Annotated in this window: 32 protein-coding genes (1 of these 32 running past the window's edge); 16 read left to right on the top strand and 16 right to left on the bottom strand. The window is 57.1% G+C overall.

Features of this window, described 5'->3' with window-relative positions; all coding sequences use genetic code 11:
* The 3 genes in view from ACQ4WY_RS25570 to imuA are tightly spaced (at most 16 nt apart) and all read right to left on the bottom strand, a layout consistent with a single transcriptional unit that may run on beyond the window.
* A protein-coding gene (locus tag ACQ4WY_RS25570; protein WP_436506494.1) for an error-prone DNA polymerase crosses the window boundary here: on the bottom strand, positions 1-444 show its beginning. It extends 2,706 nt beyond the left edge of the window; 444 of the gene's 3,150 nt are visible here — the first part of the coding sequence; its start codon is at positions 442-444; its stop codon lies beyond the left edge, outside the window.
* Positions 445-446: 2 nt separating this feature from the next.
* Positions 447-1,832, bottom strand: a complete 1,386-nt coding sequence (locus tag ACQ4WY_RS25565) for a Y-family DNA polymerase (RefSeq protein ID WP_436506493.1) — start codon at positions 1,830-1,832, stop codon at positions 447-449.
* 16 nt (positions 1,833-1,848) lie between these two features.
* Positions 1,849-2,538 (bottom strand): translesion DNA synthesis-associated protein ImuA, encoded by a 690-nt coding sequence (imuA, locus tag ACQ4WY_RS25560; RefSeq protein WP_436506492.1) that lies wholly within the window; start codon positions 2,536-2,538, stop codon positions 1,849-1,851.
* Between the two features lie 540 nt (positions 2,539-3,078).
* Here imuA and ACQ4WY_RS25555 point away from each other — a divergent pair.
* Together ACQ4WY_RS25555 and ACQ4WY_RS25550 are read left to right on the top strand one after the other, a co-directional pair.
* Positions 3,079-3,513, top strand: coding sequence for a GNAT family N-acetyltransferase (locus tag ACQ4WY_RS25555; protein WP_436506491.1), 435 nt, complete (start codon positions 3,079-3,081; stop codon positions 3,511-3,513).
* 360 nt (positions 3,514-3,873) lie between these two features.
* A complete protein-coding gene (locus tag ACQ4WY_RS25550; RefSeq protein ID WP_436506490.1) occupies positions 3,874-5,319 on the top strand; it encodes a competence protein CoiA family protein in 1,446 nt (481 codons plus the stop codon).
* Positions 5,320-5,372: 53 nt separating this feature from the next.
* Here ACQ4WY_RS25550 and ACQ4WY_RS25545 read toward each other — a convergent pair whose 3' ends face one another.
* On the bottom strand, positions 5,373-5,654 hold the full coding sequence (locus ACQ4WY_RS25545; RefSeq protein WP_436506489.1) for a hypothetical protein: 282 nt from the start codon (positions 5,652-5,654) through the stop codon (positions 5,373-5,375).
* Between the two features lie 235 nt (positions 5,655-5,889).
* On the opposite strand from ACQ4WY_RS25545, the gene ACQ4WY_RS25540 reads away from it, so the two are divergent.
* A complete protein-coding gene (locus tag ACQ4WY_RS25540) occupies positions 5,890-7,002 on the top strand; it encodes a hypothetical protein (protein WP_436506488.1) in 1,113 nt (370 codons plus the stop codon).
* A 785-nt stretch (positions 7,003-7,787) separates the two neighbouring features.
* Here ACQ4WY_RS25540 and ACQ4WY_RS25535 read toward each other — a convergent pair.
* The 6 genes from ACQ4WY_RS25535 to ACQ4WY_RS25510 all read right to left on the bottom strand — a co-directional run bounded on the left by ACQ4WY_RS25535 (position 7,788) and on the right by ACQ4WY_RS25510 (position 12,214).
* Positions 7,788-8,345, bottom strand: coding sequence for a hypothetical protein (locus tag ACQ4WY_RS25535; protein WP_436506487.1), 558 nt, complete (start codon positions 8,343-8,345; stop codon positions 7,788-7,790).
* 621 nt (positions 8,346-8,966) lie between these two features.
* Entirely contained in the window at positions 8,967-9,098 is a 132-nt protein-coding gene (locus ACQ4WY_RS25530; protein ID WP_436506486.1) for a hypothetical protein, read from the bottom strand.
* A gap of 30 nt (positions 9,099-9,128) precedes the next feature.
* The gene (locus ACQ4WY_RS25525; RefSeq protein WP_436506485.1) at positions 9,129-9,560 is read right to left on the bottom strand and encodes a tetratricopeptide repeat protein; all 432 of its coding nucleotides are present in this window, start codon (positions 9,558-9,560) and stop codon (positions 9,129-9,131) included.
* A 312-nt stretch (positions 9,561-9,872) separates the two neighbouring features.
* Entirely contained in the window at positions 9,873-10,418 is a 546-nt protein-coding gene (locus ACQ4WY_RS25520) for a hypothetical protein (protein ID WP_436506484.1), read from the bottom strand.
* A gap of 458 nt (positions 10,419-10,876) precedes the next feature.
* On the bottom strand, positions 10,877-11,158 hold the full coding sequence (locus tag ACQ4WY_RS25515; protein ID WP_436506483.1) for a hypothetical protein: 282 nt from the start codon (positions 11,156-11,158) through the stop codon (positions 10,877-10,879).
* Between the two features lie 3 nt (positions 11,159-11,161).
* Entirely contained in the window at positions 11,162-12,214 is a 1,053-nt protein-coding gene (locus tag ACQ4WY_RS25510) for a PRTRC system protein D (RefSeq protein ID WP_436506482.1), read from the bottom strand.
* Positions 12,215-13,420: 1,206 nt separating this feature from the next.
* Here ACQ4WY_RS25510 and ACQ4WY_RS25505 point away from each other — a divergent pair.
* The 3 genes from ACQ4WY_RS25505 to ACQ4WY_RS25495 are packed head-to-tail and all read left to right on the top strand — an operon-like array spanning position 13,421 to position 15,539.
* Entirely contained in the window at positions 13,421-14,500 is a 1,080-nt protein-coding gene (locus ACQ4WY_RS25505) for an integrase domain-containing protein (RefSeq protein ID WP_436506480.1), read from the top strand.
* The gene (locus tag ACQ4WY_RS25500; RefSeq protein ID WP_436506479.1) at positions 14,497-15,204 is read left to right on the top strand and encodes a restriction endonuclease; all 708 of its coding nucleotides are present in this window, start codon (positions 14,497-14,499) and stop codon (positions 15,202-15,204) included. The genes ACQ4WY_RS25505 and ACQ4WY_RS25500 overlap by 4 nt, the downstream gene beginning before the upstream one ends.
* Entirely contained in the window at positions 15,195-15,539 is a 345-nt protein-coding gene (locus ACQ4WY_RS25495; RefSeq protein WP_436506478.1) for a hypothetical protein, read from the top strand. The genes ACQ4WY_RS25500 and ACQ4WY_RS25495 overlap by 10 nt, the downstream gene beginning before the upstream one ends.
* Positions 15,540-15,589: 50 nt before the next feature.
* Here the strand turns inward: ACQ4WY_RS25495 and ACQ4WY_RS25490 are convergent, their stop codons facing one another.
* Complete coding sequence (locus ACQ4WY_RS25490) at positions 15,590-16,306, bottom strand: hypothetical protein (protein WP_436506477.1); 717 nt, start codon at positions 16,304-16,306, stop codon at positions 15,590-15,592.
* A gap of 2,321 nt (positions 16,307-18,627) precedes the next feature.
* Here ACQ4WY_RS25490 and ACQ4WY_RS25485 point away from each other — a divergent pair.
* The 4 genes from ACQ4WY_RS25485 (at position 18,628) to ACQ4WY_RS25470 (ending at position 20,708) form a co-directional block, all read left to right on the top strand.
* The gene (locus ACQ4WY_RS25485) at positions 18,628-19,167 is read left to right on the top strand and encodes a hypothetical protein (RefSeq protein WP_436506476.1); all 540 of its coding nucleotides are present in this window, start codon (positions 18,628-18,630) and stop codon (positions 19,165-19,167) included.
* A 221-nt stretch (positions 19,168-19,388) separates the two neighbouring features.
* Positions 19,389-19,985, top strand: a complete 597-nt coding sequence (locus ACQ4WY_RS25480) for a hypothetical protein (protein ID WP_436506475.1) — start codon at positions 19,389-19,391, stop codon at positions 19,983-19,985.
* A gap of 11 nt (positions 19,986-19,996) precedes the next feature.
* Positions 19,997-20,329, top strand: a complete 333-nt coding sequence (locus ACQ4WY_RS25475; RefSeq protein WP_436506474.1) for a hypothetical protein — start codon at positions 19,997-19,999, stop codon at positions 20,327-20,329.
* A complete protein-coding gene (locus ACQ4WY_RS25470; RefSeq protein WP_436506473.1) occupies positions 20,316-20,708 on the top strand; it encodes a hypothetical protein in 393 nt (130 codons plus the stop codon). Before ACQ4WY_RS25475 ends, ACQ4WY_RS25470 begins: the two co-directional genes overlap by 14 nt.
* 224 nt (positions 20,709-20,932) lie before the next feature.
* Here ACQ4WY_RS25470 and ACQ4WY_RS25465 read toward each other — a convergent pair whose 3' ends face one another.
* From ACQ4WY_RS25465 to ACQ4WY_RS25450, 4 genes are all read right to left on the bottom strand, one after another.
* Positions 20,933-23,350 (bottom strand): DNA repair protein, encoded by a 2,418-nt coding sequence (locus ACQ4WY_RS25465; protein WP_436506472.1) that lies wholly within the window; start codon positions 23,348-23,350, stop codon positions 20,933-20,935.
* A gap of 105 nt (positions 23,351-23,455) precedes the next feature.
* Positions 23,456-24,694, bottom strand: a complete 1,239-nt coding sequence (locus ACQ4WY_RS25460) for a metallophosphoesterase family protein (RefSeq protein ID WP_436506471.1) — start codon at positions 24,692-24,694, stop codon at positions 23,456-23,458.
* A gap of 2 nt (positions 24,695-24,696) precedes the next feature.
* On the bottom strand, positions 24,697-26,100 hold the full coding sequence (locus ACQ4WY_RS25455; RefSeq protein WP_436506470.1) for a recombination directionality factor: 1,404 nt from the start codon (positions 26,098-26,100) through the stop codon (positions 24,697-24,699).
* Positions 26,101-26,262: 162 nt separating this feature from the next.
* Complete coding sequence (locus ACQ4WY_RS25450; protein ID WP_436506469.1) at positions 26,263-27,111, bottom strand: site-specific integrase; 849 nt, start codon at positions 27,109-27,111, stop codon at positions 26,263-26,265.
* Positions 27,112-27,377: 266 nt separating this feature from the next.
* Here ACQ4WY_RS25450 and ACQ4WY_RS25445 point away from each other — a divergent pair, with 266 nt between their 5' ends.
* From ACQ4WY_RS25445 to ACQ4WY_RS25430, 4 genes are all read left to right on the top strand, one after another.
* Complete coding sequence (locus tag ACQ4WY_RS25445; RefSeq protein ID WP_436506468.1) at positions 27,378-27,698, top strand: H-NS histone family protein; 321 nt, start codon at positions 27,378-27,380, stop codon at positions 27,696-27,698.
* Between the two features lie 512 nt (positions 27,699-28,210).
* On the top strand, positions 28,211-29,983 hold the full coding sequence (locus ACQ4WY_RS25440; protein ID WP_436506467.1) for a ShlB/FhaC/HecB family hemolysin secretion/activation protein: 1,773 nt from the start codon (positions 28,211-28,213) through the stop codon (positions 29,981-29,983).
* Positions 29,984-30,050: 67 nt separating this feature from the next.
* The gene (locus ACQ4WY_RS25435; RefSeq protein ID WP_436506466.1) at positions 30,051-47,846 is read left to right on the top strand and encodes a two-partner secretion domain-containing protein; all 17,796 of its coding nucleotides are present in this window, start codon (positions 30,051-30,053) and stop codon (positions 47,844-47,846) included.
* A complete protein-coding gene (locus ACQ4WY_RS25430; RefSeq protein ID WP_436506465.1) occupies positions 47,846-48,265 on the top strand; it encodes a hypothetical protein in 420 nt (139 codons plus the stop codon). Before ACQ4WY_RS25435 ends, ACQ4WY_RS25430 begins: the two co-directional genes overlap by 1 nt.
* 509 nt (positions 48,266-48,774) lie before the next feature.
* Here the strand turns inward: ACQ4WY_RS25430 and ACQ4WY_RS25425 are convergent.
* Entirely contained in the window at positions 48,775-49,041 is a 267-nt protein-coding gene (locus tag ACQ4WY_RS25425) for a hypothetical protein (protein ID WP_436506464.1), read from the bottom strand.
* Positions 49,042-49,312: 271 nt separating this feature from the next.
* Between ACQ4WY_RS25425 and ACQ4WY_RS25420 the strand changes: the two genes are divergently transcribed.
* Both ACQ4WY_RS25420 and ACQ4WY_RS25415 read left to right on the top strand, forming a co-directional pair.
* Positions 49,313-51,085: a ShlB/FhaC/HecB family hemolysin secretion/activation protein gene (locus ACQ4WY_RS25420; RefSeq protein WP_436506463.1), complete on the top strand. Its 1,773-nt coding sequence runs from the start codon at positions 49,313-49,315 to the stop codon at positions 51,083-51,085.
* A 63-nt stretch (positions 51,086-51,148) separates the two neighbouring features.
* Positions 51,149-57,671, top strand: a 6,523-nt coding sequence (locus ACQ4WY_RS25415; RefSeq protein ID WP_436506462.1) for a two-partner secretion domain-containing protein, incomplete at its 3' end; no start/stop codon positions are given.

Below are 57,671 nucleotides of genomic sequence, written 5' to 3'. Positions count from 1 at the left end.
TTTGGGGCACAGGATAAGCTGGCAGCCAGGCAGCCCTTTTAAATGGGCGAGAGGGGCGGTGGGGTTGGCGATGTCGCGTGGCCACACCAGGTAACTTCCCTTGTCGGCGCGCGTGCGCGCAGCAGTAATGAGTTCGCTCAGGTTGCCGTAGCCGTCGCGATCCATGGCCAGGATCAGCACAGTGAAGGGCGGTGTGCCGTCCTCCGGTGTCACCCTCATCTGGCTGCCAATGATGAGGTGGATGTTCCACTCCCTCGCCGCCACATGCGCCTTGACCACGCCGGCCAGGGAGCATTCGTCGGCCATGGCGATGGCCTGGTAGCCCAGCTGGGCCGCGCGCGCCACTAATTGATCGGGCGGAGAGGCGCCGTGCAGGAAGGAGTAATGGCTCATGCACTGCAGCTCGGCATAGTCGGGCAGCGTGGGAGCTGGCGGCTTGTCCATGATTAGCCGAACATGCCGTGCAGGTACCAGCGGCCGTCAACGACACGCTCGAGGTAGATCCAGTAGCAGGTCGCATCGCTTCCTTGAGCGATGTAATAGTCGCGGGCCGCGATTTGATCGTTCCACCAGCCGGCCTCAATGCGTTCCGGCCCCTTGAGCATTTTTAGAGGGGAACCATAGAAGGGACGTTCGCTGCGCAGCAGCAGCGGGATTGGTTTAGGTAGCAGCCAGAACGGGCGCTCAAAAGCCTCATCTTCGGCGTTGACCGCCTTGCGCTTCTCGGTGGCGGCAGCCCAGGCATTGCTTTCCTCCGGCCGATGGTCTTGATGCTCGACAGGCGAGAGGACATTGTCGCTGCCAAGACGGGCACTGAGTAATTCCAGTAGGCGCCTGTAGTCGGCGGGACTGCCGCCCGGCTCGGGAAACAGGTCTTGTGTCGGGGGCGCCATCGCCGTGAGAAGGCGCGCCTCCAGGCGCAGGGCGATGACCGGGGCAACCAGTTCCGTGCGCACCAGGCGCTCTTTCAGCAGCCGTATCAGGTGCGCGTCGCGCCAGGTCGGCTCCGCCAATCCGATCTCGATTGGCGTAGGTGGGATTGCAGTTTTCCCGCGTTCGTGCTCCAGTAGCAGAACAAAAACACTCACAGCCTGCTGGCGCGCGACCAGCCATCCAACGAATTGCTGCAGCAGGCCAGTGGCGCCGTCCAGCAGGGCATCGGCGTGTTCGATCCGGTCAAAGGTTTCGATGCGCGCTGAAAAAGTTTCGGGAATGGCGATCCATTCAAACAATTCAGGAGCGAGCCCATAGGCACGGTCGAGCTCATCGAGCACGTGCTTGTTCATCCTGCGCTGGATGCCCGGGCGGGGCAGGCGCCGGAGTGCCGCCAGATGATCCGCGCCAATATCCGTTAGCCACTCCAGGTGATTCGCCGTGCTGGGCAGATAGGCGCAGGGCATGCGGTCGAGCTGGCGCTCCAGTGAGCGCATGTGCACGGTGCGCCGCAGAATGATCTGGCGTTTGGCCGGCTGCCAGCGCGACAGCAGCCAGGCCCCCATGGCTGTCGGCGCTGTACCAAGCTGCGAGGCCACCCCAAGCGCTTGCAGGGCAGCGCGAATGCGCCGGCTAATGGCGGCTCGCCCGTTAAACAGTCGAAGGCTGGCGGTCACGTCCAGCAGCAGGCTGAAGTCGCTGGCATGCGCCACTTCCGGGGTGAACTGGAGGAGGGCGAGCGCGATGGCATTGCTAGCAATCTGTTCGCGCTCAGGGCTGCGCTCCAGGATGACGGTATCCGGCGACACGGCCGCCACGCCGCCTGGGCGCATGCCGACACGCACGCCTTCGGCAAAGGCTTGCTGCGAGACCGTGATAATGCGGCCCTTGTCGACCACCGCATAGGGCCCCGGCTCACACCAGCGCGGCCTGAGGCATTCGAGAGGCAACAGTGGGAGGTGTACGCTGAACCAGAACCGCATTTTGATCGTCCAAAAATCGTTGACGTGCCGGCATGTCAGCCAGCGGGATAAAGAGCGGCGCCTCATGATGTGGGCCACGCCGTTTAATGATGTGAGTGGAAATGCCACCGGCGGCGGGGCGCAATGCCAGGCGCAATGGCGCTGGTGAGGCATCGGCCGCTGCGCTCATCGGCCGGACCAGCCAGAAGAACGTCTCGGTCGTCTGCGCCGCCAGATTGAGACGCCGCAGTGCTTCGTCGCGGATATTCGTCTGCCACAGCAATACCGCACCGCAACTGCCATTGCGCAGGATCTGCTCGGTGGACCAGAGAGCATCGGCGGTGCCGGGGGCACGTATCCAGAGCAGGTTTGGGCAGCTCAGGGCCATGAATTTGCAGGCGGCGGAGTTGGGCAAGTACGGCGGCTGCACCAGGGCGATCCGGCGATGTTGCGACAGTTGTGCCAGCATTGGCCGCAATAAGTGCATTTCCCCGATACCTGCTTGCTGAACTAGCAACTCCGTGAAGGTCGATAGTGGCCAACCCTTGCCTGGAAGCTCACGATCCAAGATGCTGTGACCGGTAGTAACCGTGCTGGTTGTTCCTCGGCTCAATTCACTCGCGCGCCAGACGTCACGCAGCATGGGGCTGTTAGCCAATGCGGTAGAGCTGGTGCGTTGAAGGGAAGGTGAAAGCATGGCGTCTGGCGTGCGGTTGTTGAGTATTCTCAAAAATACTGTATATAAACACAGTATATGCTGAGGACGTCAAAAACTGCAAGGTCCGTGAATTGCTTGAATTGTCAAAACTAACAGTTGTGATTGCACGAAAGAGCCAACAAGATCCGCCGACGTTCTAGGAGCTTTTTCTTGAGCGTGCGAGGCTCTCTGCAGGGCAGGGGCAGCCAGATCCGATCTCGCCGTTGGATCTGGCAGCTACGAGATAGCACACTTAGAGGCCGGGAGGACACCCAGGCCCCAGACACGATCCATCGGTTTTTCTTTTTCAAGAACCGTGGATCAGGACTGTCTACACTAGCTGTGGCGATTCAGTGCTAGAGTAAAAATGACCTTGACGGGAAAAAGGAATTTACGAACAAGCTTGGCTAGCGCTAACTGATTCGAACTAAGTAGAATATTTGCACCTGTATTTTTACTGTTAGCCGTACAATAGATAGGATCCATATGATCGATTTTAGACAATTTTCTGACGAAAATATCGTCCACTTTGTGAACGATAATTTCGAAAAGTTTGCTAGTGATAAGGATGAAGAATTTCCGAAAAACGTACTCAAACATCTAGCCGAAGGTCATTTTTCCATTATCCGATTACAGGAAGGCTTTGCTCTTGCCTTCAAAGGGCGCCGTTATATTGGCGGCACTGGGTTTCAGGAAGCTGACCTTATGTTCTTGTATGTGCACCCAGAGTCCAAGCGAAAGGGCATAGGGACGAAACTGATCGAACAAGTTAAAGTTTCAGTAACGCCCGAGATCCCAATCATTCTTAAATGCGAAACGAAAAAGCGAAAAGAATTTTTTGAGAGACGTGGATTTTTCGTGGTCGAACACTACGAAGAGGGCGATCATTTTTTAATGCGTTGGACACCGGCGGATGTTTGAAAATTGCAAAAAAATAACACACTTTTCATTGTTGCAGCAGCATCGTACAGTGATCCATCACGTTCGTCTGGTATCAAAGGCGGATGGATGGTTCAGGGTTCTATTGTGGTCTTCGAATACTCCAATGCATATTCGCTGTACTAAGGGTGCAATCATTCCCACTCTAAGCCTTTTTTGTCCAAACAATCACCAGATGCGGCGGAGTCAAAAAAATAATATTTATCATCGGCCGTGCGACCTCTGGAGTGACCAAGTGCTCATTGACTCTGCTAGAGGCGAGACGCACGTCCGCGCCAATTGGATGGCTCAAGCACCGGATTCCCCGTTAGCCACATTCCATGTTGCCGTGGTGGCGTAACGTTGAGCTCGATTTCAGCCTTGTCGCGCGTGCCCTTTGGGCAAAAAAGTGGCCGGATGGTTACACCTGTCGAAGTTGAATCGGGTCGCGCATGCAACTGCACCTGCCCCGGATGCAACGCGCCGCTGATTGCAAAGAAAGGCGAGCAGAATATCTGGCATTTTGCTCATGATGGTCTCGCTTGCGCGATCGGAGCAGAGACGGCTCTCCACTTGATGGCAAAACAAATTTTGGCCGATGAACGAAGCGTCCAGTTGCCAGCTGTCGAGATCAGCCTTTCCGCCACCGACGCGCTGGGCAAGCTACAGATCGTCTCGGCCGTTCTAGCGAGAGCGGTGAACGTAAAGTATGAGGCGGTCGAAATAGAGGTGGCCAGAGACAATCGACGACCGGATGCTGTGGGCTCAGGTAGGGGTCTCAGTGTGGAACACCGCATTGAGGTCTTTGTGAGCCATGCCGTTGATCCCCTGAAAGCTAGCGAATTGGAAGCGTCTGACTGCGCATGTTACGAGATTTGTCTGAACGATATTCCGGTGCAAACTACGATAGCTGAGCTTCGTGATGCGGTAACTGCGGCAGCGCATCGCATCCGCTGGATTTCTTACCCTGGGATGGCCACAGCTCGTCGAGTGCTTGAGACAAAACTGCAACGACTCTTGGGTGATGCAGTACAGAGCAAAATGGAGCAAGATGCTCACTCCGCAGCGGTATATGCTTCGTTGGATGAAGAAGAAAGACTAGAGAAAGCAAACCGGGCACGTCAAGCTCGAGAAAAAAAACAAAGCGAGCAGAAGCTTGCGCGAGCCAATGACAGCTTCAAGGGCACATCAACGGAGAATAAGCGCGCCTTCTTGCACGCGAAGCTGAGACTACCTGCCGGTACCGTTCCTGTAATTTTGAACACGAGGGTCGGTGGCGACAGGTCGTTTGGAGTAGACAGGGATGTATGGCAATCCGATATTTTTCGGAAATGTATTTTGGGGGGAGGGCACCGCGAGATTGCCCTCGAAAACGTCTTAGGCTGGATGCAACTTCGCTATGTTGTCTCACCAGAGTTCCCGAATGCGGCCAATATTGCGCTGTGGAAGTACTTCTCATCCCTGGAGAGCTCAGGATTTGTTCGTCACATTGGACGTCAGCGCTTCCTGGTATTGCGCGATGTAGCCCCTTGGCTGGACGTGGCAAATGAAATTGTCGGAATCTGGTTTTGGGCACCAGGAGCTTTTTTTTGCAAGCGTGAGGAACTGGAAGAGGCTAATATTCGCGGTAACTTTGGGCTGACGTCGATCGCACTCGCATCCATTCTGCGGCGATTTCATGCCGAGTATCTTGCTGACGGCGAGCCAGAGGACGCAGCGCAGAGTATCTCGCAGCTTATCGAAATATCACCTATGATTGTTCTGAATCTGCTCGAGGAAGCCGGGGTGGTCAGTAATCCACGCAAGTAGTCGCACTCTAAGTAGCGTAAGGATGAGCAAAAGCGGTACTGGAGCAGGACGAATCAAGGAACAATAGTTTTATCCGATAGATCCGCACATTTTGCGCCGATCCTGGCCCAGCCCACGATCCGCTGCGCCTGGTTCACCAACATCATGATCTTGCAACCCGCAGTCTCGCTCCCATAGTTGAGCTGCAACAGATCATTCTCCTGTCGATAGCCGCCGGGCGTGCCGTACTGAGCGGCGACGGCGAAGCTGTTCTGACCAATCAAATTATCCGGTACGCGATCCCCGTAAGCCGCGCATCCCGATGTCATGATGACAAAGACCAGCAAATACAGCATTCTCATTTTCCACTTTCATGACATGGTTGACCTCATCCTAAATCCCTACAGGACGAGTAACTTTGCGTGAGAACATGAATATTGGCTGTATAAAGGGGCTGACTATGCAATGATATTGCTTCTATTTACTTCTGGCCGCCAACAAAACCCAAAGAGCAAGTGCGGATGCGCGTGCCCACTGGATTAGATAGCATCACCACCCAAATGTTCACCAATGTAAGCCTCGAAAAGAAAAATGTTTGAACTCTATTTCTTGTCAATTGCGGAGCGATTCTACGGGATAGCATTTCCAGGGATGATCGCAAGGACAGGTGTCGTGTCGGAACGGACAATACGCAATTGGTTGAACGGGAAAGCTGTTCCAAGTGACCGAAAACGGGATGCTTTTGTTCGGCGTAGCATGTCATGGCTACAAAAGGAATTGATCGCGGCTAAGTGGCCGGAGGAGAAGCGCGAAGCCTACCTTTCTCAGCTTGCGGAAAGTCGCGGCGGGGCAAGTGCAATCATCCAAACTCTGCATTGGGGGGGACCAGACGGTTGCCCATCCGCACTGGATCTTGCGCGACGCATTGATGCGCTTTCACTTGCCCTAGGAGAGCAGCGGGAACGCAACGATATGGCCGGATTCGTGCAGCTCTTTCATACTGCCTGGCTGACGGATGAACACTTCAAGAATCCTGAACTTAAGCTCGGTCCCGCCGCTTTGAGGGAAAGTACGAATCACGCGATGCAGTGGGGGGATCTTGCATTGCCGACGACTGTATTGTTGATTAACCTCCAGTTACAGCTTCTGGCTACCCTCGATCACGAGTTCAGCGCGCGCTATCTACCTAAATTCGAACCAGTACCAGTGTTCCATGGACTATTTCCAGCCCGGACGGCGTGCAAAAGCGGTGGCCCACGCATACGTGGAAAGGTTAGGCTGCCAGTATGCAAACTTCTCGACATGATGGCATGCCTGCGCTATTACCGCTTACATGGAAAATGGCCGGCAAAAATCCCCTCTGTTAGCGAAGCAGCGATATGGATGGACGTGTTGTCGCCAATGCTCGCAAAGTGGCGCATGGGCCGCCAGTTCACGGTGAACGACTTTGACAATGCTTGGCTACATATGTTTAAGCGCTTCCCTGAACATAGCCGTCCTTCACCACCAGCGCCTCTTTTATACGCCGCCGTGGTTCTGACACGCTTATTCGTTATCGGAAGTGTAGAAAAGAACAACCTGTCGATCGCGGAAGGCGGCGCAGAACTTTACCTGGAATGGTGGGCACGTCAACGCGAAACGTCTGAGGTGCATCTCGATGCGCCACGCGCTGGTGTAAAGACCTGGATATCCGATTTATTTTGATTGTTTGTGGTGGGAATCCGGGCTTAGCGTTTCCCAGTTAGCTGGGCGTCTATCGTGACCACGCCCCGTCCAAAAACGTTCATTGTTGATGTTAAGTTGTTGTTCCCGGTTGTGAATAGTCGTCGCATCCATGACAATTTTCTTTGGGGCAGGGGGCGTGGATTGCGCACTTTTCCGCCTAGATCCATCGCTCTGCGTTGCCGATAACTTGGTACCATTTATGCTTGGCTTCGGGGTAGGGGGGATGACTGCCGCTGGTGGTGGTGAGGACCTCCGACCCGCTGATTTTGCTACTGGAATTTTGCTGGCGACTTTTTTCTGGTTCATGATAGCGTCCTTAAGTTATCCGGCCTTCACCGTATAGAAGGTATTGTCGATGAACACGCCCTAGAATTAATTCCACTTTTCGGCAATTCGAGGATCACCTTGCATCGCATTGCGATAGTGATTATCGCACTGGTGGTGTATGAAGGATGCTGTCGCCCGAGAAGACCCAAAATGGAGTTTTCAGGATTGGTCTGCGCTCCTCAAACTGCTCCATAGGTATTTCGTTCTGGTACTGCGGCAGATGACCTGATGCGCCCGCCATTCGACAATCCAGGCTTGACATTGACCGAGGCGCACCAACTCAACTCCGTGCATGGTTGCGCACAGTGCTGAGACCTTTCCACAAACGTTCTCTTCTGGAAGCCTGCATGGATAGACAATGCAGCGCAACCAAGAACGTGTGATTCACATAGGCCTGGAGCGGGCGGGTGTGCGAGCTCTAAACCGCAGATACCTTGTCAGGTGCCGAAGATCTCTTGGATTCGAGCGCTTATTTGCTGGCGAATGTTGTTGCTGGACATTACTGGATCATCTGGATCGATGCAAAATTCGGCGGTAATGTCACTGCCAGAACCACTTTTAGAAAATGTCAGATCGAGCCACATTGCCCCTGATTTTCCAGGTGTAGCAGACGGGACAGTTTGAGCTAAATGGTAAAAAGCGCCGCTTTGCTTTTCATGCTTGTATCCCTGATCAACCAAGTAAGTTCGATCAACCATTTTTCGGTAAAACGTGATTTGCTCAGGTGACTTAAATCCGAAACGGGCCATTGCGCGTCCATAAAGCGTATCAACATCAACCTTACTTTTATGAATTGGCAGTACAGTGCATCCCGATTCTTTAGAAAAAGTGGTCGCTGAAATTATACTTGGATATAAATTGCCAGGGCGTATGTTGGAAGGCTTAGCTACATTAGTATTGATTGTTAACAAACCATTGAGTGATGGATCAAAGTCGGCGCAAGCCGAGATGTTCAGTACGATGAATCCAATCCATGCAATATAAATGAATTTCACAGTACCTCCCTATTTACTCTATTTTTTCGGGCTAGGAGTTTGCATAAATGTTGTTATTAAATTAGCGGCCACCGCGAGCATTAGCCCAGGAACGACAAACGCCAATAGCCGAACGTTTTCTGCAAGCCGATCTCTCACGACAAGAACACTCCTATCGATAGATTTCATTGCCAAAAAGCTCTCCAAAAGGGACGAGTAGAGGCCAAAGGTAAGAGCCGCGCCAAGGATTAGGAAAAGAGCCAAAATAAGCAGCCCATAGAATTTCGGTTGCCATGCTCTATACATGACAATGGCAAAACCACCTATTAATATAGCGATGCCAAAACAGATGCCATTGAAAAATATTTCAGCCTCTCCACTACTCAATTTCATACTCCAGAATTAAAATTTAAAAAGATCATTAAGTTTGCAAAGACTTTCAAACGTCTGAGATGCCTATTCCCAGCTTTTATCTTGACCAACGGGCACCGTATTTGGCAACGCTCTTGCGTAACCTGACCTCGCCAATATTGTTGACGAGTCACAATAGGCGCGCTCGATCCATGTGATTCTCCACCACAACATGGAATTGATCTGGCGGAAGTTCATCGATCATGGCTACATCCACATCGTGCCGATTTACTATTTCAAAAACTTCTCGTTGAACGCCTTTTGCCTTTGTTTTTCCACATGCTTGTCGTAGCGGTCCATCGCCAACAATCCCGCGATACTCGCGAGTAGGATGACGACGACGGTCATGAGAATTTTACGCATTTTACACCTCCATACAATCCACCATGTTTGCTAGCTGGCCAGTCCGGCATCCCGAAGTTTTTTCAAAAAGATGTGCCCATCCTCTTCTTCGTTAAAGATTTCCTCACCGTCGAGCATGTACGCCTTGAGCAACTCTTCAATGCCTGCCTCTTCATTTTTCAAGGCCACTTCCGTCTGTCCAAGGCGATAATGCACAAACGGGTTCACTTGGCCGTCAGGACCATTCACCGCATCGAACAATGCCTCGCGCGCCGCACAAAAATTCGCAAGTTGATAGAGCGCATCGCCAATCGAGGCTTTCAGCCAGGTATATGCGTCCCAGTCAGCCTGCGGCGGAGGGAGCAGATCAAGGGCTTGTGTCCATCTTTCCGCTGCTTGGGAGAATTCGCCTTGATCCGCTAGGTCATTGCCCATTTCTGAAAGTAAATCGACTTGCTTGCTTACATTGGAAGGTAAGTCCATGCATTTTCCTTTTGCTGCGTGTTCTCTATAAAACGCCAGATATTTGGGATATCCATCTAAAAAGGTCTACCTTTTGATATCGTGAGAGAGCGTAGGAAGTGTTCAAACGCCCGATTCAGGTCACCGATTTCATCATACGTGACCCCTCGGAGAAAGTCAGACCGTAGCATCTTCTTTATGCGCCATATCAGTAAATCGCAGTTCGTACATTTATTATCGCTTGCAAGAAACTCTGACTGTCCAGCAAAGCATCATCACGTGGGGTATTCACAGAAGGAATTCTATGAGCACCATATGGCCTACACCGTACTTTCAGGATATTTTTTTGCATTCCTTCAAGAATTCACATCGGCGACACTGCGATATTGATTCCGCGTGGTCGGCTGAAATCGTTTGATTCAATAAAGCCATTCTGCGGTGATAAGCCGCGGTGATTTGTTTGTGGTTAAGCAAGAAAACTTTCATGGCTTTACGCCCAGGTATGTCGGGGCGCTCAACAACGACAAACCCGTAATCGTTCACCTTGGCTCCGCTTGCTAATTCCAGAATCATCTTTTGGACAGAGAGTTCGATCACGTCCGACATGAACACACGCTCAACACGACGGATTTTGTACTCCATCAACGTGAGTTTTCCTTTGTAGCGATAGGCTCGATCGACACGTGCGATGAGTTTGATGGGAGCGTCAAGCGTAAAGGTTTGTTCTGCGTAAGCCAGGCTGGCGTACCGCAGTTCCACCGGGAACCAGCAGGGGCGTGTTCGACACATCGCATGTCTTCTCACTCCCCGTACGAGACAGAGCAACAGAAGTACCCCACCTATATGCAAAAGCGCCGATAGAAAAGTCGACGTGCTCATCTTTTTTCGGGGGAACGCGATACAAGGTGAAGACGCAACTGGCGCTTTGTTTGCACTCGTTGCCGGGGCGGCCAGTACAGTCGATCGCATAATTTTACAAACCCTGCTCGGACAGATCGCGCCACCTGGCAGTTTGTCTTATGCATCGCCGATAGGCATCTTGGTAGCATCTTGTACCACCCTATTTGGCGTCTGGTAGTTCGTTTAGTTGATGCGTTGGCTTGGATGGACGACTGCTCTCGCAAACTTTTGGCCGCTAAGGGCACGGTATTCACTTCCAACGTTTCGCTGAAGAATTTCACGTGTTGCAGCTCACCATTTGCTCGGGCCTGTTCGCGCTCCGGCGTGCTGCGTGGACCAAACCTGACGGCCAGGACGATTTTGCGTTCGCAGTATCCCATCTCGGCCAGTTGGCTAGCACTGATACGAGGTAGCTCTTCGTTTTCCATGTTCGACTCCTATTCGTTTCTTGACGGGCCAAAAAGTTCCATCGATGCCAAGGCGACGACGGTATCCTGAACCGGCGTGTTTGGTTCAGTATGTGGCTTGGTGAGCCACTGTGCCTCCATAACAGATGTGGTTTGTCCGCATTGCTGTACTATCAGTCCGGCATAGGCCAGTGTGCGCAGGCGATTCACGCGGCGTGGTCCCTTTGGGAACTTGATGAGATCGTCATACAGGGGCGGGTTGTCCGCGCGTTCCAGTTCTACACTCAAGCGGATGGTAAGAGGGGTGCCCATGGTTTAGGTCGCCATGTTTAGCGGATCTGTGCCATCTGTCCGAGTCGATGAAGCGTCGGCCTGCTTGGCTAGCTCCGTGCCGGCATACTGAAAACCTTTGACGTTGGCAAAGATCGGATCCTTGAGTTCCTGCAGCTCGTGATGCGGGAATGCGGCTTTCAATGCTTTGCGATAGAAGAAGGCGCCACCGCCGACCAGGATAATATTTTTGATGTCGGCGGCGTCGCCGACGTAGTGCAGCATCTCGGCGACAGCCTGCTCCGGGATCTTCTGCGCGAGTGGCAGGTGGTGGGTAATGTCGTATTCTTTTTGAAAGATGACCGGCTTCTTCCCCGTCCGCAGCGCCAAATCGATCGCGTCGTATTCACGGTAGTGAGAGCCGGTGGCTCGGCTGATTCCTTCGATGATCGAGTGGAGCACGTCAAACATGCCACGCGGTACCGAATGGCTGCGCTTGTCAATTTGCTGCATGCCTTGCGTCACAAGCCAGTCGAACGTCCGCCGACCTGGATCGATGATCAGATTCCGTTCTTTCCGCATCTGAGCAAGGCGCCCATGGGTCAGCCCGCAGTACATCAGGGCCCCGGATGGCTGCGCAATTGCTTTGACGCGCGCGATCGTGATCTTTCTGCCTTCCGCCAGGATGTGTTCACCGGTCACGCGGCGTTCCAACGCCGCCACCTGCTTCTTGAGCTTATACGTGGCCACGGGTAGGCCAAGTACCAGGAGATCGATCCGGTCGAGACGCATGTAATGCAGTGCCCCCAGTAGCAAAGCCAGATACTCAGGCGTTGCACTGTAGCTGTCGTGCTGCAGCACATTGGCATTGAAGATGTCGGATGCCAGGTGAGCGTCTGGCCCGACCTCGTAGTTCAGATCGTCGACTGGGACGCAGACGGTCCTACGTTTCATTCCCCAGGCTTCCTGCTCATAGACTGTTTCACATGGGTGGGCCTGCGACGGGAACATCGCGCAACGCACGTCACCAGCGCTGACCCCTGCAATGAATTTGGTATTTCCCCGGCCAATGTCCACGGCTCGCACGATGGGTTCCACTTCGTCCTCCTGTTTGCTGCAAGTGATCAACAGTAATAGTGGGGTGGTACGTACTCCATGGGAAATGCCCGTCTTTTTGGGCGGAATTTGTAGTGAGTGCCAATCCAGACGTGCTGGGGAGCGACTGGAGTCGCGCTGTGGCGCTGCTATATTGGTGCATGCTGGCGTGAAATCGCATCGCATCTGCGCTGGAATTGCGCCACATCTCAGACGTATTTTCGTCGCTCATCTGTGTATCTGGCTCAGTCCGTTCCGATGTTCAAAACCATTTACAATCAGAGGAATGGCCACGCGGCGTTCTTCATAGGGAGAAATCCTCGCCAGCGGCACTTACCAAATAAATTCGACCTCAATCACAAATTTTGAGCGCCGAAAATCGGCTTGACATTCGAAAAAACTGATCATATTCTGTGACGACTGTCTGGACCCACTTCCAGGAACATCGCGTTTCGAATGTGGCGCTGGCAAGCGTGGTATGCCGTTGCAGTCGTAACCTGTCTATCGAAGCGAAGTTGATCGGCCGCGCCCTGCGGTCGAGTTGAGTGGTATGTCAGTGAAGAAGTATGTCGAGCTGCCCCTGTTGGGGGTGACTGCTCGCGCGTGATTTCTCGTCAAGAGACGCTTGTCAAATCGGAGAAGGCCTTGCGCCACTCCGTCGCTAATTTACGATCCTGGTAGTTTCGATGTATCGCCTGTGGCTGCGAACCGCAGGAGAGTGATTTATCACCTATTCAATCTTCCTGCTGTACGAAGAGCCTATCGCGGTGCCTTGTTGTGACGTTGCCGAAGAAGCTTCGATCAACCTGGTTAGTGCGCAATCACGAAGCGGCCTGGTGGTAGGGCTGATGGGATGACCGTGAGGGAAGAGGGGGCAAGGTCCTGGTTCAATTGAGAGTGGCCGGGGCACCTAAATGTCTTTGTGGCGCAGGCGCCGCACTGCTCGCGCAAGACGCGGGGACTAACACAGAAGGAGAAATTCGCTGGTTTTTCGCATGAGCATTTTTAAGATACCGCGCCTTCGGGCAAATAGAAAATCCGCCATCGACGCTGAGATAGGGGCAGCGCGTTGGAATACATAGAACATATCTCCCTCGTCGGCGCAGCAGGCCAGGCGCCGATGCCAGTTGAAGGCCACACCGGAGGCATGCGCGCCAGACAGTGCAGCATGCCAAGTCGACAATCCTTGAGTATCAGGAGGGTGAAGTCATGACCCACAACACACAATGGAGGGGGAAGCTGGATGCGTTGCTGGACGCGTTCAATGAGCGGCATGCCAGCATCGGTAAAGGAATTTCGCATAGCACCAGGGAGGCGCGTAGCCAGGGTTTGTACCGGATATTCGCGTTGCTGCGTAAATTGGGATTCAAGCCAGTACCGGAGAACTTGGCGGAACGGCATGTGCGTGCGTTGATGGCGTATTGGACGGCGCAGTCGGTACCTGCAGATGTGTTACTTGATATGCCGATGACGATACCGCGCCGGGCATATCCCTGCAGCGCAGCCTACATTCAGCAGCAAATGAGCTTTATCCGAGTCTTCGCCAGTTGGATCGGCAAGCCAGGTCTGGTGCGCAGCGCCGTGAGCTATGTGAGCGATCCGTGTCTGGTGCGCCGATCATATGGTGCGCTGATCGACAAGGGGTGGGAGAGCCATGGTCTTGCCGTCGATGAGGTCATTGCGGCCGTTGATGCGGTTGACGGTCACGTGGGAGGGCAACTGGCGATGATGATCGCCTTTGGCCTGCGCCGCAAGGAAGCCGTGATGTTCTGCCCGCGCGCCGCCGAAATACCGGCATATGCCTTGCCGGCTCAGCATCCTCGATCCGATCATTACATCAGTTTTTTGCGCATCAAGCGCGGGACGAAGGGCGGCCGGCTGCGCTATGCGGCAGTGCGCACAACCCAGCAGAGGCAAGCGCTGGCGCGCGCACGCTATCTCGCCCGGCAGGACTGGGGACATATCGGGCATCCTGGGCTGTCCTTGAAACAGTCGCTGGACCTGTTTTCGAATGTGGTGCGTTCAGTTGGGCTGACCAAGAATGACCTGGGTGTTACGCCACACGGCTTGCGGCACCAGTTCGCCGGTGATCTGTACTTTGATATCACGCAGGTGCAGCCGCCTGTACGTGGCGGCGAGCTGTTAATCGATCGTGAGGTCATGGCCGACGCTTATCGGCAGGTGGCCGAACAGCTGGGCCACCATCGGAGGCAAATCAGCAATGCGTATCTGGGGTCGCCGGTGGGCCGGCGCAGTGACGAAGTGGAATTAACGGGAGCGGCATCATGAAACGGGGACATTGGCAGCGTTGGTCGTCAGGAAATCCGCATGCGCGGTGGGTCAAGCGCTCAGTGGCTGGCGATGATGGTGGTGAGAGCGTCGAGTATAGAAAACCTGGCGCCGTCCGCGCTCCGCGTCCGCCGCGCGAGCGCTACGAAGCTGTGCTGGCCCGCACGCGCGGCGTGAGCGGCATGCTGGTTCGATGTGCGTCGCAGTTGTTCAATGCGATGCGCATGCGCCAGCTGCCTGAGCATCGCAGGCGTATTGGTCAATCGCGCGCGGTGTTGCGGGCTGTGCGGCAGTTCAGGGGCGATGGATATGCGGCGCGGTGCCTGGCCTATCTGCGCAATGTGGATCCATTGGTGTTCGAAGAGGTGGTGCTCTCGGCCCTTGAAGACGCCGGGCTTTTTGTCTTGCGCAACCCGAGGTACTCTGGGGATGGTGGGATTGACGGCAAGGTGTGGCTGCCTGGGTATGGGTGGTGTGCGGTGCAGTCTAAGCGCTACGGCGGCCATGTGAATCACCACCACGTGGCAGCCTTCGGTGAGGCCATTTGTCATCATGGTTTTGGGGCGGGACTATTTTTGCATACCGGACGCAGCGGCGCCGCAGTATATCCCCATCTGACCAAAAGCAAAGTGGTGCTGGTCAGCGGAGCTAGTTTGGTACAACTGGTATTGGGGAGGCGCGCGGGGGAGGTGGTATGGAGCTGAATGCGGAGAGCCGGCAGTTGCTGCGAGCATGCCGGACGGCCGGATCAACCTATACGGTGATTGAGAAAAGCGGGTGCAAGGGCATCGAAATGCACGATGCCCGCCTCGCGGCGCAAGCTTATTATGATGCGCCAGTGGAGGGGCGGCCCTTTGTTTTATGCAATTTTACTCACACATCATGCGTGATTGCAGATACGCTGCGCGTTCCGCGACTCGGACGTTTGGAAAAGCATGTCATCGCAAACTGTGACGACGGAGGAGAATTTATGCGCTGTTATAATCTACTGGTTCGTGAACGTTTCAGATTGCTTGGACGAATATTCGATGATAGATAGCCCCAAAGTTATTGAACTTTGGGTACATATTTACAGATGTAATCAGCCAGCTATTTTGCTTGAAAAACGGAGTACGTGAAGTTGCTCGCATCTGATGGAAATACGTTTCTATTCGAAACAACCCATACATAGACCTGCAAATCTTCGTCCAAAACTCTGGCACTAGGTTGCAGCCAAGCTGTTTTTTTTGAAGGAAGAGCCAAGGATATCGGTCCAACGTTGTTGTGCAAACCAAGAATGCTCGTATGCGCGGAAACACGGTCTAGGTCTTTTTTCAAGCCAACAAGCATAAAAAAACACTTCGCTTTATACGCTGATTCGCAGAGTAGGAGCTTCTCAATATCATCCGTGATAGAGCTCGCCGCGATATTTTCCCCATGAAATACAGATTTTATCTCTACAAAACACTTGTGATGATGATCATCAAGACGGTTTCCATTCACATCCGCCAGTCGGCGAATTGAAACATCTGTTTTCTGGGCGTTCTGGCCTTTCGGCAGTCTTTTTAGGACTGCTTCGATGTCGACGACCGCTTGAAAGGGGAGAACGCTGCACAAATTATTAGAAATCGGCTCGTAAAGAGTTCGCTCCTGCACGTAAAACGTTTCTTTGCCACCTGGGCGCTTCTCCCACATTTTGGAAATATCTTTATGGATGTTCACCAAAGCTCGTCCGAGATTTATACTCACGGTCGCACCAATATCATCGATATACTTCCGTCCCTTCCATAAATTTGTAAGATTGATTACATCGATGGGGTGGTCCACTTGTCTAGATTCCTCTCATTGATTTCGATAAATGATGCATTGCTGAGCATTGATTCGACAGCGGGCCGAGATATGTAGCTCCACGACGGAGCTCCATCATTTCCGATGACCACAACTGAATATGAATCGCTCTCAGATATTCCCGCTCCTTTTGGGTAGTGTTCGATCCAGAGGCAGTTACGCGAAAAAATCTGCTTGGCCTTCGCTAAAACATCGGCCTTTATACTGGTAGGGGAACTTATAAGGGAGCGAAGGAAGGGAAACTGAAGGCGTATCTCAAAGACGGACTCACCCGTTTCCAATTTCTCATCTAGAAGTGTCCTGACCACTGACTCATGGACAGATTCAAGTGCGTTTGTAATTGATGTCCCAGTGTAATTTGGCAACTGCGAACATAAAACCTGAAATTTTCCGTCAACGATCCAAACTCGCAAAAAACAGTAGCCGGGGCCTCCAAAACCCCGAAATGCTAGAGGTAGATAGTCCTTTTTAAAGTCCCGCGTGATGTAATCAATTTCCATAGGATCTACTTAATGTTAAATTGGTTGTCAATTTTCGCCATCAGAGCTTCACGGATTTTTTGACATAATTGCCTTATTTTAACCTATGATTTCAGCATCTCAAACTCTTAAGAAAAAATTTGACGGATATGCCTATGTGACAAACTGCGCTGCATAAGGTCTCTATGCCAAGCGTCCTCCCAACCTTCTGTATATCCAGATCTTTATGATGCGAGATTGAAGAAAAAATGAATATGCGCGAAGTTGCGCATACCGCACCACAAGGCGCTGTTTGTTGGTAATGATTGTTTGGAGCGTGCAAGATACCCGTCGAGTGGTGTAGTCGTTCGAGGCATCAAGAAAGCGGCCGTTGATCGTGGGATATCTTGATGTCTCTTACCAAGTAAGAGGGGTGGTCAATTTCCTAATGTGTCAGTGCTATCTTAGGCTCAGCATCCGGGCACATCCGATCGACCATAGTTTGCCGTTGCACGCAAGGCGCCGCTGGAGAGACGCTTACCAGATATTTCATCTCGAAAATTCTTGTTTTGTAAAATTCAACCACATCATTGTGACGGGGACGAGCAATATTAAACCTTAACGGCTTCAAGGCTTGATCGGAAGGGCATCTACCCAAAGGCACACTTGGTCCTGTTCAAATACCTGTTATTGGCCGATGCATGTGTCGGCCCTTATGTGCACAGAAGCTCAACGCACGGTGAATCATCTTTTTTCGGTGAACTTCGTCATGGGGCGCCTTGAATTCGTCAAGAACTACTGCAAAAATGAGAATGCTTTCTGTGAGAATCGCTCTCACATTGCTCCTGCCCCATCCATCGCGGACGTCTGGCAGGATCTTGCCACTCACGTGGTGAGCGTTGCGGTCGTCACCCGTCAATCACCTGTCGAGTAGTACTTCGACACGTTGCTTCGGCAACCGATCTTCGCCTGGTCAATTACCAGGCTGATTTGCGCAAGCAGAGGATCGTTTGCGTCAGGAAGTACCGTTTATTCGATACTTCCTAGATTAGGCCCCTGTTCTCCGGAATGGTGGGCCTTCTTTCGCTTGTCTATCGGTTTTTGACGCTAGCCAGGCATATCTTCTCGTGTGCGGGGCATCGCGGTCCCCGTGCGGGGCCATGGTGCCTTCTTTTTTTGGAGAGCAATCATGTCCCAACGACAATTTCTACAGGATCAGCAGTACCCGCTTTGCGTTTTGCTCGGCGGCACCGGGTTACGTGAGGTGAACGGCGAGGTGCATGTTGTGTGTGCACTGCTGCGGCCAAGCTCAGGCGACCCTCGGATATCGCACGCTTCAGCGCACGCGCAGACGCCACATCAGTGTCATCCTGGCAGTGTGTTCCAGTACCTGAGGTCGGGCACAGGATCGTTGTTTGCCTGTGTTGTACATCTCGCGACTGAGCTCTGGTTGCGGCGAACGCAGCTGATGCGGCGCCTTGCCCGGAGTGCTTCACATTCCAGACAAGGCGCTTGCTGAGGAGACCAACATGGGAACCAGGGTATTTGGAAGGGGCGTCGAGCCTGGCGGAATGGAACTCGACAATGAGCACTTTGAGGCGGAGTGCCCGGCATGTTCGCATGAACGGGCCAGGTATCACAGCTGGGAAAGCGCCGAGTCTGGCTCGATCAATCAGCACTGGAGCATTGATTGCCCCGCATGCGGTTATTCGTTGCCAGATGAGGGGGAGTGCTAAATAGATTGTCTCGTTTGCTTGTTAACGGGGCGGGGCGTATGTAGATGAGGGAGCACCAGCATCCGATGGGATGCCGGCGTTCCCTTTTGTTTTTGCGGAGGACATCATGCAAAACGATGGAGAGATGAGGACCGGAAAGCGGCGGCGCTCCTTGGTGGACATTGAAGAGGAGCGGGTTTGGGCGAATCTTTATCGGCGCGCGGCAGACCCAGTGATTGCCGCAGAGTTGGTGGCGCATCTGGAAAAAAACGGTGAAATGCGATTGCAGCATAGCGGCCTGTATTTGCGTTGTAAACATGTGTTGCGAAGAGAAAAAGCGCGCCAGGCACGCCTGCGCAAGATTGGTGCTGCGATCCGTTGGGTAATCCATATGGTGATCGGCGCTCCCCTCGGTTGGACAAGCAGGTTGTTCAGGTTTATGGGAGCGGTCCTCCTAGCCTGTTTGCCCGAACGCGAGGATCGGGCAGCCGCTCAGTTGGGCAGGTTGACATCTGGGGATGCCAATCAGGTTGATGCCGGCCAGGAAGTATCGCCGTCAGAAATTGCTCGCCCATTGCGTGAGAGCGTTGCAACTGACGCTGGGCAACAGGCCGGTATGAGCGCATCTCGGCGTCCGACAAAGCGCGCTGGCGGAAGGGCGCGTTGATTCACGATCGAGTCTGGAATAGCGGCAGGCGGTCGCGTTGCAAAGACAAGTGCTGTAGCTGATGAGTGCGGGTTTTTTGCACGGGAACGGCATCATGCCCGGACGCACTAGGAGTCGGCTGGCTATCGGTGAAGTATTGCGCCGGCCGATACGCGGCACGATGCCACCGTCTCGTCGATGAGTTTATGTAGTAGTCGCGTCTCGTCGGCACGACCTCGCAAATGCTGTTTGCATTGTTCGATGTAGGCGTCGAGATCAGCGAGCCTTGTGATACCCACCGGTTCAAAACCAGTGACGTAGCGCAGGCGCTCGACGTCTCTCGACGTCAGTCGGATATGTACGCCAAGTTGCAGCATGTTTTTGCCTATCGAGGCCCCCATCAGATCCTGTATTCGGCACACAAGGCTTTCTGTGCCGATACCGTTGCTCAGGATAGGCATGGATTGAGCAGATTTCAAGTCGCCAGCATACGCAAGGCTGGCATCGTCCAGGTTCCCTGCCGTGTGCTGGCATCGCTTGCCCAGGACATTTCAATTCCCTCAAGCATGGAGGACATCATGAAACATCATTATTTACTCTGGAAGAGGAGTGGGAGTCCATATGCCAGCGTAGCTGGAGAGGTTGACCCGCTCATTGAGCAATTAGAGGCACTGCCTCCAGGTGCGCGCGTGGTAACCCGGGACGGCGCGCAGTTTATTCGAACAAATAGGACGTGCATTTGCTTTTGCGACCTGACGACAGGGCACCTGTGTTCAGCAAAGGATCTTTGCTATGGACACGGTGGATCCTTGGCAGACGGCGCAGGGCATTTGCACTGAGGAGTATTGTCATGGATGACGTCACTAACATAACAATTGGTTTGATTTATCACGAGTATTGCCGCGCGCTGGACATCCGTTACGATGAACGGCGTCGACACGACCTGATGAGCGTGATGTTATATCGCGCCGAGGAGATGGGGTATGACGACTACAAGCGGGGCAATGAGCAGGTGCCGCGCCTGTTTAACCAGGAGATCGGATTACGGGATGCCTGGCTGATGGGGTTTGCGCAGGCGGCTATCAGCGACAGTGTTGAACAGTTGAGAGCGTTGCAAAGGAAGCGCCAGCACGATACTGCCGAGGAGGTAGAGCGCCACGGAGGCGATGATGGACGATGCTAACGAGGTTCATGGTCTTGCTGTCGTCCGGCAATTCATGGAGGCGACCGAGAGGTGGCGTCCGGATAGCGATGAGTTGGTGCATCTGGAAGCATTTCGGGCAGCTCTGCACTTAGGCTACGAAGACTACTTCGACGGAAGGGAGGAAATGCCGCTGGTGTTTCTATTCAATGAGTCGCTGCAGGAACTGTGGCTGGAAGGTATTCGCCTCGCCAAGACGGCAGGCGAAATGCGCTTATGCCGTGCGCATGGTGGATGGAAATGTGATTGTGCCAACACAGTAGGTGGTATGTGTTGGAGAAACCATCTGCGTCAAATGAGGAGGAACGAGCGGCAAGGCAGGGTGGCTCACCTTGGCCTACGGCTTACAGAGCCGCATTGAGTGATCATGCTGGCAAGCATTTATCACGACAATGGGGGCACTTACCCCTCGTACCTGCAGCGGTGGAAGTGCTCAGATGAATGAGGGATGATGAGCGGTAGCTCGCTCATCATCCCTGTTTGTCCAGGCATTCTTCAATCGATGGCACGGCCAGAGGATAAGAAGGGCACACCAGAAGGCGGCTTGGCGGGTGATGTGATGGTGACTGGTGGGTATATTGAAAACTAGATGAGATCGATGGTGGCGTCAGCCATGGCGGCCAACTCGGGTGTGTGTGAAATAAAAAACTCTTGTTGATAGTTACCCAGTTGCATGATTTGGCGTTTCATCGCCAGGAACATGCGTTTATGCTCGGCATCAAAGGCGCCATCGGCTTCGTCCGAGAATAGGGTTTCGCTGCGCCGGCTATCCGACTCGATCAGGTACAGGGCCATGGCGCGCGTGAGGCATTCGTTGATCCAGACGCGCTCACCTCCGCTCATCTTAGAAACACTTTTCGCGAAGCCGGTATTGGCATCATGCACAATAATGTCAAACCCTTCCTTGGATTGGCCTTTGCCCGACTCCAGCAGCGTGCGAATGGATACCGTAAAGCGCGCCCCATAACACGCCATCAATAAATCGTTGGTGAGCATCGACAAGGCGGGGCCCGCGTCGTCAATGGCCAATGCGATGACCCCGTCGTTCCCTAGGCATGTGGCGAACAGAGACCAGTTCGCAGTCTGCTTTTCGATATGCGCGATCCGGGCATCCAGGGCGGCTAGCGTTTGACGTTGGGTTAGTAGCTGGCGTTGAAGCTCAGTCAGGCGGTGCTGGCGCCCGATCGCTTCGTGCAGTTGTGTTTCACATTCTGTGAGCTTGTCCGTGAAGTGAGCGATTTCCTGCTCGGCCTGCGCGAGACGAACCGGATCGAACGGCAAAGGCAGAGCGGAGAGTTGCTGTTCAATACGCTTACGTTCTATGCGAATACCCTGCGCGATCTGAGCGCGCTCACCTGCAATGGCTGCTAGTTCCTTGTCGACGCGTGCTTTTTCCTGTTTTTCGGTGTCCGTATCATGGTCGACGGCCTGCGCGAGCAGGTGAATCCGGCGGATCACATCGTCGATGCTGTCCCGTGCTTGCTCGATCTCGTTGGCGCGCGCAGCGACTTGCTGATTGGTTGCGCGTCTTTCCCGAGTACGATCCAGGCGGCGTAGTGCCCGTGCCAAGCGCTCTGCCGTGTCCGGCATCGCGGCGATTTGCGCGTCCAGCTGTGACAGCACCTCGGTTTGCTGGCGCTGGGCGTGTTCCAGGCGGCGCAGCGATTGTTCGTGCTGGGGAATGATGGGACGGGCTGAGCGGGCGTGTTCGAGTAGCTGGCATTGTCCCTGGAGCGCGGTCCCCGCGCAGGGAACGAGGGAGGTGAGTAAGAGGCGCTGGTGCAGTGTTCGGATCTGGCATACCGTCTCACCGATTTCCCGGTTGAATCCATCGATCTTTTGCAGGGCTACAACACGCTGGGACGTTGCCTCCGTATGCCGATCATGCAACTGACGGCAGGTTGCGGCATGATTGCTGCGGTATTCCTGCAGGCGTGTCAGGATCGGTAGCCGCTGAACGGCGCGGGTCACACGTCGGTGATCGGCGTTGAGCAACCGCAGGTTCGCATGCCGGCTTACTGCAGCTAGATATTCCTGCGCATGCTCGTGCCGCCGCTGCACGATCTGGTGGATCATGGCCTTGCTTACCGCGATGAGGTCGTGTTCTCGCTCGTCGATTTGCTGATTGCGTGTCAGCAGGCGATCGCGCAGGTGCTGCAGTGTTTGGTTGAGCTGCTGGTGCTGGTTCACGTAGGTTGCGGAGACGGTTTGTTCGGCCTTGAAGGTGGCCAGTGCATTTTTTTTCGCATCCAGCGCTGCCAGTGCTGCCTGCCTGCCGCGTTGTAAGGCCTCCAGCGCGCCGTCGGGCGTGCTCAATTGCCGTGATACCTCGTGATTGTCATCGATCTGTTGCTGTAACAGTCGCCGCTCCTGCTGCAATCCGGAAAGCCCGCAGCGCAGCAGTTTGGCCGTCTCCGCAGCCTGTAGCCCCTTGGCACGCACGCGCTCGAGTCCGAGCAGGTCACTCAATAGCACTTTGATTTCCGCATTGCGGTAGTGTGCCAGTTGGCGCTTGTTCTGCGCCGAGAATGCCGTGGTAAAAAAAGTGGCTGCTGGGCCGACGATGTCCTCGACGCAGCGTTGGTATGATTCCATCCGACCATCGGAGAGGCTGCCGTCTGGGAGTTGCACGGGCTGCCATGTACCAGCGCAGAGCTGATGAAGGTAAGCCTCGCTCCTGCGTTTGCCGTTGAGGCGAATGATGACCTGGGTGCGGTATTGCCGTCCCCCCATTTCCCACAGGAGTTCCTTGCGGTTGAGCGGCAAGTACACCTCATCGTAGTAGGAAAAGCTGCCAAGGCCTTCAGCCCCTGCCTTGGACGGCATGGTCGGATAGGGCGTCATGTTGTCTAAAACGGTAGTTTTTCCGCGTCCATTGGGGCCGACGATGGCCACCAGTTGGGCGCCGGCTGTGAGGCGCTCGAAGTCGAGCGTCAATGTTTCTTTGTTCATCCCATCGCGAATGCCGATGAAGCCCGTCAAGGTGAGGGAAAGAGGGCGCATGATGGTCTCTCCTGGTCAAAGTGTCTTCTGATCTTGAGTATGAAGCGGAGCACGCGCACCTCAAGGCTGCACAGACCCATTTCGTGAAGCATTGCATCCGCTTGTCTAAGCGTCGCCAGCAACTGTTTCTCCTGAAAGGGCAGCCATAGCAATTTCAGCGGGTGAGCGGGTGGTTAACTGGGCCAGACACGCTAATAGGGGCGCTGCTGGCGTGTCGACCTGGCGTGCCCACGTATCGATTTGCTCTTCAAGTTGATGGCAGCGAGCAATTCCCTCCGCTCTCGTACGGACAATGGGAATCACACGGCCTTCGAGCTTGATGCCTGCGGCGCCACGAAACAATGACGTGATCGCTTCGCGGTCGATGGTGGCACGTTCCTCTTCAAGGCACTGCCAGCGGATACGCACCCAGGCACCTTCGATGGAGTGGATAGCGACGTATTGGCGCAGTGCATCCATATCTGGCTGCCCGGCAAACGCCAGCTCCAGTGTGCGGCGAGCCGGGGTCGCAACGAGTTCGCAGCAAGCCCTATCTGCGGTGACGTCCCACATCAAGAAACCCTTATTACCTTGTTCGCCGTAATGTAAACGTCCGATAGAACCCGGGTAGGCGATCATCTGCCCATGCTGCTCCCACGCCTGATGCAGGTGAATATGCCCCAGCATGAACGCATTGGCTTGTGCCTGAAACAGCGCGCCTGCGGTAAATTCGTGGTCCAGCCCGGCCATCGGTACCCCATGTTCTGTCATACAGCCAATCACGGTACCGTGGGAGAGCGCGATAGTGGGAATGCCCCGCTGGCGCGCCAGCAGATTGCCCGGCGCGTAACCAGCCAGTAGGTCCGCAAGATAGTGTCCCATCGCCTGTCCCGCGTGTTCCGCGCCGGCACTGGTGGCCAAATTCGCCTTATTCATGGTCGGAACGCACGAGCAGAGGAGGGCGCACTCCGCATCGCACCATTCTTTGGTATCGAAACGGGCGTGTGTCGAAGGCGTCCATTCACGCCGGGTAATGAGAATGACCTGCTGCAGACGGTTGGCCACGTGAATGGGATACCGTCCTCCTAGCAGTGAAAACAGATCCAGCGTACCGGGTGGTTCGTGTGAGAAGGTCCCTTGTAACATCAGCACTGGGCAATGGTCGGCCAGGCGCCGAATCTGGCGCGCAAGCGCCATCAACGCCGGCGAATGGGCATCCAGGGCATGATCGGTGGTGTCGCCAGTAATGACGGCGACCTCTGCCTGTCTTGCGATCGCCTGGTCCACGGCATAGGTGAAGCACGTATCGACCTCGGGCAAGGTCGATACTGCATAGTGCAGATCGGAAAAATGAGCGATGCGCATGATTATTTCTCCTTGGCTGGCGCTGTTGGAGTGCGTGGCCTGGATAAATGCGTGTCGGACGCGCGCAAGCGGGCGTTGACCTTGTCACAAAAGCCTTCCGGATCATTTTGATAGCGTTCCAGTTCCGCCAGTACGCGTTGGCGGCCATTTACATTGCGCCGCCAGCCGGCGCCCCACTGGCGATCAGCAAAGAGGCCAAAGCGCTCCCGTTCCACGCCATAGGCTGCGGCGAGGTCGAACAGGGTGTTGATCGCTTCATCTTCGGTAGCTGGGGCGTCCTGCGCAGGTAACGCAGACTGTATGGATTCGGGGGCCGGCTTCTGCTTTATAGATGCTCCGGTCTCCGCAGGTTGTTCCGGTGTTACGACATATCCATCATCGGGACCGCCACTCGCTAAGGGCGCGTCTTGCTGTTCATTGTGACCCTGCAAAATATTGGCGGCCTGATTCGCCAAGTGTAAAGCGCTTTCATCGTCGTGCTGGATCAAGAGAGAGGAGACATCGATCGGTGCTTCCAGTTCGATGATCCAGTGTGCGCTGCGCACGGACTGCCCGGTTTTTGGATCGATATGCGAGACGTCACGCAGCTTTTTGCTGAAATAAAAGGGCGTGCGGTGCTGATCCAGGAAGCCGGCCAGTCGGCCACCGCGCATGAATGAGATGGTTTCAAAGCGTTCGATGGCGCGGCTCATGGCATAAAAACTGTTCGTGTGCAGCACGAAAGCGTCGATCGAGGGAATGCCGGGAATATAGAAAATGAACTTTCCGCTCAGATTGCATTGCCGGTTCTGAAATTCCGGGCAGTTTTCAGGATCGCAAACGCCATTGTTTTCTGGCCGCAGTTGGAGTGGCCGCCCACCGAAGGTACGTACAACGCGCTGGCTGCGCTCATCAAAGCGGACGGGGGCGTACATTTTGCAGTAGCGGGTATGGCCATCCGACGCATATTCGCTCCAGTAGCGCTTGTCATTGCGTGCCCAGGCGGCCAGTTCGTGTGGCATGACCAGTTGCCAGGTATCGGCAGGAAAGATGACTGGAAAACGATACAGCCGGATGACGCCGTCACCCCGATCCTCACCAAAGGCCGCCAAAATCTGCGCTGCCAGGGCTGGGTTGGGAAAGTCATTCGGACGCACGGTGAACCAGGCCACATTTTTGGGAACAAGCGGTGTCTTGATATCCGGGAATGCCTCGGCAATTTTTTGTCCGATCTCTTCAAATGAACAGTTTGAGGCCAGCCCTTGTTCGTACATCGCCTTGGCTTGCGGATTGCTTGCGGCCGCCTTGGTCAGCACTTTGATGCCCGCCCGAATCGTGCCGCCGGTGGGAATGCGGGCTGGCCGTTCGCCAAGGACCGTTGGCGGAGCGCCTTGCGGAAGCGAGCGATTGACGATTTCCTTGTCCATGATGGTCTCCTTTACGTGAAAATGAGCGATGAACCATCCTCTCATTGGTCTGTAGTGAGTCAACCCGGCTATCGTGTCCAGACTCTTTCCCATGGCGCGAGCGCACGTGGGCGGTCCGAGCAACGGCAAGACTGAATGCGTTCAGGGGCGTGAAGGTAGGGACTACATACGCGGATGTGGTGGTTTCTGGGTACTCTTCGACAACAGGCGGCGCACCGTACCGGCTCGCGTCCCAAGATAAAACGCGATCTCCTCGGCTGTGCAGCCGTCGGCGTGCAGGCGATGCGCGACGGAGCGGCGCGCGCCCAGCACACCAAGGCCAGGCAGATTGGTATAGCGGAAGATGCGCTGCAGGACATCGTGCAGGCCCTTTTCGGAGGTGGCTTTCGCCCATGGCGAAGTGAACGACTCACCGGTCCGACTGAGAAATAGGCTACTGTCGTCCTGCAGTCCTCGATATTCGCTCCGATCGCTGACACCGTATCCAGCGGCCACGCGCCACGCCAAATACGCGTCAAGCCAGTACAACGCTGTTGCGTCGCAAAGTAGAAGCGGGCGTGCTATGCCATTCGACGCGGCATGTGCTGGCAGCCATGGCGGCGAGCGGCGCCGGCCCGACGCATCGATGTAGTCGGCAACGATCATCCTGGCGATCTCATTCGGGCGTGCGCCGGTATGGATAAGCATGAGGAGAAGGGCGATATCGCGCTGTTTGCAGCGACTATGCCGTGCCGTGTGCAGCACCAGCTGCTCAATGTGCGTATGGGCAATGATCGGAGGTGAGGTTGTGGCCGCATGTTTCGCCAGCGGCACGAAATGTTCCAATGCCTCTAGATAATCTTTCTCATGCGCGCGGATGATATGGGCAGTGGGAGTACTGTCTTCGTCGATGCCGATCACACCTACGACGGATTGTAGATCCCGCGCTAAATCGGTGACGGATTTGGAGACAGTCGACTTCGTGACACGAAACTGCGCTGCGATCTGGTCATAGGTCTGCCCTTGAAGCATGGCCAGAAGCCAGGTCGATGCACAGGGAGTGGATCGTGGCGCCATAAGATTGTGTTTTCGGCAAAGGGGATCTCCGCTATTGTTGTCGGGATTATGAAATGGCTCCAGCCGAAATCGCCCCCGTTAGCAAGGTATTTCGATGGCACAAGGAGGAAGAAGGCTGCTAAAACACGCACGAATTGTTCTAGAATGGCGTTGACTTGGCATACGTGCTCAAGTCACATACAGGTGTCACCCAAAATTTGTCCTACTTTCAAGGAGTTCGTATGGATATCTCATCATTGTCGCTGGCCGAGTTAAAAAAGCTCGAAGCGCAAGCAATTCAAGAAATCAAGAGCCGACAAAAAGGCGAGCTGGAAAAAGCCCGTGCAGAAATGCTCGCAATTGCACAGCGGGTTGGCGTACCGCTGACACAGTTGATCGCTGGTGCACCAAAAAATGCAGCGAAGGGGGAGAAAAAAGCAGTGGCTGCTCTATATCGCAACCCAGACAACCAAGAACAGCAGTGGAGCGGTCGCGGCCGTCAACCTTTGTGGGTCAAGTCGTGGATGGATAAGCACCAGTCGCTCGACGGAATCCGTATCTAATTAAGAAATTTTCAGAGTAAAACCACGCAATTGTTGTGGTAATGACCTCGCCTTGACTATTTCACAGTTCTGGGACCGTTGACGCGCTAGATGGGGGCGAAAATATTCCCCCTATTTTCTTGATGTGATTCTTTGGTACGTATTCATATATCGCCATATGCTACCTTGTCTCGAGGGCATCAGCAGTTCATTGATCCGAAGAGCATAAAGAAATCAAATGCTTAGCCGGCTCATTGACCATCGAGTGGAAAGAGTTTCCTTTATAAAATGCCATGTTCTTACTGATTAGGTAAGCCAAAGCCCTGTTTTTACAGGGCTTTTTTTTATGTTATCGATGCCGGCCTCCATTGCCTGCTCTGCTGCCGCAAGGCCGCGCGGGATTTTACTAGTGGTAATTGGATAGTTGAATGGCAGTTACCAAAGAGGTAAAGTTCTCAAGAAATAAATAAAATTGCCATAAGGAAATATTTATTTTATAATCTACTTGAGTAAATAATTACGTAAGGCAACATATGCACCTGCGCTTGACGCCATGGTGCGGTGTATTTTTGTTAAGCGGCACCTTGTGTGCCGCCGTGTCCGCGCAGACCCGTCCCGAAATCGCGCCGCCCCTTTCCAATCCGCCTGGCACCAGCCAGCGCGATGATGCCAGCCAAGAATTGATACGCCAGCAAGAACGTGAGCGCCTCTTGCGTCAGCAGCAGGAGCGCAATCCCGACGTGCGCCTGCTTGAGGCACCCGTTGCCGTGGCCGCCAATCGCTTGCCTGCCGGTGAATCGCCATGCTTTACGATTGACCAGCTTGTATTGCGCGGCGAGGACGCCGCGCAATTCCAGTGGGCGCTGGCTTCCGCCGGGCGCGATGACCTGGGTGCGCCTGATTCTCCGCTGGGGCGCTGCCTGGGCACGCAGGCCATCAATGTACTGATGGGGCGGCTGCAAAACGCCATCATCGCGCGCGGCTATGTCACCACGCGCGTGCTTGCCGAACCTCAGGATTTGAGCCGTGGCACGCTGGCCTTGAGCCTGATACCGGGGCGTATCCGCCAGATCGGCTTTGCACCCGGCACGAATCCCCGCGCCACCTGGTGGAATGCCGTGCCGGCGCGCCCGGGCGACTTGCTCAATGTGCGCGATACGGAACAGGCGCTGGAAAACTTCAAGCGCGTGCCGACGGCCGAAGCCGATATCCAGATCATGCCGGCCGAGGGCGGCAACGCGAAGCCGGGAGAGAGCGACCTGCAGATCCAGTGGAAGCAGGGTTTGCCGTTTCGCCTGGCGCTGGGCCTCGACGATGGCGGCTCGCGCTCGACCGGCAAGCTGCAGGGCAGCGTGACCCTGTCGTATGACCATTGGCTGACCCTGAACGACCTGTTTTACCTGAGTCTGAACCAGAACGTTGACGGCGACCGCAACGGCCCGCGCGGCACGGCCGGCATGGTGGCGCATTATTCGATCCCCTATGCCTACTGGCTGCTGGCCTTCACGGTCAGCGACAGCCATTACCACCAGTCCGTGGCCGGCATCAATCAGGACTACAACTATAGCGGTGCCAGCCAGAATCGCGAAGTAAAACTGTCACGCCTGGTGTACCGCGATGCGTCGCGCAAGACGACGGTTTCCCTGCGCGGCTGGCAGCGCGCCGCGCAAAATTTCATTGATGACACGGAAGTGGAAGTGCAGCGCCGCCGCATGGCCGGATGGGAAATCGGTATCGGCCACCGTGAATTCCTGGGCCATGCCACGTTTGACGTCAACCTGCAATACCGGCGTGGTACGGGCGCGATGGATGCGCTGGCCGCGCCCGAGGAAGCGTTTGGCGAAGGCACTTCGCGCCTCAAGCTGGTCCTGGCCGATGCGGCCCTGTCGGCACCGTTCACGCTGGCCGGCCAGCCGCTGCGCTACTCGGGTAACTGGCGCATGCAGCACAACCGCACGCCACTGGTGCCGCAAGACCGCTTCGCCATCGGCGGGCGCTACACGGTGCGCGGCTATGACGGCGAAAGCAGCCTGTCGGCCGAGCGGGGCTGGCTGCTGCGCAATGAGCTTGGCGTGCCGCTGGGCAGCAGTGGCCAGGAAGCGTATGCCGGTCTCGACCATGGCGAAGTATCGGGACCATCCGCCGAATGGCTGATTGCGCGGCGCCTGACAGGCGGCTTTGTCGGCTTGCGCGGCCAGTGGCTCGGGGTGCAGTACGACGCCTTTGTCGGCTGGCCCGTGCATAAACCTGAACTCTTCCGCACGGCCAGCCGTACGGCCGGCTTCAGCCTGAACGCCAGTTACTAAGACGCCGCCACCCGCCAGCCGTTCTTTCCCCCTTTATCGCATCATTTAGTTGTCAGTAGGACATTTCATGAACAAGAACCTGTACCGCATCATCTTCAACAAACGCCGTGGCCAACTGATGGTCGTCGCTGAAAACGCTTCCTCGCAAGGCAAGGCAGCCAAGGGAGAGGGTGGCTTGGACAGCGGCGTGTTCGGCGGGGATGGGGCGGGAGTGAATGCGACCATCAGGCCGCTGGCGCTGGCTATCTTTAGCGCGCTGGGCATGGTGAGCTTTCTGGCCGGCCCGGCCATGGGACAGATCGTGGCTGACCCGAACGCGCCGGGCCGCCAGCGTCCGACCGTGGTGCAAAGCGCCAACGGCGTGACGCAGGTGAACATCCAGACGCCGAGCGCGGCCGGTGTGTCGCGCAATACCTACAGCCAGTTCGACGTGACGGCGGACGGCGCCATCCTGAACAATAGCCGCGGCAATGTGCAGACGCAGACGGGCGGCTGGGTGCAGGGCAACCCATGGCTGGCAGGCGGCAGTGCGCGCGTGATCCTGAACGAAGTCAATTCGGCCAACCCCAGCCAGCTGCGCGGCTATGTTGAGGTAGCGGGCCAGCGGGCCGAAGTCGTCATTGCCAACCCGGCCGGCGTGGCCATCGATGGCGGCGGGTTCATCAATGCCAGCCGCGTCACGCTGACGACGGGAACACCGATCCTCAACGGCGGCAACCTGGACGGCTACATGGTGCAGCGCGGCGTGGTCAGCATCAACGGGCGGGGCCTGGATACGTCGCTGAGCAACTACACGGCCATCCTCGCGCGCGCCGCGCAGATCAATGGCGGCATCTGGGCGCAGGAATTGAAAGTGGTGACGGGCGCCAACCAGATTGATGCGGCGCATGGTGTGGCGGGCGCTGCGTCTGGCGTGGGGCCGGCCCCAGCGTATGCATTAGACGTGGCGCAACTGGGTGGCATGTATGCGGGCAAGATCACCCTGGTCGGCACGGAAGCGGGCCTGGGCGTGCGCAATGCGGGCGTCTTGGCGGCCACGGCAGGCAACCTGGTGCTGCAAGCGAACGGTTGGCTGAGCAATAGCGGCAATATCCAGTCCGCGGGCGCGGGCAGCCAGACCAGCATCGCCATTACGGGCGACGTGGCCAACAGCGGTACCGTGTATGCGGGCGGCGACAGCCAGGTGCAGGCGCAGGGCAATATTGCCAACAGCGGCGTGATCGCTGCCCAGGGCAATGTCAAGGTGCAAGCCACGGGCGCGGCAGCGCGCATCGATGCCACGGCTGGTTCGGTACTGGCGGCTGGCTTAAATCTGGACAATACCTTGGCCGCCAGCGGCAAGCTGAGCGTTTCTGCTGGCGACACCATTGCCGTGCATGGCACGGCGGTGGCCGGCGGTGATGGCAGCCTGACGGCGCGCCGGCTGGAACTGGCCGACGCACAAGTGTCGGGCGCGAACGTCAGCCTGGGCGCCAGTGCCGGCGACCTCGACGCCCGCCGCGCGCAGGTCAGTGCGCGCGAGCGCCTGCAGCTGGACGCGGCGCAGACCGTGCGCAGCGATGGCGGACAACTGACGGGCCAGCAGCTGGGCGTGAACGCGCACGACTTGTCGAACGTGGGCGGCCAGATCATGCAACTGGGCGCCGGCGACCTGGCGATTCAATTGCCGGGAAGCCTGGACAATACGCGCGGCGTCATCGCCACGAATAGCCAGGCCTTGCGCCTGCAGGCGGGTAGCTTGAGTAACCAGGACGGCCAAATCCAGCATGCGGGCACGGGCGCGCTGGAGATCGGCGCGGCGCAGATCAACTTGCAGCGCGGCAGCATCATCAGCAACGGCGCCATGGCGCTGACGGGAGAGCAGGTCGACCACCGCGATGCCCGCACGGTAGCGGGGCAAATCAGCATCAATGCCGGTAGCTTGGACAACCGGGGCGGCAGCCTGGCGCAGAGCGGCCAGGGCGCGACCGGCGTGCAGGTGCGCGGCGGGCTGGACAACCGCGGTGGCGCGGTGGAAAGCAATGGCGCTTTGAGCGTGCAGGCGGGTCATGTACAAAATCAGAAGGGCCGTATCGTGTCGGGCACGGACCTGGCATTGTCCACAAGCGCGCTGGACAACACCGAGGCGACCCTGGCGGCGGGCCGTACACTGCGCCTCGACAGCGGCGACGTCAACAATACGCGCGGCCAGATCCAGGCAGTGGCGGGCGATGCGGCCTTGACGGTGGCAAAACTGAACAATACGGCCGGCAGCGTATTTGCCGGTGGCAACCTTGCCACCCGGGCCAACGAAGTGCTCAATAGCGGCAACCTGTATGCCGGCGGTAACCAGGCGCTGCAGGTCAGCCGCGCCGTCAGCAACAGCGGCGTGATCGCCGCGCAGGGCGACAACCGCATCGACGCCAGCCGCATCGACAGTGCCGTTGGCAGCTTGCTGGGCGCCGGCATCCGCGCCGACGGCAGCCTGGCCGGCAGCGGCCAGCTGCAGCTGACGGCCACGCAAGCGATCGCGGCCCACGGCCAGAACCTGGCCGCTGGCAAGACCAGCATGCACGCCACCGCCATCGACCTGAGCGGTAGCCAGACGGGCGGCGTGGCCATTGATTTGAATGCCAGCGTCGGCAATGTCGTGACTGATAACGCGCTGGTGACGACCACTGGCTTGCTGTCCGTGGCGACGACCGGCAGCGGCCAGTCCCTGTCGAACGTGCGCGGCACCCTGAGCGCGGGGCAGTTGGACATCAAAACAGGATCTCTCGATAACCGCGGCGGCACCCTGATTCAGACGGGCAATGGCGACACCACCTTGCAAGGCAGCACCCTGGACAACACGGGCGGGCGCATCGCCGTCAACAGCGCCAAGCTGGCGCTGACTGCGGAACATGTGAGTAACCGCGATGGCAGCATCGAACACGCGGGCACGGGGAGCTTGCACATTGAAGCAGCGCGTTTCGATGATGAGCGGGGCAAGGTGACGGGCAATGGCTTAGTCGCTATCCAGGCGGAAACGATCGACCACCGCCAGGCAGTGACGTCCGGACAGCAGGTAACAGTGCAGGCCGGCCAGCTGGACAATAGTGATGGTACCCTGCAGCAGACGGGAGGGGGGCAGATGCGCGTGGAAGTGGCGCAGACCCTGGACAATACGCGCGGCACCATCGCCGGCAATGGCGGCCTGCAAGTGCAAGCAGGCGTGCTGGACAACAACAAGGGGCGCATCACCTCGGCCGCCTCGGCAGATATCGTCAGCAAAGGTGTGCTGAAGAATACGGATGGCGTGATTGCCGCCACGCAGACGCTGCAGTTGGCAGGTATCGGAATCGACAACACCCGAGGCGTATTGCAGGCGGACAATTTGCGTCTGGATGCCATTACCTTGCTGAACCAGCAGGGGACGGTGAGCGCCGGTTCGGACTTAACTGCGCGCCTCAGCGGTGATTTGAATAACGCTGGTCTTCTGTACGCGGGCCGCAACCAGCAACTGACGGTAGGTGGATTGCTGAACAACACGGGATCGATTGCTTCCGTCAACAACACCCATATTACCGCTGGCAAAGTGACCAGCAGCGGCTTGCTGGGCGCCGGCGTCAAGGCGGACGGCAGCCTGGGCACGGCGGGCGACTTGACCATCAACGCCGATGGCGTGTTGCAAGCGAGCGGGCAGAACCTGGCGGCGGGCAGCGCGGTGCTGTCGGGCGAGGCCATTGATTTGTCGGGCAGCCAGACAGGCGCCGCCAACATCGCCATTGCCGCGCGCAGCGGCGATGTGCAGACCAACAAAGCCGTCATTTCCGCTAGTGATCTGCTGTCCATTACCGCCAATGCGGCCAATGGTCAAGCTCTGGTGAACAGCCAGGGGCAGCTGGTGGGCGGTCAGTTGCAACTGACCGTGGCCAACCTGAACAACGCCAGCGGCGACATCGTGCAGACGGGCACCGGCGACACCACTATCACGACAGGTAAGCTGGACAATACGGCCGGCCGCATCGCCGTGAACAGCGCCAAGCTGGCCTTGAACGCGACGGTGTTGACGAATATCAATGGCAAGCTGGAACACGCAGGTGCGGGTGTTCTGGCCATCCACGCGGGCCAGTTCGACAATCAATACGGCAAGATCACGGGCAATGGCGAGGTCTATATCACGGCAGCTACCCTGGATCACCGCAATGCGACCACCGTCGCCAACCAGCTGAGCGTCAATGCAGGTAGCCTGGATAACCGTGCCGGTAGCCTGGCGCAGACGGGCACGGGTTTGATGAGCATCAACAGCACGGGCCTGCTGGACAACACGGGCGGCAAGATCGAAGGCAATGGCGATGCGCTGGTGAAAGCCACAAGCTTGCTGAACAGCAAGGGCCGCATCGTGGCGGCGCAGGATACCGCGTTGAACGTGGGTACCCTGGACAATACGGAAGGAACCGTGGCAGCTGGGCGTCATCTGGAACTATCCGGTGGCGACATCGACAATACCAAGGGCCAACTGCAGGCTGTGGCCGGCAATGCGATCTTGACTGTCGGTAAATTGAACAATGCCACCGGCAGCGTGTTTGCTGGCGGCAACCTGAACACCACGCTGGAGACCTTGAATAACACGGGCAGCCTGTATGCGGCCGGGAATCAATCCCTTACCGCAACGGGCGCAGTCACAAACACGGGCGTCATCGCTGCAGAAGGCAACAACGGCCTCACGGCAAATAGTCTCGACAGCAGTGCAAGCAGCTTGATCGGCGCGGGTATCCAGGCCGATGGCAAGCTGGGCACGGCTGGCGACCTGACGATCAGCACCACACAGGATCTCGCTGCACACGGCCAGACCCTGGCGGCAGGCAATGCCAATCTGACCGGTGCCTCGGTTGATATCAGTGGTAGCCAGACCAGCGCCGCCAACATCGGCCTGACGGCAACACAGGGCGAGGTCAGCACGAATAAATCGGTGGTAACGACGCCAGGTAAGCTGACTGTGACGACCAGCGCGACCCTGCACAACACGGAAGGTACTTTGCAGGCGGGCCAGCTGGATCTGCATTTGGGCAATCTGGATAATGCCAAGGGCACGGTGCTGCAGACGGGCACAGGCGATACTGTCATTCAGACGGGCAGTCTCGACAACACGGCCGGCCGCATCGCCGTCAACAGCAATAATCTGACTCTCGATGCGACCACGCTGACGAACCGCGATGGCAAGATCGAGCATGCGGGAACAGGCATTTTGTCTGTGCAAGCGGGCATGCTGGACAACAGCAAGGGGCGCATCACGTCCGCCGCCTCGGCGGAGATTGTCAGCAAGGGCGTGCTGAAGAATACGGATGGTGTGATCGCCGCCACCCAGGCGCTGCAGTTGACGGGTATTGGACTCGACAACACGCGCGGCGTGTTGCAGGCGGACAATTTACGTCTTGATGTTGCGACCTTGCTGAACCAGCAGGGCACCGTGAGTGCAGGAACGGATCTGACGGCCAAAATCAATGGTGACCTGAACAATGCCGGCCTGTTGTATGCAGGCCGCAACCAGCAATTGACGGTGGGAGGTCTGCTTAACAACAGCGGTTCCATCGCTTCTGTGAATAACACGACGATTTCCGCCGGAAAAGTGACCAGCAGCGGCTTGCTGGGCGCCGGTGTGAAAGCGGACGGCAGCCTGGGTACGGCAGGCGACTTGACCATTAACGCGGATGGCGTGCTGCAAGCGAGCGGGCAGAACCTGGCGGCAGGCAATGCCGTGCTGGTGGGCGTGAATGTGGACCTGTCTGGCAGCCAGACGGGCGCCAGCAATATCGCCATCACGGCACGCGACGGCAATGTCGTCGCCAACAAAGCAGTGATTTCCGCCAGCAACGTGCTGGCCATCACGGCCAATGCAAATAATGCACAGTCGCTGGTGAATATCCAGGGTCAGTTGGTGGGTGGTCAGTTGCAATTGAATGTGGCGAACCTGAACAACGCCAGTGGCGAGATCGTGCAGACGGGCACGGGTGACACCGTCATCACCACCGGCAAGCTGGACAACACAGCCGGCCGCATCGCCGTAAACAGCAATAACCTGGCCTTGAACGCCACGGTCTTGACGAACATCAATGGCAAGCTGGAGCACGCAGGTGCCGGCATCCTGGCCATCAACGCGGGCCAGTTCAACAACCAGTTCGGCAAGATCACGGGTAATGGCAAGCTTGACATCACGGCGGCGGCCTTCGACCACCGCAATGCCACCACCATCGCCAATCAGCTGACGGTCAACGCAGGCAGCCTGGACAACCGCGCCGGCAACCTGGCGCAGACGGGCACAGGCTTGATGACGGTCGCGGCCACGGGCCAGCTCGACAACACGGGCGGAAAGATTGAAGGCAATGGCGATGCGCTGGTGAAAGCAGTTACCTTGCTGAACAAAACGGGCCGCATCGTGGCGGCGCAGGATGCCGAGTTGAACATCGGCAGCGTGGACAACACGGATGGCACGGTCGTGGCAGGCCGCAATCTGGCATTGACCGGTGGCGACATCGACAATACCAGGGGCCAGCTGCAAGCCGTGGCGGGCGATGCGACCTTGAAGGTTGGCAAGCTGAACAACACCGCGGGCAGCGTGTTTGCCGGCGCCAACCTGAACGCTACCCTGGCGAGCCTGAACAATACCGGCAGTCTGTACGCGGCCGGAAATCAAACCCTGAACGCCAGCGGCGCCATCGTGAACACGGGCGTCATCGCGGCGCAGGGCAACACCAGCCTGACAGCCAATAGCTTCGACAGCGGCGCAAGCAGCCTGATCGGTGCCGGCATGCAGGCCGATGGCAAGCTGGGCACGGTTGGTGACCTGACGATCAGCATTACACAAACACTGGCCGCGCATGGTCAGAACCTGGCGGCGGGCAAGGCGAACCTAACGGGTGTCAGCGTCGATATCAGCGGCAGCCAGACCAGCGGCGCCGACATCGGCTTGACGGCAACAACGGGCGATGTCAGCACGAATAAAGCGGTGGTCACGACGCCAGGCACATTGAACGTGACGAGCAACGCGACCTTGCACAACACGGAAGGCACTTTGCAGGCAAGCCAACTGGATCTGCATGTGGGCAATCTGGACAACGCCAAGGGTACGGTGTTGCAGACGGGCACGGGCGACACGAGCATCGTTACAGGCAATCTGGATAACACAGCGGGCCGCATTGCTGTCAACAGCACGAATGTGACCCTCGATGCCGCCACCGTCACCAACAAGGACGGCAAGATTGAACATGCGGGCACGGGAAGCCTGACTATCAAGGCGCCAACACTCGATGGCAGTGGCGGCACGATTATCGGCAACGGTCTTGTTGATATCGCGGCTGGGGAGTTCAATCACAGTAAGGCAATTACCTCGGCAAACCAGCTGCTTGTTCACGCCGAGACGATGAATAACCAGGGCGGAAAGCTGCAAACGACCGGCAAGGCCGAGGTGCAGGTGAGGCAGGGCCTGGAGAACGGTGGTGGCACCATTGCGGCAAATGGTCTGTTGCAAGTCTCGGCAGCTAGACTCGACAATGCCAAGGGCAGCATCAATGCCGCCACCGATGTCACGGTGGTGGTGCTCGGTGCGCTCAATAATACGGGGGGCGTGATTGCTGGCGGGGAAACCTCGCAGGTGATAGCGCAAGCCATCGACAATACACATGGCGTGATGCAGGCGGGGAAAGGGAAATTGGGGATCGATGCCGGCAGCCTCCTCAATACTGGCGGTGAAATCAGCGCCGGGACTGATCTGACGGCGACGATACACGCCGATATGCAAAATGCCGGCCTGTTATATGCCGGTGGCGAACAGTCGCTGAAGGTGACGGGGGCGCTCGTCAATACGGGTTCCATTGCGGCGCTGGGCAGCAGCACTGTGGCAGTGGGCAGCATGACGGGCAACGGTTTGCTTGGCGCGGGATTGAAGACGGACGGATCGTTGGCGAAAACGGGGGACTTGAGTGTCCGCGCTGGCGGTGTCCTGCAGCTTGGCGGGAAAAATCTCGCTGCCGGCAACATCGTATTGGGCGGTGCGGCGCTTGACCTTTCGGGCAGCCAGACCAGCGGTGTCAATATCGCGTTGGCCGCCGGTAGCGGTGACATCAACACCGCGCGCGCGACGGTCAGTACGTCGGGACTGCTCAGCATCATGGCCAGTGCGCAGAACGGTCAAACCTTGCTCAACCAGCAAGGCAGCTTGAGCGCCGGACAGCTCGACTTCCGCTTGGCCAATGTGAACAATGCCGGCGGCAGCATTATTCAGACGGGTAGTGGCGACAGCGCCATTGTGCTGACAGGGCCTGACGGTAGCCTGGACAATACAGGCGGACGCATTGCCACCAACAGCCAGAACTTGCAATTAAAAGCAGGGAAGCTGACGAATACGGATGGCAAGATCGAGCACGCCGGTAGCGGCACACTGTCGATCACTGCGGCGAATTTGTATGCGCAACGGAGCCAGATTACGGGCAATGGCGCACTGGACGTGCGGGCTGATTATGTGGATCACCGCAACGGCAGTGCAATTGCACAGCAAGTAAATTTTGCGACCGCGACGTTGGACAACCGCCACGGCGAACTGGTGCAATTGGGAACCGGCAAGGCATCGATCACGGCCAGCATCAGCCTGGACAATGGAAATGGCAAGATTGAAAGCAACGGCAGCACTGCGCTGGACACGGGGCGGTTGTTGAACCAGTCCGGGCGCATCGTGTCCGGCGGCTCGCTGGAAGTGGGGGCAAGCGGGGGATTGGATAACAGTGATGGTACCGTTGCTGGCAGCAAGGGGCTGTTGTTGATGGCAGGCGATGTGAATAATACGCGCGGCAGCTTGCAGGCGATTACTGGCGATGCCAGCTTGCATGTGAAGGACTTCAGCAATAGCGGAGGCAATGTTTTTGCTGCCGCGAATCTGTTGACCCAAGCGGTAAATGTCACCAGCACAGGCAGCCTATATGCGGGCGGTACTCAAGTACTGACCGCCACCCGCAAGCTCAGCAATGGTGGCGTGATCGCTGCGCTGGGCGATACCAGCATTTCCGCAGCCAGCCTAGACAGCAGCAAGGGCGGCTTGATTGCGGCAGGCATGCAAGCGGATGGGAAATTGGCCACGACGGGCAATCTTGCCATCACGACAGTGCAGGAGTTGCGCGCTGCAGGCCAGAATCTAGCTGCAGGACATATTGTTTTCAAAGGTAATGCGGTCGATCTGGGCGGTAGCCTCAGCAGCGGCGCCAGTATCGCCCTGACAGCTACCGGCGGCGATATCAGCACCAGTGGCGCAGTCGTCAATACCGCCGGCACCTTGAGTGTTGACGCACAGTCGAATAGTGGGCAAAGCTGGAATAACAACAAGGGCGAGATTGTTGCCGGGCAGTTGCAGGTACAAACCGCCAACTTGAGCAACAACAAGGGCAGTATCGTGCAGAGCGGTAGCGGCGACACGGCCATTGTGATGCGCGTACCGGATGGTATTCTTGATAATGCCGATGGCCGCATTGCCGTTAACAGTGCCAACTTGACGCTGGGTGCGGGTACCCTGACCAATGTAGGCGGAAAAATTGAGCACGCGGGCAATGGTTTGTTGGCCATCGATGTTGCCGCATTGAATGGTCAACGGGGCCAGATCACCGCCAACGGGAAACTGGATATTACCGCAACGAGCATCGATCATCGCAATGCCAGTACGCAGGCGGGGCAACTGACGGTCAAGACAGCCAACCTGGATAACAGTCAAGGCGAGCTGATTCAGCTGGGGCAGGGTGCGAGTAGCATCGCTGTCTCGCAGACACTGAATAATCAAGGTGGCAAGATCGCCAGCAACGGCAATGCCACGGTGAGCGCACAGACGCTGAATAACCAGGGCGGCACCTTGCAGGCTGCAGGCACATCCACGCTGCATCTGACTGCTGGCACGAGCCTCGACAATACCAGCGGCACGATCGCAGCCGGCAGCAACGCAACGCTTCAGGTAGGACGTTTGCTCAACCATGGCGGCTCCATGACCGCCAGTGGTGCTATGACGGTAACGGCTGCGCAGGCGCTCGACAATTCCGCTGGCCTGTTGGCGGCCAACGGTAATCTGGATGTGAGCGCGTCCAGTCTCGACAATACGGGCGGTAAACTGGCCAGTATCACGGGCAACCTGATCGCTAGTACGGGCCAGTTGCTCAACGATAGCGGGAAAATGCAGGCCGGTGGCGACATCACCGTGCATAGCGCGAGCCTCAGCAATTCACTGGCGGCAGGCCATGTGGAGGCGGGTAGCATCACGGGCCGCAATGTCAGTATTGATACAAGCGGCCAGACGCTGGGAAATTCCCTAGGTACCATTGCCGCTTCGCAAACACTGAATTTGCAGACGGGGGTGCTGAACAATGAAGGCGGCCTGCTCCAGGCAGGAGGCCCGCTGGTGCTCAACACGCACGGTCAGACCTTGAATAACAGCAATGCGTCGGCCTATACGGTACGGCATCCTGGGGCGGCGGGTGGCATCAGCAGTGGCAGCAGCGTGACCTTGGCGACAGGCAACTGGAACAACGTCGGTGGGTACTTTGGATCTGTCGGCCAAGTGGGCGGCAGCACGGGCTACATCGATAATCGCACTGGGAAAATTGTCTCAAGTGGCGGGCTTGACCTTGCCATTGGCGGCTTGGGAAATCAGGGTGGGCAAGTACAAGTCGTGGGCAATCTGGGCTTGCAGGCGGGTAGCGGCACGATCGACAATACCTCCGGCCTGATCCGCAGCGGCGCCACAGTAACGCTGGGCGCAGGCGCTATTGTCAATCAAGCCACGCAGGGTGCTAGCCAGGGGATAGAAGGACGGGACGTCAATCTATCTGCGGCGAGCGTGAACAACAGCCAGGGTGGCTTGCGTGCGGACAATAATTTGACCATACGCAGCAGCGGCAGCGTGAACAATACTGCTGGTCTCATCAGCTCAAACAATGCTGTCAGCGTGCAGGACGATGGCGGCAACCGTACTCTGGCGATAACGAATGCCGGCGGCACCATTATTGGCGGCCAGCTGGCCGCCATCCGGGCGGCGACCTTGAGCGGTGCTGGTAACCTGATGTCGAAAGGAGACCTGAGCCTCGACTTGGGTGGCAACTACACGGTAGACGCCGGGGCACAGGTGATTGCCAATCGTCACGCTACGCTGACGGTTTCGGGCAACCTCGTCAACGCAGGTAAAGTGCAGGCGGGGAGCACGCTGGCGATCAACGCCGGCAATCTCGATAACACCGCGAGCGGCGACATCAATGCCAATCTCAGCCAGGTGAGGGTAGGCGGCACGCTGAGTAACCACGGGGTGATCGATGGCGTGTACACGCAGATCGACGCGGGCATTCTGAATAATATCGGTAGTGGACGCATCTACGGTAGTGAGCTGAGCATCGCCGCAGGCACGTTGAATAACGATGTCGAAGGCGGCGTCGCCGCGACCATCGCTTCGCGCGGCAGTCTGGATATCGGCGCCACGACGATCAGCAACCGGGAGCATGCGCTGATTTTGAGTTCAGGCGATATGGCCATTGGTGGGGCATTGGATGGTAATCGCCGTGCGATGGGGGCCGCTGCCAGCGTCACGAATGCCAGCGCCACTATACAAGCGCTGGGTAACTTGGCCTTACGTGCGGGTGAGGTCGCTTTGTTGAACAATCATTTTCGTGCAGAGTTTCTGGAGGCGGGGAAGATAGAAAGTTTTCATGAATATGAGGCTTTTGGCAAACGTTACGTTGCTGGTGCTGTGGGAGTAAGAGTGGAGACGAATGGTTGGAGTAATACTTTTCTATACACTCCTGATGGCATGACGGGGTATTTTAATGAATTAATTTATACCCGTTCAGTAATTGGCTCTAAGGTTGTGGAAAGTGATCCGGGAATAATTGTCGCAGGTGGGAATTTGAATGTCGATGCTTATAAAATAACCAATCACAATAGCCGTTTTATAGCAGGAAAAACGCTGACAGTTGAAAGCATTATTAAGGATAATCGCTCCACGGATAATCAGAAACTGATTGCTGAGGTTGGGCGAGTCGCTATTTATGAGCCGCTTAACCTTGAATCCAATGGACAGGATCCGTGGTGGACTGCCCTACCTGAATTTACAGAATTTCGAACGGAGAAAATTGATAAAGGTAACGATGCAGGCACCGAGCCCACAATTCCTTCGAATAGCGTTGCTGCTCGATCAGACATCACCGCTAGCGGCGCAACCAGTGGAGTTGGGGCCGCCAATGTCAATGTATGGCTTCATGCCATTGGCAACACCGTAGTTAATGTCGCTGGCGTTGGTGCTGCAAACGGACAGCTGGCGGACGGTGTTGAGGGCATTGGTAAGCTCACTGGAAGTGATATCGTGGGCGATGCAGGCAAGACCGGTGCAATAGGTCTCGTTGGAGGGCGAACTGTTGGTGGCGTACATGGTGCGAACGCAAGTGTCGAGGTATCTTTAATTGAACAGGCTGGTGTTGCAACTGGTACTACTGCTGCCAATGTAAATGCAGCAAGTGGTGCCAGCGATCAGCAATCCAGCAATCGTGTCGGGGCAGCGGGCAAACCCGGAAGCTTTTCAACAGTGGCAGATAAAACTATAGAAAACTTGAGATTTTCAGGTGACGCGACCCATATAGGCGACTCAAGCCAGTTAGCCATTGAGATGCAGGAGAAGCCGAATACTGTGGATATGGTATCGGGGGCGCATGGTAGTGACCGTACAGGTAATGCTGGCAAGGCCCACAGTATCGCCGCAGTAGCCTCCAAGGCAATATTGAAGGCCGATGGCGTGGCCGCTGTTGCCCAGGCTGACATCAAGGGTGGCGAGACCGCCAGCATTGGTGCGGCCGTGGGAGCGGCGGCGAAGGCGGCCCCCGGCGCTAGGGTAGGGCAGGCACGATCCGCGCTGATACAGCAGGTGGCGCTGGCCAATCCGCGTGGCAGGGCCGAAGTGGTCAGGACGGGCGCCAAGCCCGTGCAGTTGCCGAACGCCAGCTTGTTCAAGATCAGCCCGTCGGCCTCGGCGCATTATTTGGTTGAGACCGATCCTCGTTTTGCCAGCTACCGTACATGGACGGGGTCCGACTACATGAGCAGCAAGGTACAGCTTGACCCGGCTGTCACACAGAAGCGCCTGGGCGACGGCTTCTATGAACAACAGTTGGTCAGGGAGCAGTTGGCCGACCTGACAGGCCACCGTTTCACCGGCGACTATACGGACGACGAGGAGCAATACCGTGGTCTGATGGATGCCGGCGTCGGTTATGCCCAGCAATGGGGTATCCGTCCCGGCGTGGCGTTGACGGCTGAACAGATGGCGGCACTGACCAGTGACATTGTCTGGCTGGTTGAACGCGAAGTGACGCTGGCTGATGGCAGCACGCAGAAGGCGCTAGTGCCGCAAGTGTATGTGCGCTTGCGCGCCGATGATATCGATGGTACGGGCGCGCTATTGGCAGGCAAGGACGTCAACATCAATATCAAGGGCGATCTGACCAATAGCGGCACCATCGCCGGACGCGATGTGGTATTGCTGAATGCTGAAAATGTGAATAATCTGGGCGGTCGCATTGACGGCGATGCCGTTGGCATTGCAGCGCGTAACGATTTGAATAACATCAGCGGCACCATCTCGGCCAACAGCACCTTGCAGGCAAGCGCCGGACGCGATATCAATATCGCCACAGGTACTTTTGGTCAAGGACGCGATTTCGACCGCGTGGCGGGCCTGTATGTCAGCGGAGGCGAATTAGGCGGTGGCAACATGATGCTATTGGCCGGGCGAGACGTCAATATCGCTGGTGCCATCGTCAGCAATGCCGGCAAGGGCGGTGCGACAACCATCTCTGCTGGGCGTGACCTGAGCGTGACCACAGTCATTGCCTCTGCCAGTGAAGGCCTTGCCGCTGCGCGCGTCAAGGATATGGCGAGCGAGGTGCAAAGCGATAAAGTGACATTAATTTCAGGCAACGATATCAATAACCGCGGTAGTAGCATCGTGGCCGAAACGCAGTTGCTGGCCAGTGCTGGACGTGATATCAACATTGTTACGACCACCGTTAACACAGGCAGAGAGCGACGCATCGACAGCGGTATTGTTACAGATACCAGCACGGTAGTCGACAAGGTGGCAGGCATGTATGTCACCGGCAGTGGCGAGGGCAACACGTTGATAGCCCAGGCGGGACGCGATATTTCCGTGACGGCAGGCGTCATTGCGAATGCGGGCGTGAATGGCCAGACTGCTTTAATCGCAGGCAATAACCTGAACCTCAATACCGTCACCGTCGCTTCCGCCCACGGCGAAGTGCGCAACGCGGACAATTACAGCAAACAGAGCAAGACCAGCGAAGTAGGCAGCCAGATCATGGGCGCCGGCAATGTCAATTTGCAGGCGGGCCATGATCTGACGGCGCGCGCGGCGGACGTGCAGGCGCAGGGATCGTTGGGCCTGGTGGCGGGCAATGACATCAGCCTGCTCAATGGCTTCCAGAACGAAGTGACCGATGTCGCCAGCAAGTCGACGAAGAAGGGTTTCTGGAACAAGACCACGACGACCAAGCATGACGTGGTCGATACCACCACGGCAATCGGTACCTCGCTTGGCGGCAGCAGCGTGGTGGTGCAGGCAGGGCGCGATCTGCAAGTCACCGGTTCGAGCATCTTGAGCGACGATGCGACGCGATTACTCGCGGGTAACAACATCACGATCGACGCGGCCACCAATACCGTGTACGAACTGCACCATTCCAGCACCAAGAAAAGCGGTTTCATGAGTAGCGGCGGCATCGGATTCAGCTACGGTACCAAGACCACGACGGTGGACCAGGAGCGCGATGCCACCTTGCAAAGCGGCGAGGCGCGCAGTTCGATCGGCGCCACGGGCGGCGCGTTGACGATGGTCGCCGGCAATAACGTGACGATAGGCGGCAGCGATATTCTTGCCGCTACCGATCTCGATATCATCGGCAAGAGCGTCACCATCAAGCCGGGCCAGGACAATGAGAAGGGGAAATTTGAAGTCAAGACGACGCAGGATGGTTTGACCCTGGCTTTGGGCGGCAGCGTGATCAGCGCCATCCAGACCTTGCAAACCATGAGTTCGGCGGCCAGCACGGCCAAGGATGGCCGCGTTACGGCCATGGCGGCGGCCACGGCGGCCATGGCCGCCAAGGACGCTGCCAAGGACATGATGAAGGAAGGCGGTCCAAGCATCAGCATCAGCCTAACGGCGGGCCATTCGGAAAGCATCCAGACGCAAAACACGGCCAGCACGACGCACAGCGGCAGTGTGCTGACAGGCAACAATATCAACATCACGGCACTGGGCGGCGGCAAGGATAGCAATATCAATATCCTCGGCAGCGACTTGAATGCAAAGAATGATATCCGTCTGCATGCTGATAACAACGTCAATTTGCTGGCGGCGCAGGATACCGAAAGCCAGCACAGCAAGAGCTCGAGCATGAGCGCAGCAGCTGGCGTGGCGGCCAGCGTGAGCAGCAAGGGCATGTCCTTTGGCTTCACTGCAAGCGTCAGCGGAAGCAAAGGCCATGAGGATGGCGATGGCAGGACGCAGCTCAACACGCATGTGAACGCGGGCGACAAGCTGGTGATCAGCAGCGGTGGAGACACCAACATCAAGGGCGCCGTGGCCAGCGCCAACCAGGTAATTGCCGACATCAAGGGCAACCTGAATGTGGAAAGCCTGCAGGACACGGCCAAGTTCGACAGCAAGAGCCAGAGCATCTCCGTCAGCGGTACGGTCGGCTTTGGCGCCAGCGTCAGCGGCAGCTATAGCCAAAGCAACATGCACAACGACTATGCCAGCGTGCAGGAGCAAAGCGGCATCAAGGCGGGCGACGGCGGCTTCCAGATCAAGGTCGGCGGTAATACGGACTTGAAGGGCGCCGTCATCAGCGCCACGGAGTTGGGCAAGCTGCACAGCAGCCTGATTACGTCGACTTTGACGCACAGCGATATTGCCAATCATGCGATATCGAAGGGCAGCAGTGTTGGGGTGTCGGGTGGTATGTCCTTTGCTGGCACGGGCACACGAAATGAGAACCTGACGGATGTCGGTGGCAAAAAAGATGCTACTACGGCAGGCCTGCCAGCTATCGTTTCCCTCAGCGAAAATTCCACCAGCACGACCCGTAGCGGTATCAGCGGCGGCACAATCGTCATCACCGACGATGCGGCTCAGCGTGCGGCGACGGGCAAGGGAGCGGAAGACGCTATCGCGGGTTTGAATCGCGATGTGACGACCGGCGTGGATTCTAGCGGCAAGATTGGTAATAACTTCGACAAGGCTGCGTTGCAGGCAACGATGGAGGTGACCAAGGAGTTCGTTAAGGCAGCAGCGCCTTTGTTGGCAAGTAAGGTAGGAGATATTGGCAACGATAAACAAGTAGCGGCAGAGAAAGAATGGACTTATAACCAGAAGCTGGCCAGTGAAGCGAAGGAAAATGGTAACGTTGCGGATGCTAACCGTTATACAACTCTGGCTGAACAGGCTAAAGCCGAATTTGAGTCTTGGGGGGACAATGGTATAAATCGGATTGCGCTGCATGCGGCAGCACAAGGCTTAATTGGTGGTTTAGCAGGAGGGGGAGCTGGAGCGCTGTCTAGTGTTGCTGGGGTAGGCGGCGGCAATTTAGGACAGAGCATGGGTAAGAGTTTAGGTGAGGCAGAAGCGAAAAAACAGGGGCTGGACGGCGAGGCTGCTAGAGCATTAATTAACACTTATCAGCAAGCATTTGCCAGTCTGGGGGGGGCGCTGGGCGGTTTTGTGGCCTCAAGCGGAATGGCGCAGAGCGGTGCCGACGTTTTGGCGAGTGTGGCACAAGGAAGCGGCAGCGCCACGGCCGTGGATATTTATAACAGGCAATTTCACTTTAATGAATATGATAGGGTAAAAGACAATTGTCGAGGTAGCAGTTCAGCTGAATGCGGCAGGATTAATAAAATGAGTGGCGTTCGCTCCGGAATGCCAATGGATGATCCATCCATTCCTGGTGGGAAGGTAGTAGCGAATTATGGTAAAAATGATGAAGTTGTTAGTTATGTAATTATTGATAAAAATAGCAATAAACCAACTTTCATTATGGAGCCTCTTGAGTTCGCTGTATACCGTACGTCGACGCCAGGAATTCAAGCAATGATGCCACTTTCTCCCCAGTATGCTCTCGATGTTGCCTCTGCGACTTTGTATGGAAATTTTGGGGATTGGAATAGTGCAAAAGAGCATGTTATTTCAGGGTTAACCTCCAGGGATAATGTTATTGATCTCTCCATTGGAATGCTTGGTGGTGCTTTTGTAGCTGGCGGAAAGGTTAAGCCTAGAATAGGAATTTCTGAGGGCGGTAAGATAACTATCCCCGAAAATTCTATACCACCCAAAGGTGGCTTAGGGGGAGGAGCATCGATGGTTGACGATTCTGTTTTCCTTCTTGACGAAAGGCAGCTCTTGCCCTCTAATGGGAAACTCAGTGGAGTTCCTGAATCCTGGCCGAATAAGGCTAAGGCAGACCAAGTCAGATCAATTCAACGTCAAAATGAAGCAGGGCAAATTTTGGCTGATCATGGATTGGTTGTGGAGTATCTTCCTTTGCGGAAAGAAAAAGGGGTGGCGAATCCTGATTTGCGTATAAATGGCGAAATCGCAGACGTATATTCTCCCAGTGGGAATAATGTTTTAACGATGAGGGATAAAATAGTTGAAAAGGCGCGAGATCAAGCACCCAATGTGGTTGTTAATCTTGTAGATTCAAAATCATCGATTTCGGAAGTGGCACAATTTTTCCAAAGGAATCCAGTAGAAAATTTGAAATCATTAATTATCATAAAAGATGGTAAAGTTATTGTATTGAAAGTGGGGAAGTAATGGCGCTAGAATTTATTTTGGAAGCTGACTCCGCATTGCGGAGGAGTGAATTAATTAATGCGTTAAGTCATTGTGGAGCTTCGGATTTTTTGGAGGTTGAATATGGTTTTAATGGTGAATTCTTGGATTCGGGAATGAATTTTTATGCCTATGAAAGATCAAAGCCATATTGGGATAGGGTTGGATTTAGGGATTGCGTTGTCGCAGAAAACTTACCTTGCCCTATCGGATGGAGTGTTGGAATTAAGGTTATTTTTAGATTTTCCAATTTAAATTATGAAATGTGCAATCGAGATATGACGTGCTTGGTTAAGTATTTGGCGGGTAATAGTAGCGCGAGATTTGTTGTTTCATTTCAATATGAAAATATTTATGTAATTAGAGATGATAAAGATTTGAAATTTTTAATTGATTTTTAAGGGTGTTGCTGTAGATGTGGGGGCATCTATTTGCATAGGAGTTCAGTCTTGATTGGTCTTTTCTGTTGTGTATTCCACTTTTTTAAATATTCGTGTGGCTCGGCGGAGTATTCTACTCGATAAGTAAAAAGTGGTAACGATGTTGTATATGCTAAAGGAAACGCGATCTACAGTAATCATGTGCCATCGCTTCGCCCCTATTGCTGTAGCGTGCTTTATGTTGGGGCAAGCGTGGAAGGGCAGTGCAGTGATCGGACCTATATTGCGACAATCTATTGAAATCGATCGCGAACCGGGGGCGGGTCCGCCGTTCGTACACGATGTTAGCCTTGGCCGTCTCGATCAGCAGCAAGTTGCGCTTTATTCTCTTGATTAAATGCCGATACGGCCCGACTGACTGTTCTACTCGATACGTGAAAGGCGGCGGTGATGTGGAACATGGTAAAAGCGGTAGGCAGATAAGCGTGCCATTGTTTCGTCTCTGTCGCTATAGCGGGCCTGATATTGCGTTAATGACAGGGTGACAGCGTGGCGCTGAGGATCGGCGTATCCTTAAGTTTATCGGAGCGCTTCGATTGCAGCTGTGCTGAAATGAAGGCTTTGTCACCCAGAAGAATCTGAAGACAGGTGCTAGCAAGCGGACTGGTGTCTTCCATCTCGATCGCGACAAACCAGCAATGGCGGATTGTGCAGGTGAGGGTATTTTTGAGGGTATCGGCAACTGAATGGTTTGAAAAGCGCTGAAAAATCAAACGCTTAGCCACCTCATTGACCATCGAGTGGGAGTGAGTTTCCTGTTGGAAACTTTGTGTCCCGGAATGACTGAGTAAGCTAAAGCCCTGTTTTTACAGGGCTTTTTTTTGGTATTCATTGTGGATGCATTTGTCTGACCTACTACCATGATGCCGCGTGCTTATTTACTAGTGGTAATTCAATAGTTAAAAGACAGTTACCAAAGAAGTAAAGTTCTCAAGAAATAAATATAGTTGCCGGATAGAAATAATTAATTTATAATTTCCTTACGTAAATAATTACCTAAGGCAATATATGCACCTGCGCTTGACGCCATGGTGCGGTGTATTTTTGTTTAGCGGCACCCTGTGTGCCGCCGTGTCCGCGCAGACCCGTCCTGAAATCGCGCCGCCCCTTCCCAACACGCCTGGCGCCAGCCAGCGCGACGATGCCAGCCAAGAATTGATACGCCAGCAAGAGCGCGAGCGCCTCCTGCGCCAGCAACAGGAACGCACGCCCGACGTGCGCCTGCTTGAAGCGCCCGCGTCCGCCTCCGCCAATCGTCTGCCCGCGGGCGAATCACCGTGTTTTACCATCGATCATCTGGAACTGCGGGGCGAGGGCGCCGCGCAGTTCCAATGGGCGCTGGCCGCCGCCAGCCGCGACGACCTGGGCGCGCCGGACGCTCCGCTGGGCCGCTGCCTGGGCACGCAGGCCATCAACGTACTGATGGGGCGGCTGCAAAACGCCATCATCGCGCGCGGCTATGTCACGACGCGCGTGCTGGCCGAACCGCAGGACTTGAGCAAGGGTACTTTGGCCCTGAGCGTGATACCGGGGCGCATCCGCCAGATCGGCTTTGCGCCCGGCACGAATCCCCGCGCCACCTGGTGGAACGCCGTGCCGGCCCGGCCTGGTGACTTGCTGAACGTGCGCGATACGGAACAGGCGCTGGAGAATTTCAAGCGCGTGCCGACAGCCGAAGCCGATATCCAGATCATGCCGGCCGAGGGCGGCAATGCGAAGCCGGGCGAGAGCGACCTGCAGATTCAATGGAAGCAGGGCTTGCCATTCCGCCTGGCGCTGGGCCTCGATGATGGCGGCTCGCGCTCGACAGGCAAGCTGCAGGGCAGCGTGACCCTGTCGTATGACCATTGGCTGACCCTGAACGACCTGTTTTACCTGAGCCTGAATCAGAACGTCGACGGCGACCGCAACGGCCCGCGCGGCACGGGCGGCATGGTGGCCCACTATTCGATTCCCTACGCCTACTGGCTGCTGGCTTTCACGGCCAGCGACAGCCGCTACCACCAGTCCGTGGCCGGCATCAATCAAGACTACAACTACAGCGGCGCCAGCCAGAATCGCGAAGTGAAACTGTCGCGCCTGGTGTACCGCGACGCGTCGCGCAAGACGACGGTGTCCCTGCGCGGTTGGCAGCGCGCCGCGCAAAATTTCATCGACGACACGGAAGTGGAAGTGCAGCGCCGCCGCATGGCCGGCTGGGAACTGGGTATCGGTCATCGCGAATTCCTCGGCCAGGCGACGCTGGACGTGAACCTGCAATACCGGCGCGGCACTGGTGCAATGGACGCGATGGCCGCGCCCGAGGAAGCGTTTGGCGAAGGCACCTCACGCCTCAAGCTGCTCCTGGCCGACGCGGCCGTGTCGGCGCCGTTCACGCTGGCTGGCCAGCCGCTGCGCTACTCGGGCAGCTGGCGCGCGCAGCACAACTACACGCCGCTGGTGCCGCAAGACCGCTTTGCCATCGGCGGGCGCTACACGGTACGCGGCTACGACGGCGAAAGCAGCTTGTCGGCCGAGCGCGGCTGGCTGCTGCGCAACGAGCTCGGCGTGCCACTGGGCAGCAGCGCCCAGGAAGCGTATGCCGGGCTAGACCACGGGGAGGTGTCGGGACCGTCTGCCGAATGGCTGATCGCGCGCCGCCTGACAGGCGCCTTCGTCGGCTTGCGCGGCCAGTGGCTGGGCGTGCAGTACGACGCCTTTGTCGGCTGGCCTGTGCGCAAGCCCGACCTGTTCCGCACGGCCAGCCATACGGCCGGCTTCAGCCTGAACGCCAGTTACTAAGACCGCCATCGACCAGTCGTCAGCTCCCTTTATCGCATCATTTAATTGTCATTAGGACATTTCATGAACAAGAACCTGTACCGCATCATCTTCAATAAACGCCGTGGCCAACTGATGGTCGTCGCTGAAAACGCTTCCTCGCAAGGCAAGGCGGCCAAGGGGGAAGGTGGCCTGGACAGCGGCGTCTTTGGCGGAGATGGCGGTGGCGGGATCAATGGCAAGTTGCGGCCGCTGGTCTTGGCGATATTTGGCGCGCTGGGCATGGTGAGCTTTGTGGCCGGCCCGGCCATGGGGCAGATCGTGGCCGACCCGAACGCGCCGGGCCGCCAGCGTCCGACCGTGGTGCAAAGCGCCAACGGCGTGACGCAGGTGAATATCCAGACGCCGAGCGCGGCGGGTGTGTCGCGCAATACCTACAGCCAGTTCGACGTGACGGCGAATGGCGCCATCCTGAACAACAGCCGCGGCAATGTGCAGACGCAGACGGGCGGCTGGGTGCAAGGCAACCCATGGCTGGCGGGCGGCAGCGCGCGCGTCATCCTCAACGAAGTCAATTCGGCCAACCCGAGCCAGCTGCGCGGCTATGTCGAGGTAGCGGGCCAGCGCGCCGAAGTCGTCATTGCCAACCCGGCCGGCGTGGCCATCGATGGCGGCGGTTTCATCAATGCCAGCCGGGTCACGCTGACGACGGGAACACCGATCCTCAACGGCGGCAACCTGGACGGCTACATGGTGCAGCGCGGCGTGGTCAGCATCAACGGACGGGGCCTGGACACGTCGCTGAGTGACTACACGGCGATCCTGGCGCGCGCCGCGCAGATCAATGGCGGCATCTGGGCGCAGGAACTGAAAGTCGTCACAGGAACTAACCAGATCGATGCGGCGCATGGTGTGGCGGGCGCTGCGTCTGGCGTGGGCCCGGCACCAGCGTATGCATTGGACGTGGCACAGCTGGGCGGCATGTATGCGGGCAAGATCACCCTGATCGGTACGGAAGCGGGCCTGGGCGTGCGCAATGCGGGCGTCTTGGCGGCCACGGCAGGCAACCTGGTGCTGCAATCGAACGGTTGGCTGAGCAACAACGGCAATATCCAGTCGGCAGGCAGCGGCAGCCAGACGAGCATTGCCGTGAGGGGCGATGTGGCCAACAGCGGCACCGTGTATGCGGGCGGCGACAGCCAGGTGCAGGCGCAGGGCAATATTGCCAACAGCGGCGTGATTGCGGCGCAGGGTAATGTCAAGGTGCAAGCCACTGGCGCGGCGGCGCGCATCGATGCCACTGCTGGTTCCGTGTTCGCGGCGGGCTTGAATCTGGACAATACATTGACGACTAGCGGCAAGCTGAACGTTTCTGCTGGCGACACCATTGCCGTACATGGCACGGCGGTGGCCGGCGGTGATGGCAGCCTGACGGCGCGCCAGCTGGATATTACTGGGGCGCAAGTGTCGGCCGCGAACGTCAGCCTGGGCGCCAGTGCCGGCGACCTCGACGCCAGCCGGGCGCAGGTCAGTGCGCGCGAACGCCTGCAGCTGGACGCGGCGCAGACCGTGCGCAGCGATGGCGGACAACTGACGGGCCAGCAGTTGGTCGTGCAGGCGCACGACTTGTCGAACGTGGGCGGCCAGATCATGCAACTGGGCGCCGGCGATCTGGCGATTCAATTGCCGGGAAGCCTGGACAATACGCGCGGCGTCATCGCCACGAATAGCCACGCCTTGCGTCTGCAGGCGGGCAGCCTGGGCAACCAGGACGGGCAAATCCAGCATGCGGGCACGGGCGCGCTGGAGATCGGCGCGGCGTACATCAACTTGCAGCGCGGCAGCATCCTCAGCAATGGCGCCATGGCGCTGACGGGTGAGCACATCGACCACCGCGATGCCCGCACGGTGGCGGGGCAACTCAGCATCAACGCCGGTACCTTGGACAACCAGGGCGGCAGCCTGGCGCAGAGCGGCCAGGGCGCGACCGGCGTGCAGGTGCGCGGCGGGCTGGACAACCGCGGTGGCGCGCTGGAAAGCAATGGCACGATGACTGTGCAGGCGGCTGGCGTACAGAATCAGAAGGGCCGTATCGTGTCGGGCACGGACCTGGCACTGTCCACAGGCGCGCTGGACAACACAGAGGCGACCCTGGCGGCGGGCGGCAAGCTGCGTCTCGATAGTGGCGACGTCAACAATACGCGTGGCCAGATCCAGGCAGTGGCGGGCGATGCCAGCCTGTCCGTGGCAAAGCTGAACAATACGGCCGGCAGCATGTTTGCTGGTGGTAACCTCGCCATCCAGGCTCGTGAAGTGCTGAACAGCGGCAACCTGTACGCGGCCGGCAGCCAGGCACTGCAGGTGAGCGGCGCCGTCAGCAACAGCGGCGTCATTGCCGCGCAGGGCGATAACCGCATCGATGCCAGCCGCATCGACAGCACGGCCGGCAGTCTGCTGGGCGCGGGCATCCGCGCCGACGGCAGCCTGGCTGGCAGCGGCCAGCTGCAACTGACGACCACGCAAGCGATCGTGGCCCATGGCCAGAATCTGGCCGCCGGCAAGACCAGCATGCACGCTACGGCCATCGGTCTGAGCGGCAGCCAGACGGGCGGCGCGGCCATTGATTTGAATGCCAGCGCGGGCCATGTCGTCACCGATAACGCACTGGTGACGACCACCGGCTTGCTGTCCGTGGCGGCGGCTGGCAGCGGCCAGGCCCTGTCGAATGTGCGCGGCACCCTGAGCGCCGGGCAACTGGACCTGAAAACTGGATCGCTCGACAACCGTGGCGGCACCCTCATCCAGACGGGCAATGGTGACACAGAATTTAAAGGCAGCACCCTGGACAACACGGGTGGACGCATCGCCGTCAACAGCACCAAACTTACGCTGCATGCCGACAAAGTGCTTAACCGCGACGGCAGCATCGAACACGCGGGCACGGGCAGCCTGAGCATCGACGCGGCGCGTTTCGACGACGAGCGGGGCAAGGTGACGGGCAATGGCCTGGTCGATATCCAGGCAGACACAATCGATCACCGCCAGGCAGTCACCTCCGGACAGCAGGTACGCGTGCAGGCCAGCCAGCTGGATAACAGCGACGGCACCCTGCAGCAGACGGGGCTAGGGCAGATGCGCGTGGACGTGGCGCAGGCGCTGGACAATACGCGCGGCACTATCGCCGGCAATGGCGGCCTGCAAGTACAAGCAGGCGTGCTGGACAACAGCAAGGGCCGCATCACCTCGGCTGCTTCGGCGGATATCGCCAGCAAGGGTGCGCTGAAGAATACGGATGGCGTGATGGCCGCCACACAGGCGCTGCAGTTGGCAGGTATCGGAATCGACAACACCCGAGGCGTATTGCAGGCGGACAATTTACGTCTGGATGCGGTGACCCTGCTGAACCAGCAGGGCACGGTCAGCGCTGGCACGGACCTGATGGCGCGTCTCAGCGGTGATTTGAATAACGGCGGTCTTCTGTATGCGGGCCGTAACCAGCAGCTGACGGTAGGTGGATTGCTGAACAATAGCGGTTCCATCGCCTCCGTTGGCAACACCCATATTACCGCTGCCAAAGTGACTAGCAGCGGCTTGCTGGGTGCCGGTGTCAAGGCCGACGGCAGCCTGGGCACGACGGGCGATTTGACCATCAATGCCGATGGCGTCTTGCAGGCGAGCGGGCAGAACCTGGCAGCGGGCAGCGCGGTGCTGACAGGCGTGTCGGTCGATCTTTCGGGTAGCCAGACAGGCGCCGCCAACATCGCCATCACTGCGCGTAGCGGCGATGTACAGACGAGCAAGGCGGTGATTTCTGCCAGCAATCTGCTGTCCATTACTGCCAATGCGGCCAATGGTCAAGCTCTGGTGAACAGCCAGGGGCAGTTAGTGGGCGGACAGTTGCAACTGAACGCGGCGAACCTGAACAACGCCAGCGGCGACATCGTGCAAACGGGCACAGGCGACACCGTCATCACCACTGGCAAGCTGGACAACACGAGTGGCCGCATCGCCGTCAATAGCGCCAACCTGGCCCTGAACGCGACGGTCTTGACGAACATCAATGGCAAGCTGGAACACGCGGGTGCTGGCGTGCTGGCGATCAACGCAGGTCAGTTCGACAACCAGTACGGCAAGATCACGGGCAATGGCAAGCTCGATATCACGGCAGCTACCCTGGATCACCGCAATGCGACCACCGTCGCCAACCAGCTGAGCGTCAACGCAGGTAGCCTGGATAACCGTGCCGGTAGCCTGGCGCAGACGGGTACCGGGCTGATGACGGTGAGCGCTACTGGTCAGCTGGACAACACGGGCGGCAAGGTCGAAGGCAATGGCGATGCGCTGGTCAAAGCAGCTACTTTGCTGAACAACACAGGCCGCATCGTGGCGTCACAAGATGCGGAACTGCAGATAGGCAGCCTGGACAACACGGAAGGCACGGTGGCGGCAGGCCGCCATCTGCAACTTTCCGGTGGCGACATCGACAATACCAAGGGCCAACTGCAGGCTGTGGCCGGCAATGCGATCTTGACTGTCGGTAAATTGAACAATGCCACCGGCAGCGTGTTTGCTGGCGGCAACCTGAACACCAAGCTGGATACCTTAAATAACACGGGCAGCCTGTATGCGGCCGGGAATCAATCCCTTACCGTAACGGGCGCCATCACAAACACGGGCGTCATCGCTGCACAAGGCAACAACGGTCTCACGGCAAATAGTCTCGACAGCAGTGCAAGCAGCTTGATCGGCGCGGGTATCCAGGCCGATGGCAAGCTGGGCACGGCTGGCGACCTGACGATCAGCATCACACAGGATCTCGCTGCACACGGCCAGACCCTGGCGGCAGGCAATGCCAATCTGACCGGTGCCTCGGTTGATATCAGTGGTAGCCAGACCAGCGCTGCCAACATCGGCCTGACGGCAACACAGGGCGAGGTCAGCACGAATAAAGCGGTGGTAACGACGCCAGGTAAGCTGAATGTGACGACCAGCGCGACCCTGCACAACACGGAAGGTACTTTGCAGGCGGGCCAGCTGGATCTGCATTTGGGCAATCTGGACAATGCCAAGGGCACGGTGCTGCAGACGGGCACAGTCGACACTGTCATTCAGACGGGCAGTCTCGACAACACGGCCGGCCGCATCGCCGTCAACAGCAACAATCTGACTCTCGATGCGACCACGCTGACGAACCGTGATGGCAAGATCGAGCATGCTGGCACGGATATTTTGTCGGTGCAGGCAGGCGTGCTGGACAACAGCAAGGGGCGTATCACGTCCGCTGCTTCGGCGGATATCGCCAGCAAGGGCGCGCTGAAGAATACGGATGGCGTGATCGCCGCCACGCAGGCGCTGCAGCTGACGGGTATTGGACTCGACAACACGCGTGGCGTATTGCAGGCAGACAATTTACGTCTCGACGCGGCTACCTTGCTGAACCAGCAGGGCACGGTCAGCGCTGGCACGGACCTGACGGCAAAAGTGAGCGGTGACCTGAACAATGCCGGCCTGCTGTATGCAGGCCGTAACCAGCAATTGACGGTCGGCGGCGTGCTGAACAACACGGGTTCCATTGCCTCCGTCAATAACACCCATATTACCGCCGGCAAAGTGACCAGCAGCGGCTTGCTGGGTGCGGGTGTGAAAGCGGACGGCAGCCTGGGTACGGCGGGCGATTTGACCATCAATGCCGATGGCGTCTTGCAGGCGAGCGGGCAGAACTTGGCAGCGGGCAATGCCGAGCTGACGGGCGAGGCCATTGATCTATCGGGCAGCCAGACGGGGGCAAGCAACATCGCCATCACTGCGCGCAGCGGCGATGTACAGACGAGCAAGGCGGTGATTTCTGCCAGCAATCTGCTGTCCATTACTGCCAATGCGGCCAATGGTCAAGCTCTGGTGAACAGCCAGGGGCAGCTAGTGGGCGGTCAGTTGCAATTGAATGTGGCGAATCTGAACAACGCCAGCGGCGAGATCGTGCAGACGGGCGCAGGCGACACCATCATTACTACTGGCAAGCTGGACAACAAGAGTGGCCGCATCGCCGTCAACAGCAATAATTTGGCCTTGAACGCCACGGTCTTGACGAACATCAATGGCAAGCTGGAACACGCGGGTGCTGGCGTGCTGGCGATCAACACAGGTCAGTTCGACAACCAGCACGGCCAGATCACGGGCAATGGCAAGCTCGATATCACTGCAGCCACCCTGGATCACCGCAACGCCACCAGCATCGCGAATCAGCTGACGGTGAACGCTGGCAGCTTGGACAATCGCAGTGGCAGCCTGGCGCAGACGGGTACCGGGCTGATGACGGTGAGCGCCACCGGCCAGCTGGACAACACGGGCGGCAAAATCGAGGGTAACGGCGATGCGCTGGTCAAAGCCCAGGTATTACTGAACAACACGGGCCGCATCGTGGCGGCCCAGGATGCCGAGTTGAACATCGGCAGCGTGGACAACACGGTTGGCACGGTGGCTGCCGGCCGTAATTTGGCATTGAACGGTGGCGACATCGACAATACCAAAGGACAATTGCAGGCTGTCGCTGGCGATGCGACCTTGAAGGTTAGCAAGTTCAATAACACGGCAGGCAGTGTGTTTGCCG

This window comes from Janthinobacterium salmonicoloratum, from assembly GCF_051380845.1.
Taxonomy (GTDB): domain Bacteria; phylum Pseudomonadota; class Gammaproteobacteria; order Burkholderiales; family Burkholderiaceae_D; genus Janthinobacterium; species Janthinobacterium lividum_F.
Note: the sequence above shows the minus strand (reverse complement) of the source record. Positions and strands in the feature narration are given on the sequence as shown.

Excerpts from the sequence above, each read along its gene's own strand:
- ACQ4WY_RS25485 (WP_436506476.1), top strand. The coding sequence starts at position 18,628 with ATGCAAAACGATGGAGAGATGAGGACCGGAAAGCGGCGGCGCTCCTTG.
- ACQ4WY_RS25545 (WP_436506489.1), bottom strand. The coding sequence starts at position 5,654 with ATGCTGTATTTGCTGGTCTTTGTCATCATGACATCGGGATGCGCGGCT.
- ACQ4WY_RS25495 (WP_436506478.1), top strand. The coding sequence starts at position 15,195 with ATGGAGCTGAATGCGGAGAGCCGGCAGTTGCTGCGAGCATGCCGGACG.
- ACQ4WY_RS25520 (WP_436506484.1), bottom strand. The coding sequence starts at position 10,418 with ATGAGCACGTCGACTTTTCTATCGGCGCTTTTGCATATAGGTGGGGTA.
- ACQ4WY_RS25470 (WP_436506473.1), top strand. The coding sequence starts at position 20,316 with ATGGACGATGCTAACGAGGTTCATGGTCTTGCTGTCGTCCGGCAATTC.
- imuA (WP_436506492.1), bottom strand. The coding sequence starts at position 2,538 with ATGCTGCGTGACGTCTGGCGCGCGAGTGAATTGAGCCGAGGAACAACC.
- ACQ4WY_RS25435 (WP_436506466.1), top strand. The coding sequence starts at position 30,051 with ATGAACAAGAACCTGTACCGCATCATCTTCAACAAACGCCGTGGCCAA.
- ACQ4WY_RS25460 (WP_436506471.1), bottom strand. The coding sequence starts at position 24,694 with ATGCGCATCGCTCATTTTTCCGATCTGCACTATGCAGTATCGACCTTG.
- ACQ4WY_RS25540 (WP_436506488.1), top strand. The coding sequence starts at position 5,890 with ATGTTTGAACTCTATTTCTTGTCAATTGCGGAGCGATTCTACGGGATA.
- ACQ4WY_RS25465 (WP_436506472.1), bottom strand. The coding sequence starts at position 23,350 with ATGCGCCCTCTTTCCCTCACCTTGACGGGCTTCATCGGCATTCGCGAT.
- ACQ4WY_RS25440 (WP_436506467.1), top strand. The coding sequence starts at position 28,211 with ATGCACCTGCGCTTGACGCCATGGTGCGGTGTATTTTTGTTAAGCGGC.
- ACQ4WY_RS25480 (WP_436506475.1), top strand. The coding sequence starts at position 19,389 with ATGCTGTTTGCATTGTTCGATGTAGGCGTCGAGATCAGCGAGCCTTGT.
- ACQ4WY_RS25505 (WP_436506480.1), top strand. The coding sequence starts at position 13,421 with ATGACCCACAACACACAATGGAGGGGGAAGCTGGATGCGTTGCTGGAC.
- ACQ4WY_RS25475 (WP_436506474.1), top strand. The coding sequence starts at position 19,997 with ATGGATGACGTCACTAACATAACAATTGGTTTGATTTATCACGAGTAT.
- ACQ4WY_RS25500 (WP_436506479.1), top strand. The coding sequence starts at position 14,497 with ATGAAACGGGGACATTGGCAGCGTTGGTCGTCAGGAAATCCGCATGCG.
- ACQ4WY_RS25430 (WP_436506465.1), top strand. The coding sequence starts at position 47,846 with ATGGCGCTAGAATTTATTTTGGAAGCTGACTCCGCATTGCGGAGGAGT.
- ACQ4WY_RS25420 (WP_436506463.1), top strand. The coding sequence starts at position 49,313 with ATGCACCTGCGCTTGACGCCATGGTGCGGTGTATTTTTGTTTAGCGGC.
- ACQ4WY_RS25455 (WP_436506470.1), bottom strand. The coding sequence starts at position 26,100 with ATGGACAAGGAAATCGTCAATCGCTCGCTTCCGCAAGGCGCTCCGCCA.
- ACQ4WY_RS25515 (WP_436506483.1), bottom strand. The coding sequence starts at position 11,158 with ATGGGCACCCCTCTTACCATCCGCTTGAGTGTAGAACTGGAACGCGCG.
- ACQ4WY_RS25555 (WP_436506491.1), top strand. The coding sequence starts at position 3,079 with ATGATCGATTTTAGACAATTTTCTGACGAAAATATCGTCCACTTTGTG.
- ACQ4WY_RS25425 (WP_436506464.1), bottom strand. The coding sequence starts at position 49,041 with ATGGTCAATGAGGTGGCTAAGCGTTTGATTTTTCAGCGCTTTTCAAAC.
- ACQ4WY_RS25530 (WP_436506486.1), bottom strand. The coding sequence starts at position 9,098 with ATGCGTAAAATTCTCATGACCGTCGTCGTCATCCTACTCGCGAGTATC.
- ACQ4WY_RS25445 (WP_436506468.1), top strand. The coding sequence starts at position 27,378 with ATGGATATCTCATCATTGTCGCTGGCCGAGTTAAAAAAGCTCGAAGCG.
- ACQ4WY_RS25450 (WP_436506469.1), bottom strand. The coding sequence starts at position 27,111 with ATGCTTCAAGGGCAGACCTATGACCAGATCGCAGCGCAGTTTCGTGTC.
- ACQ4WY_RS25525 (WP_436506485.1), bottom strand. The coding sequence starts at position 9,560 with ATGGACTTACCTTCCAATGTAAGCAAGCAAGTCGATTTACTTTCAGAA.